The organism is Nocardia sp. NPDC058519, from assembly GCF_042719755.1.
Taxonomy (GTDB): Bacteria; Actinomycetota; Actinomycetes; order Mycobacteriales; family Mycobacteriaceae; genus Nocardia.
Window position 1 is genome coordinate 112,611 of record NZ_JBHXNK010000013.1, and the last position, 49,010, is coordinate 161,620.

Annotated in this window: 48 protein-coding genes and 1 riboswitch (1 of these 49 only partly in view); of the genes, 25 read left to right on the forward strand and 23 right to left on the reverse strand. The window is 66.7% G+C overall.

The annotated features are described in order from the left end of the window. The 6 genes from ACFWPK_RS16840 to ACFWPK_RS16865 all read left to right on the forward strand — a co-directional run. Positions 1–1,956, forward strand: partial view of an AAA family ATPase gene (locus ACFWPK_RS16840; protein WP_378916530.1) — the 3' portion only. Its footprint begins 300 nt before the window's first position; 1,956 of the gene's 2,256 nt are visible here — the last part of the coding sequence; its start codon lies off the left edge, out of view; its stop codon occupies positions 1,954–1,956. Between the two features lie 82 nt (positions 1,957–2,038). Beyond that, positions 2,039–3,316, forward strand: a complete 1,278-nt coding sequence (locus ACFWPK_RS16845) for a hypothetical protein (protein ID WP_378916532.1) — start codon at positions 2,039–2,041, stop codon at positions 3,314–3,316. A gap of 114 nt (positions 3,317–3,430) precedes the next feature. Further along, the gene (locus ACFWPK_RS16850; RefSeq protein WP_378916535.1) at positions 3,431–6,220 is read left to right on the forward strand and encodes a Na+/H+ antiporter subunit A; all 2,790 of its coding nucleotides are present in this window, start codon (positions 3,431–3,433) and stop codon (positions 6,218–6,220) included. After that, positions 6,217–6,600, forward strand: coding sequence for a Na(+)/H(+) antiporter subunit C (locus ACFWPK_RS16855; RefSeq protein WP_378916537.1), 384 nt, complete (start codon positions 6,217–6,219; stop codon positions 6,598–6,600). Before ACFWPK_RS16850 ends, ACFWPK_RS16855 begins: the two co-directional genes overlap by 4 nt. Continuing rightward, complete coding sequence (locus ACFWPK_RS16860; RefSeq protein WP_378916539.1) at positions 6,597–8,192, forward strand: Na+/H+ antiporter subunit D; 1,596 nt, start codon at positions 6,597–6,599, stop codon at positions 8,190–8,192. Before ACFWPK_RS16855 ends, ACFWPK_RS16860 begins: the two co-directional genes overlap by 4 nt. Next, positions 8,189–8,695 (forward strand): Na+/H+ antiporter subunit E, encoded by a 507-nt coding sequence (locus tag ACFWPK_RS16865; RefSeq protein WP_378916541.1) that lies wholly within the window; start codon positions 8,189–8,191, stop codon positions 8,693–8,695. The genes ACFWPK_RS16860 and ACFWPK_RS16865 overlap by 4 nt, the downstream gene beginning before the upstream one ends. On the opposite strand, the gene ACFWPK_RS16870 is transcribed toward ACFWPK_RS16865, so the two are convergent. Continuing rightward, positions 8,675–9,865 carry an RNA-guided endonuclease InsQ/TnpB family protein gene (locus ACFWPK_RS16870; protein ID WP_378916543.1) on the reverse strand — a complete coding sequence of 397 codons (1,191 nt, stop codon included), beginning with the start codon at positions 9,863–9,865 and terminating at the stop codon, positions 8,675–8,677. The genes ACFWPK_RS16865 and ACFWPK_RS16870 overlap by 21 nt on opposite strands. A gap of 164 nt (positions 9,866–10,029) precedes the next feature. On the opposite strand from ACFWPK_RS16870, the gene ACFWPK_RS16875 reads away from it, so the two are divergent. From ACFWPK_RS16875 to ACFWPK_RS16885, 3 genes are read left to right on the forward strand one after another with little or no spacing between them, the layout of a single operon-like run. Continuing rightward, positions 10,030–10,290: a monovalent cation/H+ antiporter complex subunit F gene (locus tag ACFWPK_RS16875; RefSeq protein WP_378916545.1), complete on the forward strand. Its 261-nt coding sequence runs from the start codon at positions 10,030–10,032 to the stop codon at positions 10,288–10,290. Next, on the forward strand, positions 10,287–10,589 hold the full coding sequence (gene mnhG, locus ACFWPK_RS16880; protein WP_378916546.1) for a monovalent cation/H(+) antiporter subunit G: 303 nt from the start codon (positions 10,287–10,289) through the stop codon (positions 10,587–10,589). The genes ACFWPK_RS16875 and mnhG overlap by 4 nt, the downstream gene beginning before the upstream one ends. Before the next feature lie 59 nt (positions 10,590–10,648). Continuing rightward, positions 10,649–11,113, forward strand: a complete 465-nt coding sequence (locus tag ACFWPK_RS16885) for a hypothetical protein (RefSeq protein ID WP_378916547.1) — start codon at positions 10,649–10,651, stop codon at positions 11,111–11,113. On the opposite strand, the gene ACFWPK_RS16890 is transcribed toward ACFWPK_RS16885, so the two are convergent. The 3 genes from ACFWPK_RS16890 to ACFWPK_RS16900 all read right to left on the reverse strand — a co-directional run bounded on the left by ACFWPK_RS16890 (position 11,114) and on the right by ACFWPK_RS16900 (position 12,599). Further along, entirely contained in the window at positions 11,114–11,860 is a 747-nt protein-coding gene (locus tag ACFWPK_RS16890; protein WP_378916548.1) for an ESX secretion-associated protein EspG, read from the reverse strand. Beyond that, positions 11,857–12,063, reverse strand: coding sequence for a hypothetical protein (locus tag ACFWPK_RS16895; protein WP_378916550.1), 207 nt, complete (start codon positions 12,061–12,063; stop codon positions 11,857–11,859). Before ACFWPK_RS16895 ends, ACFWPK_RS16890 begins: the two co-directional genes overlap by 4 nt. Before the next feature lie 395 nt (positions 12,064–12,458). After that, positions 12,459–12,599 (reverse strand): hypothetical protein, encoded by a 141-nt coding sequence (locus ACFWPK_RS16900; RefSeq protein WP_378916551.1) that lies wholly within the window; start codon positions 12,597–12,599, stop codon positions 12,459–12,461. A 1,257-nt stretch (positions 12,600–13,856) separates the two neighbouring features. Here ACFWPK_RS16900 and ACFWPK_RS16905 point away from each other — a divergent pair. Continuing rightward, positions 13,857–14,144, forward strand: a complete 288-nt coding sequence (locus ACFWPK_RS16905) for a hypothetical protein (protein ID WP_378916553.1) — start codon at positions 13,857–13,859, stop codon at positions 14,142–14,144. Beyond that, positions 14,141–14,755, forward strand: a complete 615-nt coding sequence (locus ACFWPK_RS16910; protein ID WP_378916556.1) for a DUF3558 family protein — start codon at positions 14,141–14,143, stop codon at positions 14,753–14,755. The genes ACFWPK_RS16905 and ACFWPK_RS16910 overlap by 4 nt, the downstream gene beginning before the upstream one ends. A gap of 75 nt (positions 14,756–14,830) precedes the next feature. On the opposite strand, the gene ACFWPK_RS16915 is transcribed toward ACFWPK_RS16910, so the two are convergent. The 10 genes from ACFWPK_RS16915 to ACFWPK_RS16960 all read right to left on the reverse strand — a co-directional run bounded on the left by ACFWPK_RS16915 (position 14,831) and on the right by ACFWPK_RS16960 (position 24,206). Next, complete coding sequence (locus ACFWPK_RS16915; protein WP_378916558.1) at positions 14,831–15,310, reverse strand: DUF3558 family protein; 480 nt, start codon at positions 15,308–15,310, stop codon at positions 14,831–14,833. Positions 15,311–15,338: 28 nt separating this feature from the next. After that, positions 15,339–17,702 carry a hypothetical protein gene (locus ACFWPK_RS16920; protein WP_378916560.1) on the reverse strand — a complete coding sequence of 788 codons (2,364 nt, stop codon included), beginning with the start codon at positions 17,700–17,702 and terminating at the stop codon, positions 15,339–15,341. A gap of 6 nt (positions 17,703–17,708) precedes the next feature. Continuing rightward, positions 17,709–18,011 (reverse strand): hypothetical protein, encoded by a 303-nt coding sequence (locus ACFWPK_RS16925; protein ID WP_378916562.1) that lies wholly within the window; start codon positions 18,009–18,011, stop codon positions 17,709–17,711. A gap of 123 nt (positions 18,012–18,134) precedes the next feature. Next, on the reverse strand, positions 18,135–18,749 hold the full coding sequence (locus tag ACFWPK_RS16930; RefSeq protein ID WP_378916564.1) for a Uma2 family endonuclease: 615 nt from the start codon (positions 18,747–18,749) through the stop codon (positions 18,135–18,137). A gap of 713 nt (positions 18,750–19,462) precedes the next feature. Next, positions 19,463–19,846, reverse strand: coding sequence for a hypothetical protein (locus tag ACFWPK_RS16935; RefSeq protein WP_378916567.1), 384 nt, complete (start codon positions 19,844–19,846; stop codon positions 19,463–19,465). Positions 19,847–19,932: 86 nt separating this feature from the next. Then, positions 19,933–21,282: a DUF5933 domain-containing protein gene (locus ACFWPK_RS16940; RefSeq protein WP_378916569.1), complete on the reverse strand. Its 1,350-nt coding sequence runs from the start codon at positions 21,280–21,282 to the stop codon at positions 19,933–19,935. 50 nt (positions 21,283–21,332) lie between these two features. Then, entirely contained in the window at positions 21,333–22,475 is a 1,143-nt protein-coding gene (locus ACFWPK_RS16945) for a glutamate--cysteine ligase (protein WP_378916571.1), read from the reverse strand. Between the two features lie 13 nt (positions 22,476–22,488). Beyond that, positions 22,489–23,184 (reverse strand): superoxide dismutase family protein, encoded by a 696-nt coding sequence (locus ACFWPK_RS16950; protein WP_378916574.1) that lies wholly within the window; start codon positions 23,182–23,184, stop codon positions 22,489–22,491. An 89-nt stretch (positions 23,185–23,273) separates the two neighbouring features. Continuing rightward, complete coding sequence (locus ACFWPK_RS16955; RefSeq protein ID WP_378916577.1) at positions 23,274–23,828, reverse strand: LytR C-terminal domain-containing protein; 555 nt, start codon at positions 23,826–23,828, stop codon at positions 23,274–23,276. Positions 23,829–23,870: 42 nt separating this feature from the next. Next, positions 23,871–24,206: a DUF3263 domain-containing protein gene (locus ACFWPK_RS16960; RefSeq protein WP_378916580.1), complete on the reverse strand. Its 336-nt coding sequence runs from the start codon at positions 24,204–24,206 to the stop codon at positions 23,871–23,873. A gap of 171 nt (positions 24,207–24,377) precedes the next feature. Between ACFWPK_RS16960 and ACFWPK_RS16965 the strand changes: the two genes are divergently transcribed. The 9 genes from ACFWPK_RS16965 to ACFWPK_RS17005 all read left to right on the forward strand — a co-directional run bounded on the left by ACFWPK_RS16965 (position 24,378) and on the right by ACFWPK_RS17005 (position 34,625). Then, positions 24,378–24,968 (forward strand): peptide deformylase, encoded by a 591-nt coding sequence (locus ACFWPK_RS16965; protein WP_378916583.1) that lies wholly within the window; start codon positions 24,378–24,380, stop codon positions 24,966–24,968. Beyond that, on the forward strand, positions 24,958–25,917 hold the full coding sequence (locus ACFWPK_RS16970) for a GNAT family N-acetyltransferase (protein ID WP_378916586.1): 960 nt from the start codon (positions 24,958–24,960) through the stop codon (positions 25,915–25,917). The genes ACFWPK_RS16965 and ACFWPK_RS16970 overlap by 11 nt, the downstream gene beginning before the upstream one ends. Positions 25,918–25,940: 23 nt before the next feature. Further along, the gene (locus ACFWPK_RS16975; protein ID WP_378916589.1) at positions 25,941–26,750 is read left to right on the forward strand and encodes an exodeoxyribonuclease III; all 810 of its coding nucleotides are present in this window, start codon (positions 25,941–25,943) and stop codon (positions 26,748–26,750) included. Between the two features lie 70 nt (positions 26,751–26,820). Further along, positions 26,821–28,023, forward strand: coding sequence for a homogentisate 1,2-dioxygenase (locus ACFWPK_RS16980; protein WP_378916592.1), 1,203 nt, complete (start codon positions 26,821–26,823; stop codon positions 28,021–28,023). Next, on the forward strand, positions 28,020–29,198 hold the full coding sequence (gene fahA / locus ACFWPK_RS16985) for a fumarylacetoacetase (protein ID WP_378916595.1): 1,179 nt from the start codon (positions 28,020–28,022) through the stop codon (positions 29,196–29,198). Before ACFWPK_RS16980 ends, fahA begins: the two co-directional genes overlap by 4 nt. 134 nt (positions 29,199–29,332) lie before the next feature. Beyond that, on the forward strand, positions 29,333–31,588 hold the full coding sequence (locus tag ACFWPK_RS16990) for an MMPL family transporter (RefSeq protein ID WP_378916598.1): 2,256 nt from the start codon (positions 29,333–29,335) through the stop codon (positions 31,586–31,588). Between the two features lie 74 nt (positions 31,589–31,662). Next, a riboswitch (TPP riboswitch) is annotated at positions 31,663–31,787 on the forward strand. Continuing rightward, positions 31,780–33,423, forward strand: a complete 1,644-nt coding sequence (gene thiC, locus ACFWPK_RS16995) for a phosphomethylpyrimidine synthase ThiC (protein WP_378916601.1) — start codon at positions 31,780–31,782, stop codon at positions 33,421–33,423. It overlaps the preceding riboswitch by 8 nt. Before the next feature lie 169 nt (positions 33,424–33,592). Further along, entirely contained in the window at positions 33,593–33,787 is a 195-nt protein-coding gene (locus ACFWPK_RS17000) for a hypothetical protein (protein ID WP_378916604.1), read from the forward strand. A 43-nt stretch (positions 33,788–33,830) separates the two neighbouring features. After that, entirely contained in the window at positions 33,831–34,625 is a 795-nt protein-coding gene (locus ACFWPK_RS17005; RefSeq protein WP_378916607.1) for a thioesterase family protein, read from the forward strand. On the opposite strand, the gene ACFWPK_RS17010 is transcribed toward ACFWPK_RS17005, so the two are convergent. The 7 genes from ACFWPK_RS17010 to ACFWPK_RS17040 form a co-directional block, all read right to left on the reverse strand. After that, positions 34,626–35,132: an SRPBCC domain-containing protein gene (locus tag ACFWPK_RS17010; protein WP_378916610.1), complete on the reverse strand. Its 507-nt coding sequence runs from the start codon at positions 35,130–35,132 to the stop codon at positions 34,626–34,628. A 16-nt stretch (positions 35,133–35,148) separates the two neighbouring features. Beyond that, positions 35,149–35,478, reverse strand: a complete 330-nt coding sequence (locus tag ACFWPK_RS17015) for an ArsR/SmtB family transcription factor (protein ID WP_378916613.1) — start codon at positions 35,476–35,478, stop codon at positions 35,149–35,151. Further along, entirely contained in the window at positions 35,468–35,899 is a 432-nt protein-coding gene (locus ACFWPK_RS17020) for an SRPBCC domain-containing protein (RefSeq protein WP_378916616.1), read from the reverse strand. The genes ACFWPK_RS17015 and ACFWPK_RS17020 overlap by 11 nt, the downstream gene beginning before the upstream one ends. A gap of 76 nt (positions 35,900–35,975) precedes the next feature. Further along, a complete protein-coding gene (locus tag ACFWPK_RS17025; RefSeq protein ID WP_378916619.1) occupies positions 35,976–37,496 on the reverse strand; it encodes an MFS transporter in 1,521 nt (506 codons plus the stop codon). A 323-nt stretch (positions 37,497–37,819) separates the two neighbouring features. Then, complete coding sequence (locus tag ACFWPK_RS17030; RefSeq protein ID WP_378916622.1) at positions 37,820–39,037, reverse strand: RNA-guided endonuclease InsQ/TnpB family protein; 1,218 nt, start codon at positions 39,035–39,037, stop codon at positions 37,820–37,822. A gap of 148 nt (positions 39,038–39,185) precedes the next feature. Then, positions 39,186–39,608 carry a VOC family protein gene (locus ACFWPK_RS17035; protein ID WP_378916625.1) on the reverse strand — a complete coding sequence of 141 codons (423 nt, stop codon included), beginning with the start codon at positions 39,606–39,608 and terminating at the stop codon, positions 39,186–39,188. Between the two features lie 119 nt (positions 39,609–39,727). Continuing rightward, the gene (locus tag ACFWPK_RS17040; protein ID WP_378916628.1) at positions 39,728–40,375 is read right to left on the reverse strand and encodes a TetR/AcrR family transcriptional regulator; all 648 of its coding nucleotides are present in this window, start codon (positions 40,373–40,375) and stop codon (positions 39,728–39,730) included. 89 nt (positions 40,376–40,464) lie between these two features. Here ACFWPK_RS17040 and ACFWPK_RS17045 point away from each other — a divergent pair, with 89 nt between their 5' ends. Further along, on the forward strand, positions 40,465–41,601 hold the full coding sequence (locus ACFWPK_RS17045) for an epoxide hydrolase family protein (RefSeq protein ID WP_378916631.1): 1,137 nt from the start codon (positions 40,465–40,467) through the stop codon (positions 41,599–41,601). 103 nt (positions 41,602–41,704) lie between these two features. Here ACFWPK_RS17045 and ACFWPK_RS17050 read toward each other — a convergent pair whose 3' ends face one another. Then, complete coding sequence (locus ACFWPK_RS17050; RefSeq protein ID WP_378916634.1) at positions 41,705–42,847, reverse strand: GTP-binding protein; 1,143 nt, start codon at positions 42,845–42,847, stop codon at positions 41,705–41,707. A gap of 79 nt (positions 42,848–42,926) precedes the next feature. On the opposite strand from ACFWPK_RS17050, the gene thiD reads away from it, so the two are divergent. After that, a complete protein-coding gene (thiD, locus tag ACFWPK_RS17055) occupies positions 42,927–43,775 on the forward strand; it encodes a bifunctional hydroxymethylpyrimidine kinase/phosphomethylpyrimidine kinase (RefSeq protein ID WP_378916637.1) in 849 nt (282 codons plus the stop codon). A gap of 176 nt (positions 43,776–43,951) precedes the next feature. Here the strand turns inward: thiD and ACFWPK_RS17060 are convergent, their stop codons facing one another. Continuing rightward, on the reverse strand, positions 43,952–44,677 hold the full coding sequence (locus tag ACFWPK_RS17060) for a TetR/AcrR family transcriptional regulator (RefSeq protein WP_378916641.1): 726 nt from the start codon (positions 44,675–44,677) through the stop codon (positions 43,952–43,954). A 150-nt stretch (positions 44,678–44,827) separates the two neighbouring features. On the opposite strand from ACFWPK_RS17060, the gene ACFWPK_RS17065 reads away from it, so the two are divergent. The 3 genes from ACFWPK_RS17065 (at position 44,828) to ACFWPK_RS17075 (ending at position 48,924) form a co-directional block, all read left to right on the forward strand. After that, positions 44,828–45,454 carry a class I SAM-dependent methyltransferase gene (locus ACFWPK_RS17065; RefSeq protein WP_378916644.1) on the forward strand — a complete coding sequence of 209 codons (627 nt, stop codon included), beginning with the start codon at positions 44,828–44,830 and terminating at the stop codon, positions 45,452–45,454. 69 nt (positions 45,455–45,523) lie between these two features. Continuing rightward, a complete protein-coding gene (locus ACFWPK_RS17070) occupies positions 45,524–46,840 on the forward strand; it encodes a glycosyltransferase (protein ID WP_378916647.1) in 1,317 nt (438 codons plus the stop codon). Continuing rightward, the gene (locus ACFWPK_RS17075; RefSeq protein ID WP_378916650.1) at positions 46,837–48,924 is read left to right on the forward strand and encodes an ArnT family glycosyltransferase; all 2,088 of its coding nucleotides are present in this window, start codon (positions 46,837–46,839) and stop codon (positions 48,922–48,924) included. Before ACFWPK_RS17070 ends, ACFWPK_RS17075 begins: the two co-directional genes overlap by 4 nt. Positions 48,925–49,010: the final 86 nt, after the last annotated feature.

Sequence of the window (49,010 nt, forward strand, 5' to 3'; positions counted from 1 at the left end):
GCGCACGCGATGGGCAGCATTCCGGCGGCCACCCTGCGGCAGGCGCTGCTCGGCAAAGTGGTGACCGTGGGCGACACGGTGTCGCTGCTACCGCGCGATCTCGGACCCGACATCAGTTCCTCGGCGGCCACGCAAGCGCTCTCGCGCACCTTCGGTATCGCCTGGACCACCGAACTGCTCACCGTGACGGCGATCGAGCCGATGCCGGGACCAGTGAGCGTGCAACCGAATTCGGCCGTCGGCTGGGGTGCGGGCGCGGCCGCGATCCAGCACATCCTGGAACGCGACGGCGACACCCGGCCGCCTTCGGGGAACCGGCCCGGCGCGCCTGGGCAACAGTGGCTTTCGGAGGCGGAACAGCCGGGGCCGGTCGCGGTGAAGGTGAGTTCGGGGAGTACGCCGATCCAGATCGAGGACCTGGCAGGAGTGCAGAGTCAGGCGGGCAAGCTGGCCGAGTGGCTGAGCTTGGCACTCGACGAACCCGAGTTGCTCAAGACGCTCGGCGCACCGGCGCATCTCGGGGTGCTCATCACCGGCCCGGCCGGGGTCGGCAAGGCCACCTTCGCCAAAGCCGTTGCCGCACCGCGTCGCATCATCGAGGTCGACGGTCCGAGCGTCGGCGCGACCGAGAGCGGCACCCGGCTGCGTGAGGTGGCCGAGGCGGTGGGCGATGTCGCCACCGGACAGGGCGGCGTGCTGCTGATCACCGATATCGACGCACTGCTGCCCGCCGAGGCCGAACCCGTCGCCACCCTGATTCTCGACCAGCTGCGGGCCGCGGTGCGCGCGCCGTGCGTCGCCCTGCTGGCCACCACCGCCCATCCGACACAGGTGGATTCGCGGCTGCGGGCACCGGACCTGTGCGACCGCGAACTGGCACTGCCGCTGCCGACCGCGGCGATCCGGCGGGCACTGCTCGAACACCTGCTGCGCAAGGTACCGGCCGGCGAACTCGATCTCGACGCGATCTCCGCGCGCACACCGGGTTTCGTGGTGGCCGACCTGACCGCGCTGTGCCGGGAAGCGGCCGTGCGGGCAGCGGGCCGGGCCAGCCGCGAACACACCGAACCAGCACTCGTCCAAGAAGACCTGATCGGCGCGCTCGAGGTGATCCGGCCCCTGTCACGTTCGGGGACAGAGGAATTGGCGATCGGATCGCTCGACCTCGACGACGTCGGCGACATGGTCGAGACCAAGCAGGCACTCACCGAAACGGTGCTGTGGCCGCTGCGCCACCCCGACTCCTTCGCCCGCCTCGGCGTCGAACCGCCGCGTGGGGTCCTGCTCTACGGGCCACCCGGCTGCGGCAAGACCTTCCTCGTGCGGGCACTGGCAGGCACCGGTCAGCTCAGCGTGCACGCGGTGAAAGGCGCTGAGCTGATGGACAAGTGGGTCGGTTCCTCGGAGCGAGCGGTGCGCGAACTGTTCCAGCGGGCCCGTGACTCGGCACCGTCGCTGATCTTCCTCGACGAGGTCGACGCACTCGCTCCCCGCCGCGGCCAGAGCAGCGACTCCGGGGTGTCGGACCGGGTGGTCGCCGCACTGCTCACCGAACTCGACGGTGTCGAACCCCTGCGCGACGTGGTGGTGGTCGCCGCGACCAACCGCCCCGAACTGATCGACCCCGCGCTGTTGCGGCCAGGCAGGCTCGACCGGCTCGTCTTCGTCCCACCGCCGGACGGTCCGGCGCGGCTCGAGATCCTGCGCACGGCGGGCCGCTCGGTTCCGCTGGCCGACGACGTCGACCTGGCCGCCCTGGCAGAGGATCTCGACGGCTACTCGGCCGCCGACTGCGCCGCCCTGCTCCGCGAGGCCGCGCTCTCGGCGCTGCGCCGCGATATGGCCGCCGCCGACGTCACCGCCGAGGACGTGGCCACCGCCCGCGCCACCGTGCGCCCGTCCCTCGATCCCGCGCAGGTCGAATCGCTGCGACGCTACGCGGAGAGCAGAGCCTGATCCCGGCCTGCGGAACTCGCCGCCTACCGATCCGAACACGACATCCCAGGTGGGAGGGGTAGTCGCCGGTATCGTCGGCACGGTGCCCAAGATCGGTGATGGTCTGGACGCGGTCACGGCGTTCACCGGGGCCGCGGCCGCGGGAATGTCGCTGTTCCTGCCGTTCAGCTTCGGTGACGAGTCGGGGATCGATTCGCCGTACCGCGTCACCAGCCTGATCAACAGTGTTCCCCGCGCGGCGGCGCTCGGCCTCATCGTGGCTGTCGTCGTCGCCGTGCTGGCCAGGCCGGTCACCCGGCCGGGGCTGATCTGGCTCACCGCGACGGGTGGGGCGACGGCCTTGGCGATCAACTACCTCATCGGGGAGGCCATGACCTCCGCCGATGTACTCACCACCCAGAACTACATCGACTCGCTGTGCGGCGGTGTGCTGTTCGGCGCGCTGTGCATCTGCTCGTGGCGGATGCGCTGGTCGGCGGTCGGTTTCGGGCTCGGGGTCCTGGTCGTGTTCGTCTACGGCCAAGTCGTCGCGGTGTTCACCTCGAACGCCTCGGCGACGGCGGACGAGGCCGTGCACACCCCGTTCTGGCTGGTCGGCGCCGCGGTCGTACTCCTCGCGATGAACACCGCGCGCCATCGGCACGGCCTCATGCTGTCCGCGGTGCCGCGCATGGCGGCGGATCTGCCGATCACCCCGATCATCGCCACCACCGTGCTGTCGCTGTCGCTGCTGATCGCCACCGACTGGCTCGGCAGCGAGTTCGACGGACGACGAGTGAACTCCTGGCACATCGTGGTCGCCGTGAGCGTCACGCTCGTGGCGGCGTTCGTGGCCGCCATGCTGCTGCCCGGCCGCGACGGCGCCGGTGTGCTGGTCGCCGTGAGCGTGGCCGCGGCAGCCGATTCGCTCGGTGACGCACCGAGTCTCGGTTGGCATCTACTGACTGTTCTCGCCGTCGGTGTAGCCGCCATCCTGGCGGGCCTGCGCTGGGCGACATCGTGGGGCGCGCTGCTCGGCGCCGCCGCGATCTGCGGTTTCGCCACGGTGGCCGAACACCTTCCGTGGGCGATCGTGTGGCCGGCCGGGGTGGTGCTGTTGACCTGTGTCACCGGTTTCGCCATCGGTTCGATCCGGGTCACCTACCTGCCGAGCGCGATGCTCGGGCTCGGTGCGCTGTACCTGCCGTCGATCCTGTGGGCGATTCCCACCGGGCAACGACACTGGCCGACGAGCAGCACCGCCGTTGCCGAGCGGGTGCCGGGCCAGGTCGCGCTGGCCATCACCGTCGGCGCCGCGGCCGGACTCGCGGTGCTGTACCAGATCCGGCCCGCCACGCCGCCACGGGTGGCCCAGCCATAGCCACACCACCCTCGACATGGCCGACGCGACAACCTCGGTGCCGCCGAACATCCCGTTCGCGCCCGTAGGATCGGGGCGCGCTACTCGACCGCTACCTACCCGACGGAGGGGGAGTTGCTAGCCGTTCTGCTCGTTCACGCACTGGCCGCCCTCCTGGCCCCGCTGTGCGTACGAGTGCTCGGCCGCAACGCTTTCTATCTGCTGGCGCTGGTCCCGCTGTGCAGTCTCGGCTGGGTGATCGCGCACTGGGGCGACACCGTGCGCACGCAGGTGCAATGGGCGCCGCAGATCTCGATGGATATCGACCTGCGGTTCGACTCCCTCGCCGCGGTGATGTGCACGCTGGTACTCGGCGTCGGCGCGTTGATCCTGGCCTACTGCGGCCGCTACTTCGAGCGTGACGAAGCCCGGCTCGGGGTGTTCGCGGCGGAGCTGACCGGGTTCGCCGGCGCCATGTTCGGGCTGGTCGTCAGCGACAACATGCTGCTGCTGTACGTGTTCTGGGAAATCACGACGGTGCTGTCGTTCCTGCTCGTCGGCCATTACGCCGAGCGTTCGGTCAGCCGAAGGGCCGCGATCCAGGCGCTGCTGGTGACGGGTGCGGGTGGACTGGCGATGCTGGTCGGGATCGTCATTCTCGGACTTCGCTACGACAGTTTCCTGCTCTCGGATCTGCTCGCGGCGAGCGCTGTCCCGCCGGGGAGCGCGGTGTCGGTCGCGGTCGGCTTGGTGCTGATCGGGGCGATCAGCAAATCGGCGATCGTGCCGCTGCACTTCTGGTTGCCCGGTGCGATGGCGGCGCCGACGCCGGTGAGTGCGTACCTGCACGCGGCCGCGATGGTGAAAGCCGGTATCTACCTGGTGGCCCGGCTCGCACCCGCGCTCGCGCAGACACCGCCATGGCATCTGATGCTCCTTCCGCTCGGCATCGCGACGATGCTGCTCGCCGGGTGGCGGGCGATCCAGGTGCACGATCTGAAGCTGGTGCTGGCGTTCGGCACCGTCAGCCAGCTGGGTCTGATGATCATGATGGTCGGCATCGGCACACCGGACGCGGCGCTGGCCGGCCTCGCCCTGCTGGTGGGGCACGCGCTGTTCAAGGCGAGCCTGTTCATGGTGGTCGGCATCATCGATCACGGCGCTGGCACCAGGGATCTGCGCAGATTGTCGGGGCTGGGTCAGCGCGCGCCCGTGCTGTGCGCGATCGCGGTGCTCGCCGCGCTCAGCATGGCCGGACTGCCACCGCTGCTCGGATTCGTCGGCAAGGAGTCGGCGCTCGGCGCGCTGTGGTCGGCCGAGGTGCTGAGCCCGCCGGTGCGGTTCGCCCTGCTGGCGGGGGTCACGGTCGGTTCGGCGTTCACGGTGGCCTACAGCATCCGATTCATCTGGGGCGCTTTCGGAACCACCGCCGATCCCGAGCGCGTGGTCACCTGGCACGCACCCGGCGCGCTGTTACTCGCGCCGCCCGCGGTGCTCGCGGTGGCCGGGCTGGCGGGCGGCCTCGACACGCCGGTCGTCGATCGATGGTTGAGCCCCTACGCCGAGTCGCTGCCCGGCGTACTCGACACCCATCTCGCGCTCTGGCACAGCTTCACCGGACCGCTCGCGCTGACGGTGGTCATCGTCGCGGCAGGCGTCGCGCTGTTCCTGATCCGCGGCCGGATCGGCGAACCGGCACACCCGCGCCTCGGCAATGCCGATCGCGGATACGACGCGGCGTTGCGCGCGATGGACCGGCTTTCGTTGCGCATCACCGGAACTGTGCAGTCCGGTTCGCTGCCTGCCAGCCAGGCCACCATCCTCGGCACCCTCATCGTGCTGCCGACGGTTCTGCTCGCCCACGGCACGCGCACCGGAGTGCAGCTGCGACTGTGGGATTCACCGCTGCAGGCCGCGATCGGCGCGATCATGATCGCGATGGCGTTGGCCGCCACCGTATTACGTAACAGGCTGGCCAGCGTGCTCGTCGTCGGGGTGACGGGCTACGGCTGCGGCGTGATCTTCGCGCTGCACGGCGCCCCCGATCTCGCGTTGACCCAATTCCTGGTCGAGACACTGACTTTGGTTGTCTTCGTGCTCGTCCTGCGCGCGTTCCCCGCGGAGATCGCCGACAGCCAGGGCACGGCCTTCAAATTCCGCCGGGCCCTTTTGGCCATCGCCGTCGGCATCACCGTCCCCGTACTCGCCGCCTTCGCCATCGCCGCCAGGCACGGTGACCCGATCTGGCAGGCCATCCCCGACGCGGCCTACCGGATCGGCGGCGGCAAGAACGCGGTCAACGTCCTGCTCGTCGATATCCGTGCCTGGGACACCCTCGGTGAGATCTCGGTGCTCGTCGTCGCCGCGACCGGCGTCGCCTCGCTGGTCTTCCGCAGCCGCCGCTTCGGCAGCGCACCCCGCGCCGCCGATTCACCGAACTACGACCCCGACGCGGTGAGCTGGCTGCCCGCCGCCCGCCTCCTCGACCGCCGCGACCGTTCGATGGTCCTGCAGATCACCACCCGGCTGGTCTTTCCCACCATCATGGTGCTGTCGGTGTACTTCTTCTTCTCCGGCCACAACGCGCCCGGCGGCGGCTTCGCGGGTGGCCTGGTCGCCGGATTGGCGCTGACCCTGCGCTACCTCGCGGGCGGGCGATACGAACTGGGCGAAGCACTCCCGGTCGACGCCGGGCACCTGCTCGGCGCGGGCCTCACCCTCGCCGCGGGCACCGCCACCGCATCGCTGCTGTTCGGCGCACCCCCGCTGTCCTCGACCATCATCGAGGTGACACTGCCGCTGCTCGGCCACATCAAACTGGTCACCGCCCTGTTCTTCGACCTCGGCGTCTACCTGGTGATCGTCGGGCTGGTGCTGGACGTGCTGCGCAGCCTCGGCGCCCGCCTGGACAAGGAACTCCTATGAGCGCCAATCTCGCTGTGCTGATCACCATCGGCGTGCTCACCGCGTGCGGTGTCTACCTACTGCTCGAGCGGGTGGTGTCGAAGATGCTGCTCGGGATGATCCTGCTCGGCAACGCGGTGAACCTGCTGATCCTCACCATGGGCGGCCCGGACGGGAAGCCACCGATCCTCGGCAGCTCCGACACCTCCCCCGACGGCATGGCCGACCCGCTCGCACAGGCGATGGTGCTCACCGCGATCGTGATCACCATGGGCCTGGCGGCTTTCGTGCTCGCGCTCGCCTACCGCGCCTACATGCTGACCACCACCGAAGACGTGACCAACGACCCCGAGGACGCCCAGGTCGCGGCCCAGCGCGAACGGGAGGATCCCGAACAGTGACCCTGTCCCCGGATCTGCTGCCCGCCATCGCCGCACTGCCCGTGCTGGTTCCGCTGCTCGCCGCCGCGGCCACGCTGGTGTTCGGTCGCCGCCCGCGCCTGCAGGCGATGATCACGCTGACGGCGCTGTCGGTGGTGCTGGTGATCAGCGCGCTGCTGCTGTACCTCGCCGATCGCGACGGCACCACCGCCGTGCAGGTCGGCGGCTGGCCGACCCCGATCGGCATCACCCTCGTCGTCGACCGGCTCAGCGCCGCGATGCTGCTGGTCTCGGCCTTCGTGCTGCTCCTGGTGTCGATCTACGGTGCGGGACAGAACATCTCCGACGGTGACCAGCACCAGCCGACCTCGATCTACCGGCCCACCTACCTGATCCTGACCGCGGGCGTGTCGACCGCGTTCCTGGCCGGTGACCTGTTCAACCTGTTCGTCGGCTTCGAGATCCTGCTCGTCGCCTCGTTCGTGCTGCTCACCGTCGGCGCCACCGAGGAACGGATCCGCACCGGCATCGCCTACGTGATGGTGTCGATGGTGTCGTCGCTGATCTTCCTGATCGGCATCGGCCTCACCTACGCGGCGACGGGCACCCTGAATCTCGCGCAACTGGCCGTGCGCCTGGAAGCGACACCGAGTGGTGTGCGCACCGCCTGCTACGCGGTGCTGCTGGTCGCGTTCGGGATCAAGGCGGCGGTGTTCCCGCTGTCGAGCTGGCTGCCCGACTCCTACCCCACCGCGCCCGCGCCGGTCACCGCGGTGTTCGCGGGTCTGCTCACCAAAGTCGGCGTCTACGCGATCATCCGCACCCACACGCTCTGGTTCCCCGACGGCGCGTTCGACGACATCCTGCTGGTCGCCGGGCTGGCGACGATGCTGATCGGCGTCCTCGGCGCCATCGCGCAGACCGATATCCGGCGACTGCTCTCGTTCACCCTGATCAGCCACATCGGCTACATGGTGTTCGGCATCGGCCTGGCCACCACGGCCGGGCTGACCGGCACGGTGTTCTACGTGGCCCACCACATTCTTGTGCAGACCGCGCTGTTCCTCGCTGTCGGACTGATCGAACGCCAAGCCGGATCGGTGTCGTTGCGGCGGATCGGCGGGCTGGCGACAGCGAGTCCGCTGCTGGGCATACTGTTCCTGCTCCCCGCCCTGAATCTCGGTGGCATCCCGCCGTTTTCGGGATTCATCGGCAAGGTCGCGCTCCTGGAAGCCGGCGCCGCCGACGGCAGCGTCCTGGCCTGGGTGCTGGTCGCGGGCTCGGTGATCACGAGCCTGCTCACGCTGTACGCGGTGGCGCGGGTCTGGAGCAAAGCGTTCTGGCGGCCGCGCGAAGAGGCGCCGGAAGGCCATCTCACCGCGGCGAATCTGCCGACACTGATCGAGGATTCGACCGATGTGCAGTACGAGGACCGCACCGATCCCGGCCGGATGCCCGTGCTGATGGCGCTGGCGACCGCCGGGCTGGTCTGCGCCGGGCTCGCGCTCACGGTGTTCGCCGGGCCCATCCTCGGTATCGCCGAACGCGCCGCGGGCGACCTGAACGACCCGTCGGTCTACATCGACTCGGTACTCGGACCGGAGCTGCGATGAGCCGACTCGTCAACCGCGACAATGCCCTTCGCGTCGGTGTACTGATCTGGCTCACCGCCGTCTGGGTCGCGCTCTGGGGCGATCTGAGCTTTGCCAACGCACTCGCCGGTATCGTGGTCGCGCTGATCGTGGTCTTCGCGCTCCCACTCCCGCGGGTCCCGACGACCGGGCGCTTCCATCCGCTGTCGTTGCTCGAATTGATCGCGGTCAGCACCTACTACGCACTCGAATCGAGTTTTCAGGTGGCCTGGTTCGCCATCCGTCCCAGCGGACCGCCGATCTCGGGTGTGCTGCGCGTCCAACTCAGTATCCAGTCCGATCTGGTTCTGGTGATGTTCACTGACCTGCTCAACCTGATCCCGGGCACCATGGTGCTCGAACTCGACCGCCCGCGCTGCGTGGTCTACGTGCACGTCCTCGATGTGGGTAGCGACAAGGCGGTCGCGAAGTTCTACCGCACCACACGACGCCTGGAACACCTGTTATCCCTTCCCCACAGCTGAAGCCTGGGGATTTCTGACTCGGACCGCGCCACCCGCATCCTTGGAAGGAGGCGAACAGTGTCTTACGTCGTCAACACCAGCACGGTCGAGATCTACCGTGGCCAGGATCGTCCTGGCGGCGTTCCGGTCACGATCGGCGGTGTGCCCGCAGTATTCGCACCGAAAGACTCGTTCGGCCAGCTCCAAGCGTTGCTTGGCTATCGCGTAACACGCGGAGCAGGTCATCGTGGTGTAGGCGGGCGCAACCAACACCACCTTCCGGCCCGCCCGCACGCCACACTCGATCAACTCCCGCTTCGCCGCGCCGATCGCGGCATCCGCGGCCTTGCGCGCCATCGTCGACTTCGCCAAGAACTTCGGCTTGAAGTCCTCCACCGCGATCGTCTGGTGATCAGCCACGACACGACGCGCCCACACCCGAGCGGCGTGCGCGTTCTGCCTGGCCGCCTTCTTGTGCAACCGTGCGGCCGCACGCCGGGCCTGCTGGTAGCCCTTCGACGGGGCGTGTCCGCGGGGACGTTTGCGGCGGCCCATTTTTCGCTGTGCCTTCGCGAGTTCGGCAGCGCAGCGGCGCCGGTGCCCGCCGTAGGGCAGGTCATAGGCGGCGTCGGTGGTGGTCGCGGTCGTCGTGACACCCCAGTCGATACCGATTCTGCCCTCGGCAGAGGACAGCGGCTCGACGTCGCGGCGGACCACGAACGACGCGTACCAGTGTCCCAACGAGTCCTGATAGACGCGGACCGACGTCGGTTCACAGGGGAGCTCACGCGACCACACAACCGGGACCGCCACCCCACCCGCCAGTCGCAGTCGGCGGTCACGGATCGTGAACCCGCGGGTGGTGTACTCGAGCGACGGCAGCGTCTTCTTCCGCGACTTGATGGTCGGGCGATCACGGCCGGTCACCCGATAGGAATCGTTGAGCGCCGCGGCGTAGGTGCGAAGCGTCTGCTGTTGGGCGACCTGCGAACCATCGCGCAGCCACGACGTCGACGCGCGAGCTGCCGTGAGCAACTTCGAGAGCTTACAGAACGTCGGCTTGCCCCCGCTACGCTGCTGGTGGACGGCTTCATTCCACAGAAACCGACAGCGGTGCCACTCGTCGAGCAGTGCGTTTTCCGCGTGCGCGCCGGGGCGCACGCGGTAGGTGTAGCGCACGGTCTCGACCACACGTTCGACTATACGCATCCCCTATCGCATAACTCATACCTCGCCGCACGGTCGGCGAGCGACCCTTGGAGAAGGCTGATCGCTATGTGGAAAACCAGAACCCCTGAACAGCACTCCGATTCCTCCCCGTGGCCGAAGCCAGGGGCTTCCTCGGAACTATTCCGATGACCGTCGTCGCAGTCCTCGCCGCCGTCCTGCTCACTTCAGCCGCCGTGATCACCAGCTACCGGGTGCTGGCCGGCCCGAGCACGCTCGACCGAGTCGTCGGAATCGATTCGCTCATGGCCATTTCCGCGTCCGGGCTCGCAGTGTGGGCCGCCTACAGCAACGACACCACGGTGATCCCGGCGATCGTGGCGCTCGCGCTGGTCGGTTTCCTCGGTTCGGCCGCTGTCACCCGATTCCGGGTCAGGGACAACCGGTGAGCGGATGGGAATGGGTGTCGGCGGTCCTGATCCTCACCGGCTGCGCACTCGCGTTCACGGCGTCGATCGGCATCGTCCGTTTCCCCGACACCCTCACCCGCATGCACGCGGCAACCAAACCGCAGGTGGTCGGCCTCATCCTGGTGCTCGTGGGCACCGGCATCGACATCCGCGACGACGTCAACGTCTGGATGCTCGTCCTCACCGGCCTGTTCACGATCATCACGGCCCCGGTCGTGGCCCATCTCATCGGCCGCACCGCCTACCGAGAACAACGCCACCGCGATGGGCTGTTCTGATAGCGAATCGGGCTAACCGAAAGATGCAGGCGGGCTTGGTCATTCACTGGGATTGCGTCATGCCAGAGATGCGAATACCGGTATTCGGCAACGAGACTGTCGCCACCCCCACCATGCTGCTGTGTGGGTCCGCCGCAACACTTGTCGCACTCTGGCTCCCGATCGTCAAGACCGGAGATTTCCCTGCGAAGTCCTATTCGCTGTGGGACCTGCGTGAGGTCGGCGCCCCTGGCTTACCTCTACTCGTCCTCGGCGCTGCCCTGTTGGTCGCCGCAGGAGTCCTCCTACACCTCACGTACAACCGCTCGATTCCGAGCATCTGGCTGTCCTGCCTCGCAATCGCCGAAACCCTCGGCACTCTGGTGGCCCTGTCCATAGGATTCACCGTTACCCTCCCTGACACCAGTGACATCGCGTTTCAGCCCGGACTACTACTCCTCGTCGCCGGACTCACCACCACACTCGCCAGCACCCAGTGGCTGTCGAATTCCACAGCTCACCAACCTGATTCGCCCAAAGGATAGCTATCCCGGCTGGATTCGGCGTCGGAGTTCGGACGTGACTGTGTCTACATCGGCAGGCAAAATCACTGTGTCAGTACCGGTTTCGTTGACTGTGATCAGATACCGGCCCGATGCGCGATAGCCAGGAGCGATGTCGACCCAGCTGATGTAGGTCGGTTGCGTCGACCGTGGATGATCGATACGGAAAGCGCCTTCAGCCGCTCGCGGCAGGCGCAGGAACGCACGCATCCGCTCTTCCACCTGCGATCTCCCATCCGCGGCGACATGCCACGAGGAAGGTAACTCACCACGAATACGCGGGGTGTAGCCGACCATCTGTTCGGCACCTCCAGCAGCGGTCGGAGGCAGCGTGAGCGAGAAATAGCGCAGCAGATCCCCACGCGGAACCGAGGCTACCCGTACGTCTGCCCCGAAATCTGGGTCAGTTGAGGATGTTTGGGTCGCGATGACGTTGTATTGGGAGGTCGCGGCGGCAATCGACCGGACACGGTCGGTTGTTCCGTGTATCCGGCCGCTCGCGGTGATACGTATGCTCGCTTCGCTCACCGCTCGCAGTGCTGGGCGCGGATCATCGAGGCCATCGCGGGGAAAGCGAGTACTGAAACCCCTGACCAGTTGGTGGTATTCATCAGCAGTGGCGGCAGTTTCGATAACCGCGATCGGATCCGGATACCGGTCGAGTCCGGCATCGGACCACAACCAGGCGAACTCGTCAGGACTCAGGGTCCAAGACTCGAGGATGGTCACTGGCGCGGCGTCATCGCTGGTTCGTCGTCCATGACCGGACCGGTACCCGAATGCTGGAAGAACTCCTCGGCGGAGGGCTGCGCCACCCCTGTCTCCGTGGATGCTGGTTCGTCGTCCATTACCGGACCGGCACCGGAGTGCTCGAAGAACTGCTCGGCGGACTGCTGGTCCGTGTGAGACTCGACGGCTACCGCAGTCGGCATGGTCGTCGATTCAGCGGGCGTCGAGGGTGCTGCTGGTTCCGGTCGGCCCTGCCGAGAAACCGGACTCGACACGGGTGCCACAGCGGCAGTCATTCCTGAATCCCGAAGGGAATCGTGCGGGGTGTTGACCGGCATCGGAGACGTAACTGCTTGTGGGCGTTGCACTTCTGAGGAAGACGCGGTCGCGGTTGTCGGAGAACCGGGATTCGGCGCCGCAGGTGCAGGTGAGTGCACACCAGGCATCAGCTCGACCTCACCACCTACGACGCCGTCGTAGGTGAGAATTCCTTCGGTCCAGTCCGATTTGACGCCTCGCAGATAATCCGGTGCGTAGTGCTCGTTGGGTTCCTCACGGTTGCCACCGCGACCGGCCCCGCCAGCTCCCATCCCCGGCATCATGCCGTTCCGCGTTCCGGTACCTGATCCAGTTCCCGAAGCCGCAGCGACACCCGTCCCCGCCGTCGGCGTGCCCACTCCTGGAACAGCGCGACCGAGAACGGCGCCAGGGCCACCGCCGACAGATCCACCGGATCCACCCACGCCCGGCGAACCTGATCCGGGACCACCGCTGCCCGGAGTACCGGATCCGGGTCCGCCGCTACCAGGTCCGCCGACGCCTGGGTTTGCTGTCTGTGCGGCTGCCGCCTCTGTCCCGGCGGGCGTCGTCGACGACGGATCTGTCGCGGTGTCGCCTGTCTCCTGCTCACTGCTCGCGTCCTCACCCGACGATTGCCCACTGTCCTGCGGCGAGTTCTCGGTCTCGGAAGGCTCAGGTGTGGTTGCCGCCGGGGCGCCGGCCTCAGGAGTTCCCTGGTTCGCGCCCGGACCACTGTTCTGACCGTCAGCACCGCCCGGGCCTGGATTCACACTGCCAGGGTCACCACCGATTACCGGCACATCAACATATGCGGGCACGCCAGCACCCGACGGCGGGAACACAGGTGTGTAAGTCGTATCCAACGCCTGAACAATCGCATCGCGAGCCGCCGCGTCCGCGGCCCGAGTCTGTTCATCAGTCGCCGGATTGCTCAGGCCGGGCAGGATCGACTGCACCGGATCGTCCGGGTCGAGTGTTCCCGACGAGACCTGTTTCGGCTGCACGGCCAATTTCACGGCTTCCGCCGCATACCCGACCGCCTCGACCCGAGCACCTACCGACCCAAGCACCTGCCCGATCTCGTTGAGCGCCTTAGCGAAACCCTCTGTAGCGGCCTGACCAGCATCGGCCGTCGAGCCCTGCCATTGACCTTCGTTGAACAGCCGAGTCATACCCAACAAATTGAACGTGGACAGAGTCAGCACGTCAGAGGATCCCTGCCGCCACACACCAGCCTGTCCTTGCAGACCGGCCGGATCGAGACCGCCTTCGCCGTGCACAGCCTGATACAGCTGGTCAAAGGTCATGCTCTGAAACCGGTCATCGGTAGTGACGTAGTTCGGGTCCGTACCTTGACCCGCGGCCAGCAACTTGCCATCCGCCGTAGACGCCCTGGCTTGCGCGCCCTCCGCCCTCTGCACAGCCTCGGCGAGCCCGACGAGACTCAACGGAGTGGTCGGACGTGGCGTCATGCTGAATATCCCCCCGGAATGTGTGACTGGTCCCGGGCAGCAGATTAGCACGGGGCTCCCAGGCTGGGCCGCTGATAGAGTCCTGGACCAGCGGCTGACGAGCGGGGGGGACAATGGCGGGATCAGAGATTACCTTCGGGCAGGTGGGGGTTGCAGCCTTCAACGAGGCGGCTCGCGCTGGGACGATTCGCTACGAGCGTGGAGCAGCGGAACAGGCTGCTCGAATGTACGACGAGTTGGCCAATAGCTTGAGACCGACACGGGACCGACTGGAGCGATTGGCCAACCAAGACGGTTTCGGCGGATTTGCCTCCGGACGTGCGCTCCAGAAGGGGTTCTCATCCAAAGCCACGGACGGTGCGGCGGTGATCGATAAGGCTATCGAGACCGCATTGCGCATGAAAGAGGCCTATCTGCGCGCAGGCGGTCTAATCGAAGCCGCCGATGAGGCGAACCGAGCCGTCATCGCCCTCGCGGCGGAAGCGATCGAAAACGGAGGCAGTAACCAGTGATCCGTCCTTACCTGCACTTCGCGGCCTGCGCCACAGCAGTAATTCTGCTCAGCAGTTGCGGTTCGACCAGTGAGCCGACAGAGCCGAGCCTGTCCGGCGCGCCAAGTACGACCAAGCAGATCGCAGTTCCCGCCGCACCACCGACATCCCAGGTCAATAGCGGTAGCCGCGGCAAGGTGGAATTCGATCCATGCGTCGAATTCGATGACCCAACGATCCAACGTGCCGGCTACGACGCCGATACACGCGAACGGACGGATGGCATCCACGAATGGTACGCCTTCGTGGGATGCAGTTTCGCGAATAATGAGCCTATCGGCACTCTTGGTACACAGATGTCGATTCGATCAATAGATATCGCGGCAACAAATATCACCCTCGATGAGTTTCGTCAACGCTACACAGGGAAGTACACCGAAGAATCCGTCGGCGGCCGCACCGCGATCAAATACAATCCACCCCGACAATGCGGGATGGTTATTGAATTTCCCGGATTTTCCCTCGACCTCACCACATCTGCGGACTTCACCGAGGAAAAGGACTGCGACAATATCCTGAACGCCGCGACGGTCCTCGAAACGGCAGCGACCGAGACAATCGGCGACCGCTGACAGCCGCGAGTCGAGGCTGCACTGTCCCGCAGATGGCAGATAGCCGACCTGTTCGGCACCGATGCTACGGCAACACTACTCGGCGGGCAGCGGTAGGTAACCGACCAGTTCGGTTGCAATGTGAGTAACAACTGGGCAGGGATCTACGTCTCCACCAAAGACTGTCGCATATACACTAAATAGGACTCTTGAGTTCTTCGTCTCAAGAAGTACGCTGCACACAAAATTCGGATCAAGACCTTCTGATCGATAACGGTAACCAGCATAAGGTCCAATTGTGACCTCGGCGAGCTCGACTGCCTTCGACCTCCCATCGGTAACGTTATACTCCACTCCATTCTTGAAATAATGTATCGACGGCGACATGTTCGCTTCATCACTTGACCAGGCACACTCCCGGCCGGGTGCTTTCGCTTGCAACTTGTGGTCGTATCCGAGTTGCTGCATCACCGACTCCGGAAAGGCTTCGCACGGATCCCAAGACGGAGCCTCACCACTTGAATCCGAGGTCGTATCACACCCCGTCAGCAGCATGGAAAGCAGCGCGAAAGTCATCAAACCTGTCACTCGAGCACGCCCGAGGCTATTCACCCTGGGCCGCCTTGTCTTGTTGTTCTCCGATGCTGATCGAGTATGACTGGCGATAGTTTTCAACGTAGCTATTCAAACCGCGACCATTCAGGAAATTCGATAATTCGGCCCCGTTGCCTCGATCAATGATCTCTTCGACTGTCGCCGGTCGGCCGTCAACCTTCAGAGATTCCGGCAGTTGTCCGGCGGCGTTGGCAGCGTTCAGGACAGCCTGATTCGCGCTCTGTTCAGCCTCTGCCCTGAGGTCCTGCGCCTCCGGTCTATCCTTGAACTCGTATTCGGGCTTTCCTATCAACTCCTGGATAAGCCCGGATGTGGTGTTTCCTGCCTCAAGGCCAGTCACGTCCTGGACGATCTGGGACCCGGGAATCTTGGCGACCCCTTCATCCACCAGCATCCCGGCCATATCGGCACCCATAAGCTTGGCTCGGCGAAGCATGCTCTGTTCCTCGGTCGCGATGACATCCTCGCCCCTCTTCTTGTCCTCACCGATGATGGCGTCCCACATCGCACTGTCGAGGCGACCGGACAGAGTTCCCGCATTGCCGCCGGCAAGGATTGAGCCCGGATTCTCCGGGTTATTCTGCATCGCTTCGGTCAGTTCGGTCAGCCGATGTTGTTCGACAGCTGTGGTTAGGCCGACGCGCCCCTCCTCTGTGTAGGAGCCGAGCTCAAGCAATCGATTCCCTTCCTCCCCGTTCCACCTGGCGACACCGTCGAGCACCTTGCTTTCGCCCCGAAGACCTTCAGCGAGGTGCGGGCTGCTCACCGACTCCAGGTTGGAACTGACTATCTGACTGACCTTGTTCGCCAGTTCTGGGTTCGAAGCGAACTCTTTACGCGTGTTGTCCCACGCCGCCTTGTCATCCGTCGATCCGAACATGTCTCCAAGGCGTGCGAGGTCGGCGCGGCCGCGATCGCCCCTCTCAGTGTCGAGCGGGAGCTGAGACTCCTCGGTGATCCGATCGAGCAGCACGTTCGGCCCACTCCCCTGTGCGGAGTCGGGCCAGTCGTAGTAGAGCAGACTCTGCACGGTTTCCCGAGCCTTGTACCCCTCGGGCATACCCTCACCCGACCAGACCTGATGACTGGAGGCCTCGTTACGCGAGCCGATGTCGAGGAACTTCGATGCGGCCTCGTCGCGACCTTCCGGATAGACATAGGGCTCGTCCTGAATCATGTCCGACGACTTCAGGAAGAGGTTGGTGCCCAACTCTTTACCTGGTTCGAAGCCGGGATTGGCCTGACCCATCAAGTCGGCCAAATTGTGGGTGTCGGCCCGCTGATTCTGCTGGGCAACAAGAGGACCGCCAGAAAGTTTGGGATCGATAGGATTGGGGTCGGTCCCCTTCGCCTCGATGAGTTGCCGCATACCCGAGGGGAGATTTTGGTAGCTGCCCGCATTCGCCAGCGTGCCGTCGGGATTACGTCCGGTGCCAACGTTCTCGTTACTCACCACCATCAGCCCGTTAGCCAGCGCGTCTCGCTGTGAGGCCGCCACAGTATTGCCGGATTCTTCGCTGATCTTCAGATGCTCACTGAGCGCGAGAACGCCATCGCCACCGGCAGTTTGGTAGAGGTTGCGGTAGTACTCCTGCACTGCCGCAGGCAGCGAATCGACCTTACCGCCCTCCGACAGGATACGAAGCTCATCCTGGGTCAGCGTTTGCGTGGGCAGCTGACTCGCGATCCGATCCAATACCGCAGGGTCGCGGGCACTTTCGGGATGGGTGTTGAGATAGTCGGTGAGCGCTTTCCCGTCCTCATTGCCGAGGTCGGCCGCATTGCTGGGTGCGTCCGTCGCAGCATCGACGCCGTCGCCGAGCAGGTCACCACGGACCCGAATCTCCTGCGAAGCAGTGCTGATCGCAACACCGACTTCGCTGACCGCACCGGTCAGCGAGTAGTACGCGGCATTGATGGCGGCCTGATGCGCGTTCACCTTGTCGATGACGGTTTGGCGATCATCGCCGGTGAGGACATCACCGCTCGTCCTCGCTGACGACACCACCCAGTTTTCGGCGACCTTCAGCGGGACTGGGCAAGACCCATCGCTTTCCGCCTCGCTCACCTTTCCGAGGAGGAGCCGTTTCTCGTTCGCGAGCCGTACGTCGGCCGCTCGCAGCGCAGTCGCGACGTCACGGACCTCCTGCGAGAGCCTGCGGCCTTGGTCGTTCTCCTCGACGATCCGGTCCGAGGCCGCATCGTGGGCGGCACCCGACCAGGTTGTGTCTTTGAAGTGGGTCAGCACCTGCGCGAGCTGGGTTTCGTAGAACTGGGTATCGGTTTCCAGTTCGGTCGCCCACTCCGACATCTTCTCGGGCTTCCAATTGGTGATGTCTGTACGAGTCGGCATCGTCGGCTACCCCCGCGCCTTGAAGTCCATCGAATCGAGCATGTTCTTGAAGTCCTGGTCGGTCGTGACATAGCTTGCCGCGGAGACCTGCACGATGCTGGACAACTTCTGCAGACGCTGGGCGACCCGAAGCCACGCACCCTCAGCGAACTCGCCGGTCTGTGCGCACACCTGCCCGAGCGAACAGCCCGGCAGCGCAGCGCCGATCTGGTTGCCCGTCGTGCGCACGTCGATCTTGTCGATCTCCTGGCTCACGGTATCGAGCGTCGTTGCCAGCTTCTTCAACTGATCGATGTCAGCCTGGAGCACGTGACTTCCCCCCGTATTCAGTGACCCACGCCGCATCCAGCGAACCGCGCGACGCATAGATGGTCGCAGGTTATCCCGCCGTCTCGCCCATTACAAACGCCATTGCCATGCGACCCTTCGGCATCAACGCCTGCGGGGCAGTCTGCTCTGCAAGTCGGTGAAAGTTACCGCGAGGTTCACCGGGCTGGTCAGGACCAAAGCGTCGGTGTGGGTATGACGGGTGACATAGCGACGACCCGACCAGTCGAGACGACACTCCTCCACCTCGGTGATCTGCTGCCAGTCCTTGTCGAAATGCACGATGAGGTACACCGGGATCCCTGCACGGGCATACAGTTCGCGCTTGATACCGATATCAGCGTCGACCGTCCCCTCCGAGGTGATCTCCGCGACCAGCAGGATCTGCGTGGCGACCGTACGAACGTCGTAGCGTCCGGCACCGCAGTCACGCAGTATGACGTCCGGGTAGCGGACCCGCAAGCGGCGGGCATCATCTGCCGACTCGCTATCGGCCAGCCGAATCGGTGTGTCGCTGTGCACCTCACGGCACGGCCCATCGGGGTCGACGGCATACTCGAGTGCGGAGGCCAGGCGGCGCACGACGAGATCATGCTCGGGCGACTGCGCCATGCACTCGATGAGAACGCCGTCGTGGATTTCACCGAATTCCTCCGGTGGACCCGCCAGGAACTCTTCGACGCTGACCAGCCGTTCTGGCCGTTTACGCGGGGCCGACATGGGTCCACCGTACTCGAATTTCGACACTCGGTTTCGAATTGAGAAACTGGCGGGGCGCGGCGGCCGGCCGGGTCGATGTCGGCTACGTCTGCCTGGTTCGATCGCGGTTCGCACAGAAGTGGGGGGTGGCCGTGCGATTCTGATCAGCGATGGGGCGGCCACCGACGGGCGGTCGGATTTTCCACCGCCACAGACTGTTTGCTGATCGGTTACCCAAGGTGTAGCGTCGCTCACAGAGATCGGCCCCCGGGAGCGCTACCAACGCTCACCGAGGGCCTGGGTACGAAACAGCACGAACTGTTCGCACCGTAGGGGAAATCCTACCTGCACCTCCTCGGAGTGCTCCAATGCCGAGGTCGTCGTCCTGACGCCAGGAGTTTCATCATCCCGTGCGCGGACCGCGAACTACTTGTTTCACTACCCAAGGCCCCGGGCCCTTCGCGGTCGTTACCGACGAGCCCGACCGGGGAGCAACCAACCCACTAAAACAGCCGTCTGCGAGTACCAGTGTCGTACGCCTCGCACGTACGCACCGTGACGGCCGGGAGTGCACACCTTCGCCACGGTCCAACCAGCCACGCGTCCATAGGACGCGCGGCCAGAAGTGTTGGCCGAGGACGCAAATCGGGGTTCGGTGCGGGGAAGCGGGCAGGGATGGTTACGACACCGGCACCCTTGGGTGCTCGAATTGGTTCAGTACAGCCCGCCGGTCATCATGACCGCAGCAGCCGGATTCCTTCCTTGCCACACCGGCCGAAGCAGTACTGACACTCCATATCGGTCGGATCATCAATCGCGACAACAGACTTCAGGTCATAGACCCGGTCCTTCACACCACGAACCTTGCCGCAGAGCGTCCGGAAGGTTCCGTCCGCCTTGACCTCACGCACATAGTGCGCTCGCGTCCCAGTTTTGGTCCGCACCCAATTACCCACCTGCACACATGGATTCGGATCAGCATCAGTGGAGGAAACGACGACGGGCCCGGACTTGGCGGCCCAGCGCTGCTCCTCTCGCTGACGCCGTTGAGCGGCACGTTTACGACGGTCGGGCGACAGCTCTACGCCCATCGGAGTACCAGTGGGATTCGTATGCACGTCTCGAAGATATCCCCAGACGTGGCCCGCCACCCAGGATTCAGGGTGCTCTGGCCGTCGTCGGTGAGACACCGCGACGGGCCGTTCTAGGCGGCGGTCGTGATTCGCTCCATGGCGGGCGCGGGGGCGGTGGCGAACCAGGTGGTGTGGAAGGCGATTGCCACCGCGGCCAGCAGCCCGATGACGATCGCGCCCGCGGCCACCGGATACTCCGCCATCGGCACCGCCAGGTACCGGTAGGACAACAGCAGCGCCGCGAACACCGCCACACCGAAGCCGACCAGCCGAATCCGGAACGCACCCCAACCGCGCTCGGGCGCGCGCAGCGCCGATTCGACGGTCAGGCACAGCACCGCGCCTGCCACCAGATCCACGCCGTAGTGGTACCCGAATCCCAGCGTCGCGGTCACCGTGGCGGCCAGCCAGAAGGCCCCGCCCCAGCGCATCCAGATCGGCGCGCGCGAGCCGTCGATATCGCGACGGGTGTGGATGAACAGCGACAGGGCCCACGCGGTGTGCATCGAGGGCATGCAGTTGCGTGGGGTGAACTCGTCGAACGCCAGCGCGGCCGGGTTCGAGTCGATCGGTGGCAGCGCGGCGGGCCAGAAATTGCCCACCTGGAAACCGTGCCCGTCGGCCCCGAACGCGAACATCGGCCCGACTACCGGGAACAGCACGTAGAACAGCGGGCCGACCAGACCGAGCACCAGGAAGGTGCGCACCAGATAGTGGCTCGGCCACTGCCCCGTGGTGACCACCTTGCGCAGTTGCCACACCGCCACCGCGATCGCGGCCACCGGCAATTCGATGTAGACCCAGTGCAGCACCGCGTACACCTCGGGCCCGAGCACATCCAGCACCCGCCCGACGACCCACGACGGGTCACCGAGCGCGTGATCGGCGAGCAGCGCGTACTCGTCGAGCACCGTGGGTCGCACCGCCGAGGTCACGTGCAGCCACACGTCACCCACCTTGGTCGCCAGCACCAGCAGCGCACCGAGGGCCACGGCCTTCAACGCGTCACCGCGCTCACGACCCCGCCAGCGCACCGCCGCGATCACCGCCAGTGCGGCCAGCACGATCGTCGGCCCGTTGCCGACCGTGAACGGCTTGCCGTCGATGAGCCGCAGCGCGACCCACACCGCATCGATCCCGATCGCGGCGGCCAGCGCGATCACCCGGCGGCGCGCGGAGATCCCGACGAGTGCGAGCACCAGCCCGGCCCACGGCACCGACATCGATTTGGGCGTGCCGACGAAGTCGCGAGCCAGGCTGGCCAGGGGTCCCTCGAAGCCGTTGACCGAGGCGAAGATCTGCAATCCGACCAGCAGCGCGAGCACTGCGGCCACCGCGACAACGGCGAGTGTGTGTGGTTCACGCAGACGAGAACCGAGGGTGGCACCCCCCGCAACGGCGCGCGGATGTTCGACAAGCATCCAGCCATCGTAAACGGAGGGTAAACGCCGACTCCCCGCGCAGCTGAACGCTACTGATCGAGCTCGCGCACCAGTGCGTCGACGACCGCGACCATGTCGCCCTGTGTCTGTGTGGCGACCCGGCGTTGCCGCTGGTAGGAGGCACCGTGGCGGGGAATCTCGGCCACCGCGGCCAGCTCGTCGACGCAGCCGAGACGCTTCGCGGTCGGCTCGAGCCGGGTGAGCAGATCCATCAGATCGTCAGTGACCAAACGCTCATTGCTGGCGTCGTCGACGATCACGATCGCGTCGAGCCCGTAGCGCGCGGCCCGCCATTTGTTCTCCTGCACATGCCATGGCGGCAGCGTCGGCAGGTCCTCGCCGTTTTCCAGGCGCCGGTCCAGATCGACGATCAGGCAGTGGATCAGCGCGGCCACCGAAGCCAGTTCGGCGCGGCTGGACAGCCCGTCGCACACGCGCACCTCGATGGTGCCCCACTTGGGCGCGGGCCTGATGTCCCAGTGCATGCCGCCGAGTTGTTCGAACACACCGGTTTTCATCTGGTCGTGCACGAAACCTTCGAATTGGCGCCAGTTCTCGAACTGGAACGGCAGCCCGGCGGTCGGCAACTGCTGGAACATCAGCGCCCGGTTGCTCGCGTAGCCGGTGTCGTCGCCGGACCACATCGGCGAGGAGGCCGACAGCGCGAGCAGGTGCGGATACGACAGCAGCAGCGAGTTCAGGATCGGAAAGACCTTGTCCCGGTGCGACACTCCCACGTGCACGTGCACGCCCCAGATCAGCATCTGGCGGCCCCACCACTGGGTGCGCTCGATCAGTTCGTCGTAATGCGGTGAGCGCGTGAGCTGTTGGGCCGACCACGCCGCGAACGGGTGGGTGCCCGCGCAGAACAGGTCGACGCCGAGCGGATCGGCCGCGCGCCGCACCGCGTTCATGGTGCCGCGCAGGTCTTCGACCGCGCCGCCGACCGTGTCGTGCACGCCGGTCACCAATTCGACGGTGTTGCGCAGCAATTCCTTGGTCACCTGCGGAGTGCCGTCGTGCGCGCGCAGGTCACCGACCGCGTCGAACACCGCCGAGGCGGTGTTGGACAGATCACGCGTCACCTTGTCGACGAGCGCGATCTCCCATTCGATGCCGATGGTCGGCCGGGGCGAACCGCGAAACGGAACCGACTCGTATGCCCCGGCCATGGGTGGTGTCTCGCTAACCGACGACGCCGCACGCCACGCGGGCGCCCGCATCGCCGGTGCTCAAGGTGGTCTCGTCCGGGCCGGTGCCACCCTCACGCGTGTAGCGCGGGGGGATGTTGCCGAAGTTGTCGGCGCCCGCGTGGATGATCAGCGCCTTGCCCTTGAGGTTGTCGAGGGTGACCGTGTCGGTCCGGGTGACCAGCTTCGCGGTACCGTCGGCGCCGACCTGCAGCGAGGTGAGGTCACCGCTGGCCGGGTGCGCGGTGGCACCGCCGACCTGCAGATGTCCACCGGCCGAGGTGAAGTCGCCCTCGCAGGTGCCGTTCTGGTGGAAGTGCAGGCCGTGGAAGCCCGGCGTCAGACCGCGCGCCTCGACGGTGACGACCAGGTGGTTGCCTTCAGCGACGATGGTCGCGGTGCCGACCTCGGCACCCGCACCGTTCTTGAGCGAGGTCTTCAGGCCGCCCGCCACGCCACCGTGATCGTCGCCGTGGCCGGGGGCCGCGGTCGCCGACGGTGCGGCGTGACCGCCACCGTGGTCGCCGCTTTCAGCCCCGGGAGCCGCCGAGCTGGTCCACACCGGCGGCGTGGTGCCCTTGACGTCACTCGACTCCTGGCTGTTGGTGCAGGCAACGAGCCCGAACGCGGCGACCGCGAGCACCGGGGTCACAATGCGCCAGGACGGGCGACGAGTTGTCGACGTGGCCATCAGGGGACTCCTTATCGGACTGGGGCTATACCGCTCAAGATGATGCCACAGCGGCGACGCGGCCTACGGCACCGCGTGCCGCGCCTGGTTCAGCGACCGGTCAGTACGACGACGACACCCGGGGTGGTGTCCCCCGACTTGGGCACGACCGTCCCGCCGACCTGCTGGGCGATCGCGGTGGCCGCGGCCTTGTCGCCCGCGCCGCCGCCGTAGTACACGGTGGTGGTGGTGAGGTTTTCGCCGCTGTAGTTGCCGGTGCTGACATTGGTCCAGCCCGCCGTGGTCAGTTCGCTCGCGGTGCGCGCGGCCAGACCCGCTACCAGGCTGTTGTTCAGCACCCGTACCGGTACCGCCTGATTCGCGGCACCCGCTGCGGGGGTCGTGGTCGTGGCGGTGGTCGTCGGCGCGACGGAGGTCGTCGTGGTCGGAGCGGCCGCGCTGGTGGTCTTCGGCGCGGGCGTAGTGGCGGGCGCCTGTGCGACCGCGCTGGAGGTGGTGGTCTCGGTCTCCGCGTCCGATGCCACGGCATCGGAGTTCGACAGCGACATCGCACCCAGACCGGCGAAGACAATGGCCAGCGCGATCAACACCATCGCCAGCGCGCGCAACGGCGGGCCGCCGGGGGTGGGGTTCGGGTTGCTCACCCGCCCAACCCTAGCCGCAACAGCGGGTGTGTGGCCGTCATGTCAGACCTGGAAACCGAGTTTGCGGGCGGCACGGGACTTCTGTCTGCTCGCCCGCAGTCTGCGCAGCCGTTTGACCAGCATCGGGTCGGCGGCCAGCGCCGCGTCGGAGTCGACGACCGCGTTGAGGACCTGGTAGTACCGGGTGGCCGACATGGAGAACAGTTCGCGGATCGCGTCTTCCTTGGCGCCCGCGTATTTCCACCATTTACGTTCGAAGTCGAGGATGTCGAGCTCGCGGCGGCTCAGACCGGTGCTCTCGTCGGCCGCCGAGTCCTGTTCGCCCACAGTGGGGCCGTCGGGCATCCCGGAGCTGTGCCGAGCTACTGCGCCGTCCATCTTGCTCCCTCGCCGTGTATCACGAGACGCTGAATACCGTCGTCATTCAACCACGGGTTCCCCGGATCATTCGACCCATGTCACGGCGTGTTGACTGAAGGCCAGTAGGGGTGGCGCGGCCCACAGGGGTCCGCCGATCATCGGCCCACCCGAGCGGCGATAATGGCGACCATGGCAATTCTCCCGATCGTGATCGTCGGTGACCCCGTTCTGCACAACCCCACCGCGAAGGTGACGGAGACCCCCGCGGAGCTGGCCGAGCTCATCGCGGATATGTACGACACTCTCGAAGAGTCCAAGGGTGTCGGCCTGGCGGCCAATCAGGTCGGCGTCGGCAAGCGGCTGTTCATCTACGACTGCCCCGACTTCGACGCCACCGGCAACCCCGTGCGCCGCAAGGGCGTGGTGGTGAACCCGGTGCTGGAGACCTCGGCGATCCCCGAGACCATGCCCGACCCCGATGACGACGAGGAAGGCTGCCTGTCGGTGCCCGGCGAGCAGTTCCCGACCGGACGCGCGGACTGGGCGAAGGTCACCGGGACCGACGAGAACGGCGAGCCCGTCGAGATCGAGGGCACCGGCTTCTTCGCGCGCATGCTGCAGCACGAGGTGGGCCACCTCGACGGTTTCCTCTATGTCGACGTGCTGGTCGGCCGCAATGCCCGCGCCGCCAAGAAGGCGATCAAGCGAAACGGCTGGGGCACACCGGGTTTGAGCTGGATTCCCGGAACCGTTCCCGATCCGTTCGGTCATGACGACTGACATTCCGCTCGGGCGGCGCGTGGTGATGCGGTACCAGCTGCCCGCGGGTTATCCCCAGCCGCTCACCGATGTGATCGGCGAACTGGTGTCGCTGACGCCGCCTTCGGTGCGTACCGCCGAGGGTGAGCTGGTCTCGGTGTCCGCTGATCGCGTCGTCGCGCTGAAAGCGCTGGGGCCGAGGCCGATTCGAACCAAGGAGATCCGGTCGCTGGAGACCGCGGCGGCCATGGCATGGCCGGGCAGCGCGCACCTGTGGATCGACGGCTGGCTGGTGCGGGCGGGCAACGGCTACACCGGGCGTGCGAATTCGGCTGTGCCGCTGGGCGAGTCGGGTGTGCCCGCGGTGTTGTCGATCGACACCATGCACAAGATCGCGGACTGGTACACGAGTCAGGGGTTGCCGCTGCTGCTGCAACTGCCCGACCGGCTCGCCCCTGTCCCGCCGACCTGGAACACCTGGAGCGAGACCGTGGTCCTCGGTCTGGACATCGCGAATTTCGTCCTGCCGCAAGGACCTTCGATGGTGCGGATCGCCGATGTGCCAGAGGACGGCTGGCTCCGGACCCACCGCTACCGCGGCGAGATCCCCCTCGACCCCGCCGTGCGCGAACCGGACCTGGCCGTGCTCACCTCGGTCCTCGACGGCACTCTCGGCTTCGCCTCACTCGGCCTGCCCGAACCCCTGTCCATCGGCCGCGGCGCGGTGACCACCGCCCCCGACGGCAGACGCTGGGTCGGCCTCACCTGCGTGGCCGTAGCGACCGCGCACCGCCGCAACGGACTCGGCGCGCTACTGTGCGCCGAACTGATCCGATGGGGTGCCGAGCAGGGCGCGAGCCACGCCTACGTCCAGGTAGAAGTGGGCAACTCCGGCGCCCTTGCCCTGTACCGCGAACTCGGCTTCATCGAACACCACGCCTACCGCTACGCCGCCCCCCAGAGCCATTAGTCCCCGAAAGGACCATCGCTGTCGTGCGTCTCGCCACCTGGAACGTCAACTCGATCCGCTCCCGCGTCGATCGGGCGATCGCCTTTCTCGACCGCCACGACATCGATGTGCTGGCGTTGCAGGAGACCAAGTGCCGTGACGATCAGTTCCCCTTCGAGCAGTTCGAGGCCGCGGGGTACGAGGTGGCGCATGTGGGGCTCAATCAGTGGAACGGTGTCGCGATCGTTTCGCGGGTCGGGCTCACCGATGTCGAGCTCGCGTTCCCCGATCAGCCAGGCTTCGACAAGGACGCGGGCGATTCCCTGATCGAATCGCCGGTGGTCGAGGCGCGCGCGCTCGGTGCGACCTGCGGCGGGGTGCGGGTGTGGAGCCTCTACGTCCCCAACGGCCGCGCGCTCGCCGACCCGCACTACACCTACAAACTGAACTGGCTCTCGACCCTGCACGCGAAGGCGGCCGGCTGGCTGGCCGAAGACCCCGAGGCGAAGGTCGCGCTGGTCGGCGACTGGAACATCGCCCCCACCGACGACGATGTCTGGGCGCCGGAGCTGTTCATCGGCAAGACCCACACCTCCGCGCCCGAGCGCGAGGCATTCCAGTCCATGCTCGATCTCGGCTTCCGCGATGTGATGCGCCCGTTCGCCCCCGGCCCCGGCGTCTACACCTACTGGGACTACACCCAGCTGCGTTTCCCCCGCAAGGAGGGCATGCGCATCGATTTCATCCTCGCCTCCCCCGCCCTCGCCGACCGGATCAAGGACGCGTCGGTGGACCGCGAGGAACGCAAGGGAAAGGGCGCAAGCGACCACGCCCCGGTCATCGCCGAATTCTGAGTGGTCGGCGCGCGTTCTCGGTACGTTGGAGGTGGAAGTTCCAGCTGCAACGTAGCGGGAGGTATCCCTTATGTCGTTTTATCGCCGTGTCGGGTCGGTGCCGCCGAAGCGCCACACCCAGCATCGGGATGAGCGCGGCAACCTCTATTACGAAGAGTTGATGGGCGAGGAGGGGTTCTCCGGGGACTCCTCGCTGCTCTATCACCGCGGCTTGCCGCCCGCGATCGTCGACGCGACCGTCTGGGAGCTGCCCGACCAGACCTTGACGCCGAATCATCCACTGCACCACCGGCATCTGCGGCTGCCGCTGCTGTTCCCCGGCGATACGGCCACCACGACCGACCCGGTGACCGGGCGCAGGTTGCTGCTGGCCAATGCCGATGTGCGGATCTCGTACGTGGTCGCCAAGGGCGCGTCACCGCTGTACCGCAATGCCATCGGCGACGAGCTGGTGTACGTGGAATCCGGTGCGGCCGTGGTCGAGAGCGTGTTCGGGATCTTGCCGGTTCGGCAGGGCGATCAGGTGCTGATGCCGCGCTCGACGACGCACCGCTGGCTGCCGATGGGCGAGGAACCGGTGCGCGCGTATGTGATCGAGGCGTCGAGCCACATCACCCCACCCAAGCGCTACCTCTCGAAATTCGGTCAGCTGCTGGAGAATTCGCCGTACTGCGAGCGGGATCTGCACGGACCACTCGAATTGCTGCTCGTCGGGGACACCGACGTGGAGGTGCTGGTGAAACATCGGGCGGGCAACGAGGTGATCGGCACCAGGATGACGTACGCGAGCCATCCGTTCGATGTCGTCGGCTGGGATGGCTGCCTGTACCCGTACACGTTCAATATCGCCGATTTCGAACCGCTGACCGGCCGCGTACATCAGCCGCCGCCGGTGCATCAGGCCTTCGAGGCCACCAATTTCGTCATCTGCAATTTCGTGCCACGCAAAGTCGACTATCACCCGCTGTCGATTCCGGTGCCGTACTACCACTCCAACGTGGATTCCGACGAGATCATGTTCTATTGCGGCGGAAACTACGAGGCGCGCAAGGGTTCCGGCATCACCCAGGGTTCGGTGTCGGTACATCCGGGTGGTTATGCGCACGGCCCGCAACCCGGTGCCTACGAACGCAGTATCGGGGCGGAGTTCTTCGACGAACTGGCGGTGATGGTGGATACGTTCCGGCCGCTGCAACTCGGCGAGGGCGCGCTGGCCTGCGAAGATCCGGCGTATGCGTGGACGTGGTCGGGTCGCGGGCCGGGGCTGCGATGAGCCTGCTGCGTGTGGAGGTCCCCGCCGATTCCCTGTTCGGCGCGGAGAACATGCCCTACGGCGTTTTCGCACCACCCGGCGGCGACTTCCGGGTCGGTGCCCGACTGGGCGATTCGGTGCTCGATCTGGCGGCGCTGCTCGATGATTCGGTGTTCGCCCGTCCCGACCTGAATGCCTTTCTCGCCCAGGGGCACAGCCGCTGGCGCGCAGTCCGCGACAGGCTGCGTGAACTCGCAGGCACCGCGCTGCCCGTCGATGCCGTGTACCCGGTGTCGTCGGTGCGGATGGCGCTGCCGGTGCGGATCGGCGATTACGTGGACTTCTACGCCAGCATCGATCACGCCACCAACCTCGGCAGGCTCTTCCGCCCGGATAGCGAACCGCTGCTACCGAATTGGCGCCACCTGCCGGTGGGCTATCACGGCCGGGCCGGCACCGTGGTCGTCTCGGATACGGCGGTCATCAGGCCGCAGGGCCAGCGGCGGACAGCCGCGGGCACACCTGATTTCGGCCCGTCGCAGCGGCTGGATATCGAGGCCGAATTGGGTTTCGTCGTCGGTACCGGGTCCACCCTCGGGGTGCCGGTCACCGTCGACGAGTTCAGCGAGCACGTCTTCGGCGTCGCCCTGGTCAACGACTGGTCGGCGCGCGATATCCAAGCCTGGGAGTACCAGCCGCTCGGCCCGTTCCTCGGCAAGTCGTTCACCACGTCGATGTCGGCCTGGATCACGCCCCTTTCCGCGCTGGCACAGGCACAGGTGCCGCTCCCGGCCCAGGACCCCGAGCCGCTGCCGTACCTGCGCGGCGCGGGCAACTACGGCCTCGACATCGACCTCACGGTCGACTGGAACGGCGAAGTCGTAGCGCACCCGCCCTATTCGCGCATGTACTGGTCTCCCGCCCAGATGCTGGCCCACCTCACCGCCAACGGCGCCTCGATCCGACCCGGTGACCTCTACGCCTCCGGCACGATTTCCGGCCCTGAGCCGTCGCAACGCGGCTCCTTCATCGAATTGTCCTGGGGTGGATCCCAATCCATCACCGTGAGCGGTGAGGAACGCACCTTCCTGGCCGACGGCGACGAGGTGACGATCACCGCCACCGCGCCGGGTACCGCGGGAAGGCGGATCGGCCTCGGGGAGGTCGGTGGCCGAATCTCCGCCCCCTATCCATAATGCGTGCGCCGAGGCGTCCACCCAGGGGCGGAGATGGTACTCGCCCTTCCTCCACCCCGAGGCGGTATCGCGCGGATTCGCGCGCGGGATACGGTGACGGTTCGAAAACGTTTCCGAACAGAGGGCACCCGACGATGTTGACGAGAATCGCCCACACCGCCGTTGCCCGGCCACGGTTGGTGGTCGCGGTCGCACTGTTGCTGATGATCTTGTGTGGCGCGATCGGCGCCACCGTGCACTCGCACATGAAATCGGGTGGATTCGTCACCGAAGATCTCGATTCGGTGCAGGCCAGCCAATACCTGAGCGACCACTTCCCCGGTAGCGAGCCCAACTACGTCCTGACGATCTCCGCCGAGGACGTAGGGAACTCCGCCGCCGCGCGCGAGGCCGCCGACCGGGCGATCTCAGTACTGCGCACCCATCCCGAGGTGCGCGGGGTGCAGTCGTATTGGACCGCGCGCCCCGATCTAAAACAGGGGATGCTGAGCAAGGACCGCAACCACGCGCTGATCCTGGCCAGTATCGAGGGCGACGACGCCGAACTGCCCGTTCGGGCGGCGAAGCTGAGCGAAGAACTGCAGGTCGAGAGCGGTCCGGTGACGATCAAGGCCGGCGGGCTCGCCGCGACCTTCGGCGACATCAACACCCAGATCAGCAAGGATCTGATCATCGCCGAGGCGATCGCGATCCCGATCACCGGTCTGCTGCTGGCACTGGTGTTCGGCAGCCTCATGGCCGCCGCGCTGCCGGTGGCGATCGGGCTGTTCGCCATCGCGGCGTCGCTGGGCATTCTGCGCGTGCTGACCGCTCTCACCGACGTGTCGATCTTCGCGCTGAACATGACCACGGCCCTCGGACTGGCGTTGGCGATCGATTACAGCCTGTTCATCGTCAGCCGGTATCGCGAAGAACTGACCGCGGGCGCTACCCCGGCAGCCGCGGTGACCCGCGCGATCCGCACCGCCGGTCGCACGGTCGTGTACTCGGCACTGGTCGTCGCGCTCTCGCTGTCGGCACTGCTGGTGTTCCCGCAGTACTTCTTCAGGTCGTTCGCCTACGCGGGCATCGCCGTGGTCGCCGCCGCGGCGGCCGCCGCGGTGATCGTGCTGCCCGCCCTGCTCATCCTGGTCGGTCATCGCATCGATGCGGGCGACCTGCGCGCACCGATGCGCCGACTGTTCCGGCTGTCTCCGAGGACGGAAAAGGCACCGCGTCAGACGTTTTGGTATGGCCTTGTCATCGCCGTGATGAAGCGGCCGATGTCGATCGCGCTGGCCACCACCGCGTTCCTGCTGCTGCTCGGCGCGCCGTTCCTCGGTGTCCAGTTCGGCTATCCCGACGACCGGGCGCTGCCCACCGATGTCGCCAGTCGCCAAGTGGGCGACATCCTGCGCACCGAATTCGACGCCGACCTCGCCTCCAGCGCGACCGTCGTGCTGCCCGAATTCCGTGGCAGCGCGGCAGAACTCGACGCCTACGCCCGCGAGCTGTCCAAGGTGCCCGACGTACCGGCCGTCCTCAGCAGTGCGGCGGTGTATCGCAACGGGATGCGGGTGGCCGCGGGCGTGCCCGAGATGACGGACCCGCAGCACGGCGCCTACCTGTCGGTCGCGACCTCACTCGACCCCTACTCCACCGCGGGCGGCGTCCAGCTCGACACTCTGCGCACCGTTGCCGCACCGTCGAAGGCCCTGATCACCGGCCCGGGAGCGCTGAACCAGGACTCGGTCACCGCGATCACCGGCAAACTGCCACTGGCAGGCGCGCTGATCGCGCTCACCACCCTGGTGCTGCTGTTCCTGTTCACCGGCAGCGTGGTGCTGCCGATCAAGGCGCTGATCCTCAACATCTTGTCGCTGGCGGCGACGTTCGGCGCGATGGTGTGGATCTTCCAGGAAGGCCACCTGTCGGAGCTGCTCGGATTCACCGCCACCGGCACCCTCAACCTGGCCATGCCCATCCTCATGTTCAGCCTGGCCTTCGGCGCGTCCATGGACTACGAGGTCTTCCTGCTGTCGCGGATTCGCGAGGAATGGCTGGCCGGGCCGAAGACCACCGAGGGCAATACCGAGGCCGTCGCGATGGGCGTGGCCCGCACCGGGCGCATTTTCACCGCCGCCGCGTTGCTGATGAGCATCGTGTTCCTCGGCGTCGCCGCCTCGGGTGTTTCGATGATGAAACTGTTCGGCCTCGGCTGCGCGCTCGCGGTGATCAGCGACGCGACGGTCATCCGCGGCCTGCTCGCACCCGCGCTCATGCGGATGATGGGTACCTGGAACTGGTGGGCGCCGAAGCCCCTCGTGGTGCTGCACAACAAGTTCGGGCTCGACGAGGCCGAGGACATCGCGCACGACACGCCGAAGCGGCTTCACTCGGCGTCGGTGTAGCGACCCGCGCGCGCGATCCGTCCGGGCTGTCCCCGGGCGGGTCGCGATTCACGGCAGGTATCGTCGGCGGGGCAATTCACACCAACGGGGGCTCGCACCAGCGGGCTGAGAGGACGGCTAGCCCAATCGGGCGTCAGGGCCGTCGACCGTATGAACCTGACCGGGTAATGCCGGCGTAGGGAGGAAGAATCATGGGCTCGAGCACGTCTTCTGACGGAACGGTCGACACCGTCACCACCGGTCCGATCCAGGGCAGCGTCAAGCACTACCAGGAGGTAGACGGCCTGCGCATCCCGGTTCGCCGCATCAACCTCACCAACGGCGACCACTTCGATGTCTTCGACACCTCCGGTCCGTACACCGACGACAACGCGGTGATCGACCTCGAGGCAGGCCTGCCGAAACTGCGCGACGAATGGGAATCCCCTACCGTCGACGGCCCGCCGACCCAGCTCGCCTGGGCTCGCCAGGGCATCATCACCCCCGAGATGCGGTTCATCGCCGCCCGCGAGGGTGTCTCGCCCGAGCTGGTGCGTGACGAGGTCGCGCTCGGCCGCGCGGTGATCCCGGCCAACCACAACCACCCGGAGCTGGAGCCGACCATCATCGGCAAGAAGTTCCTGGTCAAGATCAATGCCAATATCGGCAACTCGGCGGTGTCGTCGTCGATCGCCGAAGAGGTCGAGAAGATGGTGTGGGCCGCGCGCTGGGGCGCCGACACCATCATGGACCTGTCCACCGGCAAGAACATTCACGAAACCCGTGAGTGGATCCTGCGCAACTCCCCGGTCCCGATCGGCACCGTGCCGATCTACCAGGCGCTCGAGAAGGTGAACGGTGATCCCACCAAGCTCACCTGGGAGATGTACCGCGACACCGTGATCGAGCAGTGCGAGCAGGGTGTCGACTACATGACCGTGCACGCGGGCGTGCTGCTGCGCTACATCCCGCTCACCGCCAAGCGCGTCACCGGCATCGTCTCGCGCGGTGGCTCCATCATGGCCGCCTGGTGTCTGGCCCATCACCAGGAATCGTTCCTGTACACGCACTTCCGTGAGCTGTGCGAGATCCTCGCGAAGTACGACGTGACCTTCTCCCTCGGTGACGGCCTGCGCCCCGGCTCCATCGCCGACGCCAACGACGAGGCCCAGTTCGCCGAGCTGCGCACCCTCGGCGAGCTCACCAAGATCGCGAAATCCTATGGCGTGCAGGTGATGATCGAAGGCCCCGGCCACGTGCCGATGCACAAGATCGTGGAGAACGTGAAGCTCGAGGAAGAGCTCTGCGAAGAGGCGCCGTTCTACACCCTCGGCCCGCTGGCCACCGATATCGCACCCGCCTACGACCACATCACCTCGGCCATCGGCGCCGCGATCATCGCCCAGGCCGGCACCGCGATGCTCTGCTACGTCACGCCGAAGGAGCACCTCGGCCTGCCCAACCGCGACGACGTCAAGGTCGGCGTGATCACCTACAAGATCGCCGCCCACGCTGCCGACCTCGCCAAGGGGCACCCGCACGCCCAGGACCGCGACAACGAATTGTCCAAGGCCCGTTTCGAATTCCGCTGGCACGACCAGTTCGCGCTCTCGCTCGACCCTGACACGGCCCGCGAGTACCACGACGAGACGATGCCGGCCGAGCCCGCCAAGACCGCCCACTTCTGCTCGATGTGCGGTCCGAAGTTCTGCTCGATGCGGATCTCCGCCGATGTACGCGAGTACGCGGAGAAACAGGGGCTCACCGATGTCGCCGCGATCGAGGCGGGCATGGCCGAGAAGTCCGCCGAGTTCGCCGACCAGGGCAGCAAGGTGTATCTCCCGGTCGTCTCCTGACCGCTGTAGCACTGTCGACGCCCGTCCGATCTCCGCGATCGGGCGGGCGTCGCACTGTGTGGGCGTGCCGCGTGCACCCCTGGATTTCGGGGCTTTCGCTCTCGGTGTCGCTCGGTAAAGTTGGCGGCGTGTCGACCTACCGACACGCCGAGCACTGGAGCTGAACCATATGAAGCGCATCGTCGCCGGAGCCCTCGCGGCCGCCGCCCTTTCCCTCGCCGCCCCGCTCGGCACCGCCCAGGCGGCATCGCTGCCGGTCGCCGACTCCGGGTCCTCGTCCATCGGCTGCACCTCGGACACCAGCCCGTGCGCCTTGCGCCCCCTGTTCGACCTGTTCACAGCTCTGACCACCGGCAGCGCCTAGCGCGCGATCCCGCCACGAAGGTCGGCGGGGTAACGTCGGCGAGGTGGCCGATGCCTTCTATCTCACCGACCCCGCCGACCCGGATCGGTACCTCTCGACCGAGCTGACGCGCGGCCCGTGGTCGCCGGACGCACAGCATGCCGGACCGCCGTCGGCGCTGCTCGGGCATGTGATCGAGCGATGTGCGCCACGGCCGGGGTTTCAGGTCGGCCGGGTCGCCGTCGAGATCCTCGGGCCGGTACCGCTGGCTCCGCTCACCGCGCAGGCGAAGGTGGTGCGGTCGGGGCGCAGTGTCGAGCTGATCGAGGCGACCTTGTCGTCGGAGCGCGGGCCGGTGATGCAGGCCAACGCGTGGCGAATCAAGGTCGCCGAGCCCGCGCTCGATCTGCCCGCGGAATTCCTGCCGACCGGAACCAGGCCGTTGCCCGCGGCGACCGAGCCGGAGCCGTTTCCGTCCGAGCAGGAGATCGGTTTCCACACCGGCATCGAATACCGTTTCACCACAGGCTCTTTCGCCGCGCCCGGTCCCGCTGTCTGCTGGATCCGGTTGAAGTACCCGATCGTCGCGGGCACCACTGCGAGTCCGCTGGAACGCACACTGGCCGCCGCCGATTCCGGCAACGGGGTCAGTGCGGTCCTCGACTGGTCGAAGTACCTGTTCATCAACACCGACCTCACCGTCACCCTGCATCGTCAGCCGGTCGGCGAGTGGGTGTGCCTGGACGCGGTGACCCATCCCCAGCCGCACGGCATCGGCCTCGCCGAATCCGCACTGTTCGACGAGACCGGGCCGATCGGGCGCAGCACTCAGACACTGCTTATCGCGCCGCGGGGCTGATCAGGGGCGTGGCTTCACCAAATCGGCGTTGCCGTGCTTGCGCAGTTCCGACTCCCCGGTGCTCGTCCGGCGGAACGGATCGCCTTCGCCGGTGGTGAGCAGGCCGCGCAGGCTGCTGGTGATGTAGGCGCCCCAGGCGTTGGCGCACACCTCGTAGCATTCACCAGCCGGGACCAAACCCGCATGGGTGAAACGGATTTCGGTGCCGTCGGCGTTCTCGGTGATGTCGAAGACGACGTCGGTGTCCTCCCATTCGGCGGTGTCGGTGATGAACGACAGGTGCGAGTCGGTGACGTGCCAGACCAGGCGCTCGCCGGGGATGGATTCGGTGGTCGTCATGGTGGCGCGGTGCAGGCCGGGGACCTCGAAGAGGTAGCTGTCGCCGACCGTGCCGGTGCTGCCCTCGATGGTCTCCGACCACCAGGCCCACACGTTGTTGACGGCCGCGAAGGCCTCCTCGGGTGTCTTGTCGACGGTGATGGTCGCGGTGAAGTCGTCCTCGCTCATTGCGTTTCCTTCCGGCTCAGCCGTCGAGATGCCGGCGGAGCGCGTCGAGTGGGCCGTCCCAGTCACGGGACAGGGCGGCCAGAAATTGTTGTGCCACTTGAATCGGGGCGGAATCGAGGCGGTAGCGCACGCGCCGCCGCTCCCCCGGTTCCGCGATCACCAGGCCCGTATCCGCGAGCAGGGCAAGGTGTTTCGCGATCGCCTGCCGGGTGATGGGCAGTCGATCGGCGAGGTCGGTCGCGGTGGCCGGTCCGTGCGCGGCGAGTGCGGCGAGTACCGACCGCCTGCTCGGATCGGCCAGCGCGACGAAGACCCGTTCGGCGGTGGCCTCCAGCTCAGGCCGCATCGAGGTACTCGACGAGCTCGGCCAGTTCGCTCTTCCAGCCGCCGACATTGCCCTCGAACGCTTCCTTGTGCGCCTCGACGGGCAGCTGGGCGAAGCCGGTCTCGGTCACGGTCAGCCGGGTCCCGGCGCCCACCGGCTCGAGGCTGAACTCGACGTAGGTGCGCCGCGGGTCGTCGTCGGGCAGTCCGTTGATCGGCCAGGTGTAGCCGAACACCGAGGGCTCCTCGACCCGCTCCACCCGCATGGCCGCGGCGAACCCTTCCTTCCAGGTCATCCGCATGTCCCCACCCGGCCGCAGGTCGATTTCGGCGGTATTGCCGAACCAGCTAGCGAGCCCTTCGGCGGTGGTGATCGCCGCCCACACCTGGGCGGGCGGATGCGCGAGCTCGACGGTCCGAACGATCTGATCAGGGAATCCCATGACGCCTCCTCATGTATTGCAACTGATTGGTTGCAACTCAGAGTATTGCAACCTTCCGGTTGCGTCAAGGGTGCTCTCAGTGGTCGCCGGTGACGCTGAAGCCTTTCGGCACCAGCCAGACCGTTCCGGCGGCCACCACCGCGACGACCGCGGCCGAGATATAGGACGTGGTGGTGAGAGCGACGTCGAAGGCGTGGCTCGAGGCATGGGCGAGCTGGTCGCGCGCGGGTTCGGGCAGGTCGGTGGCCACCTCGGCCGCCCCGCCGATCGAACCGCTCGCCTGGTCCAGCTTGTCGGCGGGAACGGGCAGATCCATCATGTGCTGGCTGAAGATCCTGGCGTGCAGGCTGCCGAGCAGAGCGACACCGAACCCGACACCGACCTCGTAGTTGGTCTCCTCCACCGCACCCGCCTGGCCGGCACGGTCCGCGGGAACGGCGCCGACGAGGACGGCGGCCGCCGCGGTCACGGCCATGCCGTCGCCGAGACCGAAGGACACCAGGACCAGCGCGACCACCGGATAGGTGGTCGGTTCCGGACTCACCGCCAGTAGCAGGAAGCCGAGGGCGACCGCGCCGAGACCGACGCCGAGCACCGCACGGACACCGAATTTCTCCATCAGGATCGGCGTGAGCAGGGAGGCCGTGAGGAGCGTGAGCGCGGCGGGCAACATCCGGATTCCCGCCTGTGACGGGCTGTAGCCGTGAACGTATTGCAGCCACAGCGAGATCAGGAACATGGCCGCGCCGATCGCCATCATGGCCAGCAGGGTCGCGACGGCCGCCGCGGTGAACGCGCCGTTGCGGAACAACCGCACGTCGAGCAGCGGGTCGGTGGCGGTGAGCTGACGCCGGGTGAACCACGCCAGCGCGGCGATGCCGATGACCAGGATCGCCCAGTCCACCACGCTCGCTTCACCTTTCGCGAGATGCTTGATGCCCCAGGCCAGGCAGACGATGCCCGCCACCGACAGCGCCGCGGCGAACCAGTCCAGGCTGCCCGCCTGTGGCGCACGGTATTCCGGCAATACCCACAGCCCGACCACCACCGTCACGAGCACCACCGGCACATTGAGCCAGAACGCCGACGACCACCCGAAATGCTCCACCAGGAACCCACCGACGATCGGCCCCACCGTGGCGCCGACACCCGCGACCGCCGCCCAGATCCCGATGGCCATGGTGCGTTCGCGCGCATCGGTGAAGATATTGCGGATCAGCGACAGCGTCGACGGCATCACCATCGCACCGCCGATCCCGAGCAGCACCCGCCCGCCGATCAGCTGTGCCGCGCTCCCCGCGGTGGCGGCGACCACCGAGGCGATACCGAACAGCACGAAACCGCTGATGAACAACAGCTTTCGCCCCACCCGATCACCGAGCGCACCGGTGGTGATGAGCAGCCCGCCGAGCACGAGACCGTAGATGTCGATGATCCACAACTGCTCCAGCGGCCCGACCTGTAGATCCTCGATCAGCGACGGCAAGGCCACATTGAGGATGGTGGCATCCATTGCCACCAGCAACAGGCTGGCGCACAACACCCCGAGCATCGCCCAGCGCACCGACCCGTACGTCCCCGTGCCCTCGCCCACCATGCCGCCTCACCGCCGATTCCTGGTCGTGACCGGTATCCGGATCCGTGGCACCCGATCCGCCGCTCAACCTACCGAGTTACGAGCGGTTCACCGGGGAGCGTGACCGAGGCCGCGAGCGAATGGTGGGCGCACATGCGAAACGGCGCCCTGGATCCGGGTGGATCGAGGGCGCCGTGTCGGTGCGAGTTACGCCTTGTCGAACCGAGTATCGATGTAGGACTTGAAGTCGACCTTGCCGGGGATGGCCTTGGCCTTGGTGAAGGCGTCGGCGATCTCCTGTTCGGAGGCGCCCGCGACCCAGAAGTTTTGACATCCTCCCCGCCCTAAAGGACGGAGACTCCTACCAGCGCACCAAAGCGCTTTCGGCGGGTTCCTGCTTCACCGCGCAGCGCCGGAACAAGCTCCGGACTCACCCGCACTCCACAAGCGTTTAACCTCTCCGCCTGACCAGCGGCGAGAACATTCTTGGCGGCGTTCACATCCCGGTCGTGGATGATGCCACACCCGCACGTCCACCACCGCACATGCAACGGCTTCTTCCCACCGACAACCCCACATGCCGAGCACAGTTGCGACGACGGGAAGAACCGGTCGACCTTGGCGAAAAACCGCCCGTGCCGGACCGCTTTCTCCCCGACCAGGCGGGTGAACATCGACCACCCAGCGTCATGCACCGACTTCGCCAGACGGGTCCGCGCCAAACCTTTCACACACAAATCCTCGACAAACACCGCTTGGTTATCACGGACAATCGTCGTGGACAGTTTATGTACGAAATCGCGGCGCTGATCGGCAACCTTGGCGTGAGCGCGGGCAACCCTGATCCGAGCCTTGCCTCGGTTACTCGACCCCTTCTGTTTGCGTGAGAGCGCTTGCTGGGCCTTACGGAGCTTGCGTTCAGCCCGACGGAACAGCCGCGGGTTCTCGATGACCCTCCCATCGGACAGGACCGCGAACGACGTCAGGCCAAGATCGATACCCACCTCGGCATCGACCTCGGGCAGCGGCCGGGTTCCTACCTCCACCACGAACGACGCGAAATAACGTCCCGCCGCGTCCTTGATCACAGTCACTGACGAGGGCACCGACGGCAGCCGCCGCGACCACGCCACCCTCACGTCCCCGATCTTGGGCAACCGCAACTTCTCCCCGGCGGTGACCGCGAACCGGGCGTTTCGGGTGAACCGAATCGCCTGCCGGTTATCGCGACGCGACCGGAATCGTGGCGCCGCGATCTTCGGCCCCTTCCGTGTGCCGGTGACCGAGCCGAAGAAGTTGCGGTAGGCGGTATTCAGATCCGCTAGGGCCTGCTGCAACACCACCGCCGACACCCCCGATAACCACACGCGTTCCGGGGTCTTCTTCGACTCGGTCAACAGCTTCGACAGTTCAGCATCAGTGACCCGGTGGCCGTCCCGGTACGCCTGCTGCCGTATCGCGAGGGCATCGTTGAAAACGACCCGGGCACAGCCGAATGCTTGCGCCAACGACTGCCGCTGCCCCACTGTGGGGTAGAGGCGGAAGTTATATCGCAACTGCATAACCGACAGTGTGGCACCGGGGTACGACACAAAACTCGGCACCGTGACATCGCCCGGTTCGAGGAAGCCAGTACGTGACCGCCTGGTTCACGGCACTCAGCGCTGACGGGCCGACCATGATCACATCACCCGGGCCGATGGGTTGCAATCAGCTCGAGGATTTGTCGGCTCTGCTGGAGATCTGCTGTACCGCCCAGCTGTTGCCGTCGGGGTCGCTGAAGAAGACGAAGCCGACATTGTCGAGCGGATGCGGAACGGGCCGCGGATTCTTGCCGAGCTCCTGCACCTCGCTGACCTCGACCCCGCGCGCCACCAGCTCCGCGTGCGCCTGCTCGATATCGGGGACCACGAGTTGCAAGCCCTTCACCGAGCCGGGCGACATCTCGGGCACGGCGCCCTTGCCGATGACGATCGAGCAGCCCGAGCCGGGCGGGGTGAGTTGCACGATGCGCACGTCGTCGGAGATCACCGTGTCGTGGTCGACGGCGAAGCCGAGCTGGGTGGCGTAGAAATCCTTGGCCCGGTCGATATCGGAAACCGGGACGATCACAACTTCCAGAGTCCAGTTCACTACGCGCCTCCGCGTTGTAGTCCGGGGTGATGCGCCGAGTCTGCCAGCCCGTACACAGCCGGGCCAGGTAATCCTGATGTGTCTCTACCCGAAGGGGCCCGGTAATTCCCCAATAGCGCTCAGGACCGACGCTCCCAGCGCCAGGCGAATTCACCGGTAGCGGGGCGCGGACCAGGGAGCTGCCCCTCAGCCGTGAGCCCGTCGATCATCAACGCGAGGACCCGCCGGCGCAGTTCGGCAGTGCGCACCGGGTCCGGCATCGTGATCGCGGCGCAGGCCTCGAAGATCAGGCCGAGGTCGAGGGCGTCGACGTCGGGTCGCAGCCTGCCGCTCGCGTGGGCGCGGCGGACCAGCTCCTCGCCGGCCTCGCCCGAGTGCATGACGTCGGGCAGCATCGACTCGTCGGGAGTGAAGGTGCCCGCCAGGCGCACGGTGAGCGAGTGCACGTCGGCCTCGACGACCCGCTCCAGGAATCCGACGAACCCCCGCCACCCATCCGAATCCTCCAGCGCCGCATCCGCTTCCGCGTTGAACCGGCGCAGTCCTTCGTGGCAGAGCGTGCGCAGCAGCACCTCCTTGCTCGGATAGCGCCGGTAGAGCGCGCTGATCCCGACCCCCGCCCGTTCCGCGACGGCGGCGATCGGGGCGTTCGGATCGTCGAGGAACACCGCGCGGGCGGCATCGAGGATCAGTCCGTCGTTGCGCGCGGCCTGCGCCTTGCGGCCGGGCAAGCGTGGCTGATCTGCGGTTTCGGTCTGCTTCGCCATGAATATCAGCCTACCACTTGAAACGGAATGCTCCGTTCTGCTACATTTGGAACAGAACGAAACATTCCGTTTCAATAGGAGGAGTCGACATGGCCACCATCACCCCGTTCCGGATCGAAGTTCCGCAGGCCCGGCTCGACGATCTCGCCAACCGCCTGCGCAGCGCCCTGTACCCGGACGAGCTGCCCGGTGTCGGCGACGCGTACGGCGTGCCCGCCGGCCGGGTGAAGACCCTCGCCGAGTACTGGCTCGAGGAGTTCGACTGGCGTGCGGTGGAATCCGAGCTCAATGCCTACCCGCAGTTCACCACCGAGATCGACGGCGAGGACATCCACTTCCTGCACATCCGCTCCTCGCGCGCCGATGCCACGCCGGTGATCCTCACCCACGGCTGGCCCGGTTCGGTCCTCGAGTACCTCGACGTGATCGCGCCGCTCACCGAGCCGGAATCGGCCGATCAGCCCGCCTTCCACCTGGTCATCCCCTCGCTGCCCGGTTTCGGCTTCTCCGGCCCCACCCGCAGCACCGGCTGGAACCGCTTCCGCACCGCCCGGGCCTGGGCCGAGCTGATGAATCGCCTCGGCTACCAGCGCTACGGCGCCATCGGCAACGACGGCGGCTCGATGGTCTCGCCCGAAATCGGCCGGATCGCGCCCGACAATGTGATCGGCGTGCACGTCACCCAGCTGTTCTCGTTCCCCTCCGGCGACCCGGCCGAGTTCGAAGGCCTCTCCGAGGCGGATATGGCCGCGCTGCAACATCTTCAGTGGTTCCACGAGAACAAGATGGCCTTCAATACCCTGCACAGCCAGCAGCCGCAGACCCTGGCCTACGCGCTGGCCGATTCCCCGGTCGGCCTGCTCGGCTGGAACGCGCAGCTGTTCGGCGAATCGCTCGACGCGCGGTTCGTGATCGCGAATGTTGCGCTGTACTGGCTCACCGGGACGGCCGGTTCGTCGCTGCGCTTCTACTACGAGGACGCGCACGCGGGCGAGCAGCCGACCGAGCCGACCACCGTGCCGACGGGGCTGGCGATGTTCGCCGGCGATTTCCAGTCGATCCGCCGGTTCGCCGAGCGTGACCACAGCAAGATCGTGAGCTGGAATTCCTACGACACCAGCACGGGCAAGGGCGGCGCGAACGACGCGGCCGGGCACTACGCCGCGCACGAGGCACCCGAGGTGCTGGTCGGCGACATCCGCGAGTTCTTCGCCGGGCTCGCCTGATTCGATCAGGTGCCGCGGCCCACGCTCCCCTCATCGGTGCGTGGGTCGCGGCCCATTCGAATCATGCACCAGCGCAGTGTGATACGCGCACCAAAGTCGCCAATCAGTGATGCTCGTGCAGCTCACCCCATGCCGGGAACGGATCGGGGTAGCCGGCCCACGCGCTCGTGCCCGCCGCGAACTCGGCGTCGGTGAGCAGCGCGGCGTCGAGCTGACGCCGGACGGTGGGCGCGTCGAGGCGCACCCCGATGAACACGAGTTCCTGTCCGGCGGGAACTTCCAGCTCCGACCACCACGCGCCGGGTTCGAAGGTGATGTTCGGACCGGCCTGCGACCAGATCGCCGCCAGCTCGGGGCGGCTCGCGATCCAGCAGAAGCCCTTGCTGCGCAACATCCCCCGCATCCGCGCCAGCACGTCGGCAAGGCGCTGCGGATGGAACGGTCGATCGGCGATGAAGGTGATGCTGCTGATCCCGTATTCCTCGGTCTCGGGAGTGTGCCCGCCCGCCAATTCCTCGTCCCAGCCTTCGGATTCGGCGGCGACCAGCGGGTTGTAGCGGCCGGTGGCGAGCACCTCGGACAGGCCGACGACGCCCTTCTCGGTGCGCAACACGTGGGCGCGTGGGTTGAGCCTGCGCACCGTCGCCTCGACGGTGGCCGCGGCGTTCGCGCTGACCAGGTCGGTCTTGTTGATCAGCAGCACGTCGGCGAACTCCACCTGGTCGACCAGCAGATCCGCGATCGAGCGGGCGTCACCCTCACCCGCTTCGAGATCGCGTTCGGCCAGCGCCTGTCCGCGAACCAGTTCGGCGAGGAAGGTGGAGGCGTCGACGACGGTGACCATGGTGTCGAGCCGGGCGATGTCGCCGAGGCGGAACCCGTCGTCGAACTCCCAGTCGAAGGTGGCGGCCACCGGCATGGGTTCGGAGATTCCGGTCGACTCGATCACCAACTGGTCGAAGCGGCCCTCGCGCGCCAGCCGGGCGACGGCCTCGATCAGGTCCTCCCGCAGCGTGCAGCAGATGCAGCCGTTGGTGAGTTCGATCAGCTTTTCCTCGGTCCGGTCGAGGTGCCCCTGACCCGCGACCAGCGCCGCGTCGATATTGACCTCGCTCATGTCGTTGACGATCACCGCGACCCGGCGGCCGTCGCGGTTGGCGAGGATGTGGTTGAGCAGCGTGGTCTTGCCCGCGCCGAGGAAGCCGGACAGCACGGTGACGGGCAGATGTGTCAGGGAATCGGTCACGAGAGTTAATGATAATGGTTTTCATTTGCAGCGCACAGTCGGGGCCCATACAAACACGCGCGAGCCGTAGGGTTGGGGCGTGAAGATGTTGCCGCTGACCCCTGATGGCCAGACCCCCGTTCGCGCGCTCACCATCGCGGGCACCGACTCCGGTGGCGGCGCCGGTATCCAGGCCGATTCGCGCACCATGGCACTGTGCGGTGTGCACGCGTGCGTGGCGGTGGCGGCCGTGACCGTGCAGAACACGGTGGGCGTCAGCGGTTTTCACGAGATCCCGCCGCAGATCGTGGCCGATCAGGTGCGGGCAGTCGTTCGCGATATCGGCATCGGTGCGGCCAAGACCGGCATGCTCGCCTCCACCGCGATCATCGAGGCGGTCGCCGGGGTATGTCGTGAGCTCGGGATCGGGCGCGACGGCACCATCCCGCTGGTGGTCGACCCGGTCGCGGCCTCCATGCACGGCGATCCGCTGCTCCACGCGGAAGCCCTCGAGGCAGTGCGTAATACGCTGATTCCGCTCGCGACGGTCGTCACCCCGAACCTCGACGAGGTGCGCCTGATCACCGGCATCGAAGTGGTCGACGACGCCACCGCGCGCAAGGCCGCCGAGGCATTGCACGCACTGGGCGCGCAGTGGGCGATCGTGAAGGGCGGGCACCTGCGCGCGTCGGAATTCAGCACCGATCTGCTCTACGACGGCGACACCTTCCGCGAGTTCACCGCGCCGCGCATCGCCACCGGCAACGACCACGGCGGTGGGGACACCCTGGCCGCGGCGATCGCCAGCGCGCTCGCCAACGGCTACTCGGTCCCCGACGCGGTGGAATTCGCCAAGGAGTGGACCTACCGCTGCCTGGCCGCTTCCTACGACCTCGGCGCAGGTCACGGGCCCGTCTCCCCGCTCTGGAGACTGCACACTGATGCATAGTTGGCGCAGCCGCGCAGCGTTCCTCAGCCGCGCACGGCCGGAGCGAAGGCGCAGGTACGCCTAGCGTGGCGTCGCGAACTTGTCGGTGCCCAGGTTCATACTGAACTCATCGCACCCCAGCCGACCCCAACGGCGTGATCGGCGAGAACAACGGAGTTCGTGTCGGGCGCGAGGATTCAGTCGAGACCGAAGGCGTCGCGCAGCGGTTTCGACGGGTCGATTTTTACCCCGTTGAAGCGGGCATGCGCCTGCGCCAATGCCGAGATACTCTCGGCCAGATAGTCGACGAAGCGCTCGACCGGCATCGCCGATACTTCGCGTTGATTCGCGCCGAGCCACCAGTCCGTGGCCGAGGCGACCGCACCGAAAATCGAATAGTTCACCAATTCGATCCCGGTCACGTCGATCGATTCCGTCGGGAGCAGGCCCGCGAAGAATTCCGCTGCGCGCCTTGCCGATTGACGGGCCGCGACCAGGGCGCGTTCGGCTTCCTTGGCCTGCTGGCTGAAATGGCTGTGCAGCATGAACCGGAAGACATTCGGGTGTGCCGACACCACCGCCACGTACTCGGTGGCCGCGGTGTGAACGAGTTCGGCGATGGAATCGTCGGTGAGATTCACACTGGTGAGCACGCGCTCCCAGAGCGTGTCGCGCACGCGGTCGACGATCGCGTTGTAGAGGTCGGTCTTGTCCTCGAAATGGCGATACAGCTTCGGCTTGGCCGCGCCTGCCTCCTTGGCGATATCGCCCATGCTCACATCGGGCCCGACCTGATCCAGCGCCCGGAAAGCCGCATCGACGAATTCGATACGCACCTGCACGCGATGCTCACGCCAGCGTTCGGTCCGCGCGTCGACACGGCGACGCGGCGCCTCGTCCGTTTTGGGGTAACCGCGCGTCACGGTAGTAATACTAGGGCGGGCCGTACCGGAGGCTACGCACCCCACCGAGAGTGGAAACACATTTGCCGAAACAGCAAGAATTCTGGCGGTCATCGGAGTAGTCGATGCACTATCGGATGATCCTTTCACCCTGACCGACCAGGAGCATCGATGACCGAGACCGTGGCGAACGCCGAAGAGTTCTGGGAAGACTTCTACCGCGAACGTGCGCAGATCTGGACCGGTAACCCGAACCCACTTCTGGTGCGTGAAGTGTCCGAGCTGAACCCGGGGACGGCCCTCGACCTGGGCTGCGGCGAGGGCGCCGACGCGATCTGGTTGGCCGAGCGCGGCTGGCGGGTCACCGCGGTCGATATCTCCGCGACCGCGATGGAGCGCGGTGCGCGACGGGCCGCCGAGGCCGGGGTGACGATCGTGTGGGACCGCCACGACCTGCAGGCGAGTTTCCCGGCGGGCACCTTCGACCTGGTGTCCGCCCAGTTCCTGCACTCGCCGGTGGAGCGGCCGGACGAGCGAGCCGGGATCCTGCGCAGTGCGGCGGCCGCCGTCGCACCGGGTGGGGTGCTGGTGATCGGCGCGCACGCGGCCGCGCCGAGCTGGGCCTCCAGCGCGATGCACGAGCATGTGTTCCCGACCATCGAGCAGGTAATCGAGCAGCTCGAGCTCGGGCCCGGCTGGCAGGTCGAGACCGCCGAGCTCGTCCACAGCCCGTCGACCAGCCCCGACGGCGTGGTCGGTGAGCGCGCCGACAGCGTGCTGCGCGTGCGTCGCGGCTGATCACGATCCCCAGCAACCTCCCAGCTCGGTCCCAGCTCGGTGGCAGCGCGGCCATCGAGTCTGGGTGTCATGACTCAGACCGAGGCCGAGCAGAAGGCCATGCAGAGCAGCCGCGCGCCGGTGCTCGACGTAGTGATACCCGTCTACAACGAGGAGGTCGATCTCGGCCTGTGCGTGCGTAGGCTGCATGCCTATCTGCGCGCCGGATTCCCGTTCACGGCCCGCATCACCATCGCCGACAATGCCAGCACCGACGCCACCCTCGCGGTGGCCGAGCTGCTGGCGGCGGAACTCGACGGCGTCGAGGTACTGCACCTGGACGCCAAAGGGCGGGGGCGGGCATTGCGGACCGCGTGGGAAGCGTCGGATGCGGCGGTGGTCGCGTACATGGACGTCGACCTGTCGACCGACCTGGACGCGCTGCTGCCGCTGATCGCACCGCTGGTATCCGGGCATTCCGATCTCGCGATCGGCACCCGGCTCGATTCGTCGGCCCGCGTGGTGCGCGGACCCAAGCGGGAGATCATCTCCCGCTGCTACAACCTGCTGCTGAAAACCACACTGCGGGCTGGCTTTTCGGACGCGCAATGCGGATTCAAGGCCGTGCGAACCGATGTCGCTCGCGAGCTGCTGCCGCTGGTGCGCGATGGCGAATGGTTCTTCGATACCGAGCTGCTGGTGCTGGCCGAACGGGCGGGACTGCGGATTCACGAGGTGCCCGTCGACTGGATCGACGATCCCGACAGCCGGGTCGACATCGTCGATACCGCGCGCAAGGATCTGCGCGGGATCTGGCGGTTGACCAGGGCACTGACCACCGGCGCCCTCCCGCTGGACGAGTTGCGGGCCGCCGTCGGGCGTGAACCGCTGGTGGCCGGGGTGCCGCTCGGCATGGTCGGCCAGCTGGTGCGGTTCGCGATCGTCGGGGTGACCTCGACGCTCGCCTACATCGTGCTGTACCTGCTGTTGCAGCCGGTGGCAGGCAGCCAGGGCGCCAATCTGGTGTCGCTGCTGATCACCGCGGTGGGCAATACCGCCGCCAACCGGGCGTTCACCTTCGGTGTGCGCGGGCGCGGCAACGCGGTGTCGCACCAGTTCCAGGGCTTGGCCATCTTCGCGTTCGGGCTGGCGATCACCAGCGGGTCGCTGTTCGCCCTGCACCGCTGGGCTCCCGACGCGCCCGTCGCGGTGGAGCTCACCGTGCTGATCACCGCCAATCTCGTTGCGACACTTGCTCGTTTCGTCGGCTTGCGCTGGGTGTTCCGGAACGTGGGCACCGACCGCCCGGTCCTCGCGCACTCGACCCACTCCGCCCCGGCGTTCGGCGCTACCGACAGCGGCTCCGAATCGGCAGAACGCCTCGGTGCGTTGGAGGTGCGTCGATGACTACGACCATCGCTCCCCCGTCTCCCTCCGACATCGTGAATCCCACGGCGACCAGAAAACGTTGGGAGCGCCCGGCATTGGCGGTGCTGCTACTCGGCACGCTGATCGCCTATCTCATCAATCTCGGCGCCAACGGGTGGGCCAACGACTTCTATGCCGCTGCGATACAAGCGGGTTCGCAATCGTGGGAGGCGTTCTTCTTCGGTTCCTCCGATGCCGCGAACTCGATCACCGTGGACAAACCGCCCGCTTCGCTGTGGGTGATGGAACTTTCGGTACGGCTGTTCGGGCTCAACAGCTGGAGCATGCTGGTGCCACAGGTCCTGCTCGGCGTGGCCAGTGTCGCGTTGCTGTGGGCAACGGTGCGCAGGTCGTTCGGACCCGCGGCGGGGTTGATCGCGGGCACGGTTCTCGCGGTGACTCCCGTTGCGGTGCTGATGTTCCGGTTCAACAATCCTGACGCGCTGCTCGTATTGCTGATGGTCGCGGCCACGTGGGCGATGACGCGCGCGGTCGCGGACGGGCGCTGGCGCTGGTTGCTGCTCACCGGCGGGTTGATCGGATTCGGCTTCCTCGCCAAGCAGTTGCAGGTGCTGCTGGTGGTGCCGCCCTCGGCGCTGACGTATCTGATCGCCGGACCGCCCAAGCTGGGTAAGCGGGTCGCACAGCTGTTCGCCGCCGGCGCGGCGATGGTGGTCGCGGCGGGCTGGTGGTTGCTGGCGGTGGAGCTGTGGCCCGCGGATTCCCGGCCGTGGATCGGTGGGTCGCAGAACAATTCGATCATCGAACTGACCCTCGGATACAACGGGCTCGGGCGGTTGAACGGCAATGAGACCGGCAGCGTCGGGCCGGGTGGCGAACTGCCCGCAGGTGGGAACGGAATGTGGGGCAGCACCGGGATCACCCGGATGTTCGAGTCCGCGCAGGGCGGTCAGATCGCGTGGTTGATTCCGGCGGCGTTGCTCGCGCTCGTGGCCGGGCTCGTGTTGCGCGGCCGAGCGCCACGTACCGATCGCCGCCGTGCCGCGCTGATTCTCTGGGGCGGTTGGCTTCTCGTCACCGGGTTGGTGTTCAGCTTCATGGCGGGGATCTTCCACCAGTACTACACGGTGGCGCTCGCGCCCGCTGTCGCGGCGCTGGTGGGGATCGGGGCCGTGCAGATGTGGGGTGCGCGTGATCGATTGTGGGTGCGGTGCGCGTGCGCTGTCGCGGTCGGGCTCACCACGGCAACAGCGTGGATGTTGCTGTCGCGCAGCGCTTCCTTCCAGCCGTGGTTGCGCTGGTCGATTCTGGTTGTCGGTGTTGTCGCCACCGTTGCCTTCATGTTCCCGCTGGCACGCAAGCAGTCGGTGATCGCCGCGCTCGCCGCCGCCTTCATCGGACTCGCCGGGCCGATCGCCTACTCGGTCGACACTCTCGCGTCCGCGCATTCCGGTGCGATCCCCTCCGCCGGACCGAGTTCCGGCGGGATGCGCGGAATGGGTGGACCGGGCATGCGTCCCGGCGGCGACGGTGGCAGGCCCGGCGCCCAGGGATCCGCCACCACCGGCGCCAGGGACGGTGCCGCGCCCGGTGGTACGCCCCCGGACGGTGCGGCCACGGGTGCGCCGACCGGCATGCCGTCGGACGGTGGCGCGCAGGGGCAAGACGGCACGGCGATGCCGGACGGTTCCGCCCAGGGTACGAATGGTGGTGACCAGCGCATGGGTGGCGCGGGTGGACTACTCGGCGGATCACGTCCGAGCGATCAGATCGTCACCCTGCTCGAGGCGAACGGCACCGACTACACCTGGGTCGCGGCGGCGGTCGGCTCCAACAGCGCCGCCGGATATCAGCTCGCCACCGAGCTGCCGGTGATGCCGATCGGCGGATTCAACGGCAGCGACCCGTCCCCCACCCTCGAACAGTTCCAGCAGTACGTGGCCGACGGAAAGATCCACTACTTCGTCGGCGGTGGGCGCGGGGGCCCCGGCGGGAACAGTGAGTCGACCAGCTCGGCGATCACCGCCTGGGTAACGGCGAACTACACCGCGACCACGGTCGACGGAGTCACTCTCTACGACCTCACCCAACCGAAGTCGTAGCCGTCTCGCCGTCAGGCCGGGGCCCGGCGGATCACCCCCAGCCGCCGGGCCCCGGCCCCCTCGTGTGGCCGCCCCAATGTCGCTCA

Bases quoted from the DNA above. Each gene is read 5' to 3' on its own strand.
- ACFWPK_RS16990 (WP_378916598.1), top strand. From the start codon at position 29,333: ATGTTGACGAGAATCGCCCACACCGCCGTTGCCCGGCCACGGTTGGTG.
- ACFWPK_RS16965 (WP_378916583.1), top strand. From the start codon at position 24,378: ATGGCAATTCTCCCGATCGTGATCGTCGGTGACCCCGTTCTGCACAAC.
- ACFWPK_RS16945 (WP_378916571.1), bottom strand. From the start codon at position 22,475: ATGGCCGGGGCATACGAGTCGGTTCCGTTTCGCGGTTCGCCCCGGCCG.
- fahA (WP_378916595.1), top strand. From the start codon at position 28,020: ATGAGCCTGCTGCGTGTGGAGGTCCCCGCCGATTCCCTGTTCGGCGCG.
- thiC (WP_378916601.1), top strand. From the start codon at position 31,780: ATGGGCTCGAGCACGTCTTCTGACGGAACGGTCGACACCGTCACCACC.
- ACFWPK_RS17075 (WP_378916650.1), top strand. From the start codon at position 46,837: ATGACTACGACCATCGCTCCCCCGTCTCCCTCCGACATCGTGAATCCC.
- ACFWPK_RS16930 (WP_378916564.1), bottom strand. From the start codon at position 18,749: ATGTCGGCCCCGCGTAAACGGCCAGAACGGCTGGTCAGCGTCGAAGAG.
- ACFWPK_RS17040 (WP_378916628.1), bottom strand. From the start codon at position 40,375: ATGGCGAAGCAGACCGAAACCGCAGATCAGCCACGCTTGCCCGGCCGC.
- ACFWPK_RS17070 (WP_378916647.1), top strand. From the start codon at position 45,524: ATGACTCAGACCGAGGCCGAGCAGAAGGCCATGCAGAGCAGCCGCGCG.
- ACFWPK_RS16875 (WP_378916545.1), top strand. From the start codon at position 10,030: ATGACCGTCGTCGCAGTCCTCGCCGCCGTCCTGCTCACTTCAGCCGCC.
- ACFWPK_RS16920 (WP_378916560.1), bottom strand. From the start codon at position 17,702: ATGCCGACTCGTACAGACATCACCAATTGGAAGCCCGAGAAGATGTCG.
- ACFWPK_RS16970 (WP_378916586.1), top strand. From the start codon at position 24,958: ATGACGACTGACATTCCGCTCGGGCGGCGCGTGGTGATGCGGTACCAG.
- ACFWPK_RS16980 (WP_378916592.1), top strand. From the start codon at position 26,821: ATGTCGTTTTATCGCCGTGTCGGGTCGGTGCCGCCGAAGCGCCACACC.
- ACFWPK_RS16950 (WP_378916574.1), bottom strand. From the start codon at position 23,184: ATGGCCACGTCGACAACTCGTCGCCCGTCCTGGCGCATTGTGACCCCG.
- ACFWPK_RS17015 (WP_378916613.1), bottom strand. From the start codon at position 35,478: ATGCGGCCTGAGCTGGAGGCCACCGCCGAACGGGTCTTCGTCGCGCTG.
- ACFWPK_RS17045 (WP_378916631.1), top strand. From the start codon at position 40,465: ATGGCCACCATCACCCCGTTCCGGATCGAAGTTCCGCAGGCCCGGCTC.
- ACFWPK_RS17020 (WP_378916616.1), bottom strand. From the start codon at position 35,899: ATGGGATTCCCTGATCAGATCGTTCGGACCGTCGAGCTCGCGCATCCG.
- ACFWPK_RS16865 (WP_378916541.1), top strand. From the start codon at position 8,189: ATGAGCCGACTCGTCAACCGCGACAATGCCCTTCGCGTCGGTGTACTG.
- ACFWPK_RS16895 (WP_378916550.1), bottom strand. From the start codon at position 12,063: ATGCCGACTGCGGTAGCCGTCGAGTCTCACACGGACCAGCAGTCCGCC.
- ACFWPK_RS16905 (WP_378916553.1), top strand. From the start codon at position 13,857: ATGTACGACGAGTTGGCCAATAGCTTGAGACCGACACGGGACCGACTG.
- ACFWPK_RS16940 (WP_378916569.1), bottom strand. From the start codon at position 21,282: ATGCTTGTCGAACATCCGCGCGCCGTTGCGGGGGGTGCCACCCTCGGT.
- ACFWPK_RS16915 (WP_378916558.1), bottom strand. From the start codon at position 15,310: ATGACTTTCGCGCTGCTTTCCATGCTGCTGACGGGGTGTGATACGACC.
- ACFWPK_RS17065 (WP_378916644.1), top strand. From the start codon at position 44,828: ATGACCGAGACCGTGGCGAACGCCGAAGAGTTCTGGGAAGACTTCTAC.
- ACFWPK_RS17030 (WP_378916622.1), bottom strand. From the start codon at position 39,037: ATGCAGTTGCGATATAACTTCCGCCTCTACCCCACAGTGGGGCAGCGG.
- ACFWPK_RS17000 (WP_378916604.1), top strand. From the start codon at position 33,593: ATGAAGCGCATCGTCGCCGGAGCCCTCGCGGCCGCCGCCCTTTCCCTC.
- ACFWPK_RS17010 (WP_378916610.1), bottom strand. From the start codon at position 35,132: ATGAGCGAGGACGACTTCACCGCGACCATCACCGTCGACAAGACACCC.
- ACFWPK_RS16885 (WP_378916547.1), top strand. From the start codon at position 10,649: ATGCCAGAGATGCGAATACCGGTATTCGGCAACGAGACTGTCGCCACC.
- ACFWPK_RS16855 (WP_378916537.1), top strand. From the start codon at position 6,217: ATGAGCGCCAATCTCGCTGTGCTGATCACCATCGGCGTGCTCACCGCG.
- ACFWPK_RS16960 (WP_378916580.1), bottom strand. From the start codon at position 24,206: ATGGACGGCGCAGTAGCTCGGCACAGCTCCGGGATGCCCGACGGCCCC.
- ACFWPK_RS17025 (WP_378916619.1), bottom strand. From the start codon at position 37,496: ATGGTGGGCGAGGGCACGGGGACGTACGGGTCGGTGCGCTGGGCGATG.